Below are 57,671 nucleotides of genomic sequence, written 5' to 3' on the forward strand. Positions count from 1 at the left end.
AGAACCTAAGTGGATTTTGTCAAGGTTTGGGAATCAAAATGGAATGAGGCACTCAAACTTTGGAGTGATTATGTAAAACTCACTCCGGCAAAATTTTTGTTCTCAGAATATGAAGAGAAAGAGGAAGGTTTGACCGCGTCCTTTGCAGCCATTCGTCTAAAAGACCACCGCGTCCTTTTATCCGTCAAACAAATCAAATCCTACCAACTCGAAGATTATGCGTTAGAGATTTTAGGCCATGAGATAGGCCACCATGTATATTGTCCTGGGGATTTGGCAGACCAAGCAAAATTGATTTATATTACAAATCTAGCGATGCCTAGATTAAACCACCTAACATCAATGATAGTCAATATCTACGAAGATTTGTTTATCAATGACCATCTTAAAAAACAGAACCATTTACGAATGGAAGAAGTATATCAAAAATTGGGCAAACAAAAAGATCCATTTTGGAATTTTTATATGAGAACCTATGAATTATTATGGGCTCTTCCTTCTTCCACACTCACCGAAGGTTCGTTATGTGACCAAATCCAATCTGATGCAGCTCTTGTTTCGCGGATGATTCGAAATTTTCCAAATGATTGGGCAAAAGGGATGTTTGATTTTGCAAGCATTTGTTTCCCCTATTTTTTTGGAGAAAATAACCAAATCAATTCCAACTCCATCAAAATCCTTATGGATACAATTGATGCAGGCAAAGGGATGACTCCACCATCTGGGATCACGGAAGTGGAAATCTCTTCTGAATTATTTCCAATGGATGGCATCACTGGTTCCAAAAAAGCACTCACACCAGCAGAATATTCCACCATCTGCAAAAGTATGGGAATCGAAGCAGACATCTCAGAAATCACTTATCGGTATTACAAAGACAAAGCATTGCCCTATCTTGTTCCTTTCCCTGAACGAAAGACTCCAGGCGCAAAAGAGGAAATTTTAGAAGGGAATGATTTATGGGACCCTGGATCACCAATTGAAAAAATCAATTGGATGGAATCGACAATCAAAAGTCCCATCATCATCCCAGGTTACACAACCGTAGAAGATGTGTATGGTGAAACTACTTCGAATGAAATCAAAGTAAATCCAATCGACTTAGACTTGTTTGTTGATTGTTCTGGCTCCATGCCAAATCCACAAAACGATTTATCCTATCTAACTTTAGCAGGGGCCATCATTGCTTTATCGGCATTAAAAACAGGAAGTTCTGTTCGAGTGACCTTATGGTCAGGAGAAAAAGAATTTTTAGTGACCGATGGTTTTATTAAAAATGAAAAAGAAATCTTAAAAGTGCTCACGGGTTACTTTGGTGGAGGGACATGTTTTCCTTTAGAACTTTTGGAAGATCAATACAAAGTTGAACCCAAACGAAAACGACACATACTTGTGATCTCCGATGATGGCATTGACACTATGTTCACTCAAAGCTATCCACGCGACCCGCGAGCCATCGTAAAAAATGCGTTAGAAAAGGCGAATGGTGGAGGATCGATGGTGTTACAACTCTACCAACCAAACAAAAATCCAGTGGTGATTGAATTACAACAATCAGGTTGGGAGATCTACCCCATCCAAACTTGGACTGACTTAATCAAATTTAGCAAAGATTTTGTGGAAAGGAATTATGTTAGAAATCAGGCATTACGTTAAACTCGTCCTCAATACCCCTTTCCACCAGGTGGATTTGGGTTCACTCTCCTTAGATGCCCTTTGGTTTGATGTGTTATTTTCTAGAACCAAAGAACGAAATTTTTTCCCCTTCTCAAAATCGTTTGATTCCATCACCAATCTCAATCTGAAAGCAATTCATGTGATATTAGCTAATCTATTTTTTGACAAAGAATCACAAATCCCGGAATTTCCAAAAGAAACACTTTTGAATTACCTTACAAACACCTTACCAATATTATCTGATCTTGTTCCAAAATTTGATTCATGGACAACAGATTCAGAACGAGCAGAGGAACTAGTGAGAAACGTATTCCAAACCTTAAACCTTCTTCCGCAAGGAGAAACGAAAGAATATTTTAATGACCGCTTTCGATCTATCGATTCAAGAGAACGAACTCGAATCCTAGAAGAAACAAAAAAAGCCCAAGAAAGAGCCAAAGAAATCCTCCGTCAAATGAAACAAAAAGAAGAGGAAGAGGCTGCCTCTAAATACAACCGTGAATAAAAACTTAGATGTCGAAACAACACCTCTTTTCCAAGAGGAATGGGAAACGGAACTAAACAAAATGGTCCAATCCCCATTCGCGCCCAAATGGAATGTAAGGATTGGAGACCGAATCGGAGAAAACGAATTCCAATTTGTCCAAACATTTCAAAAACAATTGTTAGATGCCAAAAAACAAGGCGTCTACCAAACAAAAGCTTCAATCGTATCGTTTTTGGAAACCTACAGGCACCTGTCGACACACTTTAGTGAAAGTTTGAATGGACTGAATCTAGTCAATGATTTTGAATCCATCCCTCAAATGACTCGTGACGACTTACAATCTAATATAACAAAAATCATCCCAAACAATATGGATTTATCCCAAATGGTGATCAATCCCACTTCTGGGACAACGGGAAAACCCATCCTTGCACCAAACCATCCCAAGGCGATTGGATGTTATGTGCCTCTCATAGAATATAGTGTGAAACGATTTGGAGTGAAACCCATCCATTCACCAAAATCCACTTTTGCCATCCAACTCTGTTACCAAGAAAAAACTATCGAATATGCAACTTGCCATAGTTTGGCTGGTGGAGCCAAATTTGCCAAAATCAACATCCATCGCAATTCTTGGAAAAAAGAATCAGACTTACAGATGTTTTTATCTGAGTGTTCCCCTCAAATTTTAACGGGGGACCCATACGCGTTTGAATCAGCAATGAAAATGGGAATCAAATACCACCCAGAAGCCATCCATTCCACTGCTCTGGAACTAACACCCGCACTACGAAATAAACTCAGCGAATACTTCCAATGCCCTATCATCAACTTTTATTCGTTAAACGAAACAGGACCCATTGCCTATTCTTGCCCTTTAGATCCAGAATGGATGCACCTTCTCCCGCATGATTTGTATCTGGAAGTAATCTCGAAAGATACTCGAACATCAGTCCCTTCTGGAAATGTCGGTGAGATTGTAGTGACGGGTGGAAGGAATCCGTATTTGCCTCTCCTTTGTTACAGAACAGGTGACTTTGGTGAGATCCAATATGGACCATGCCTCTGCGGAGACCACTTTCCACGTTTACGCCTGTTATCTGGCAGAAAGCCAGTGTACTTCCAAAAAACAAATGGTGAAACCGTGAATCCCATAGATGTCGCAAGGATACTCAGAAAAAATCCATACATCTTCCAATTCCAAGTGGAACAACTCTCGAGGGATGAATGGGAATGCCGCCTCTCTTTAGAAAAAACGATTTGGGAAGACGTAACAATCTGGGAAAAAGAAACAATATCCATCCAAAAGGAACTAGAGTCCCTTTTTGGACCTAGATCCCAAGTAAAGCTGTCTAACAACTTCCCGTTAGATGGCAAAAAAAAAATCGCGTTTATCAATTCCTATCGAAATGAGGAAACGATATGATCCATGGTCTCATCCTTGGAAAATTTTATCCACCACACAAAGGCCACCTCCATTTGATAAAGGAAGCCAAAAAAAAATGCGATGTATTAACAGTCCTTATGTGTTCATTAGAAAAGGAACTCATTCCAGGTAATCTTCGTTATGAATGGATGTTGGAACTTCTACCAAATCCAAATATAGAAATCGTTTGGGTCAAAGATGAAAATCCGCAATACCCAGAAGAACATCCAAATTTTTGGCAAATTTGGAAACAAACGATCAATTCCCATACCAATCAACAAATTGATATTGTATTCACTTCAGAACTCTATGGCGACCAATTAGCATCTGTTCTCGGGTGTCAACACATCCCCATTGACATTGATCGAAAAGTAGTCCCGATCTCTGGCACACAAATCAGAGAAAAACCCATTCAATTCTTTGAATGGATCCCAGAACCAATCCGACCCTATTTTGTAAAAAGGATTGTTCTCACAGGAAGTGAGTCTGTTGGCAAAACCACACTGGCCAAAAAACTCGCAGATCATTTTCAAACCAATTGGATTCCAGAATATGCGAGAGACTATTTAGAAAAAAAGTCAACACCAATGGCTGAATCCGATTTTTTACCAATCGCGAAAGGACACCTACTTTCCGAAGTGGAGGCCGCCAAATCTTCTCATGGAATTTTATTTTTAGACACAGACCTACTCACTACCAAGGTGTACTTAGAACGGTATTATCAAAGAGAAATCCCATGGCTCACCGAACGGGCGCTTGGTTTACAATATGATACTTCTTTATTTTTAGACATCGACATCCCTTGGGAAAAGGACAAATTACGAGACTTAGGTGAGGAACGTGAGGGAATGAAAACTCGATTTTTAGAAGCGATGGAAGAAGCAAAAAGAGATTTTTTTTGGGTCAAAGGTAATTTTATGGAAAGAGAGAGACTGGCAATCGACTATGTGAATCAAATCAAAGAGGGGCCCATGAACCCTGTGGCATTTACGAAAGAGCAGACTCTTTTACGTACGATTGGATCAGATCCGATGGCATAATTTCGCCAGTGATGAGTTGTTTCATTTCATACAAAGTGGTCCCCTTCGAACCATTATCGATATTTTTCGGACCAAAATGGCGTTTGATATGTTCACCGATGACAAACCGAACTTCCAAACTGAACCGGGAATACCCTTGTGTGTTATCACTGGTTCCGTGTAAGTGGTGAGATGCAAACATAAAATAATCACCAAAATCTCCCGAGACCAAAAGAGGATTTGGATCCAATATAGATACAGAAGGTTTTGGGAAAATTTTTTCTGAAATCTTAGGATGGTTCGAACTCGTTTGGAACCCACCCGTTTCGTTCCAATGCTCATAGTCAAACAAATGGGAATTATTTTCCACTGGGTTCAAAAAATAAGATGGATACAAGGAAAATCCAGAACCTAACTCTACTTTTGTGATCGGTATCCATATATTGATTTGATTTTCAGGATTGGCATACCATGGATCACGGTGGAGGAACTGAACCGACTCAGTTCCTTCCAAATTGTGAAATCCATTCGGAACACACCTTAGGCGTAACAAATCCACATACACATCGTTTGGATCGACATTCCATTCTTCTAAGATGGGATAGAGGAACTTTGGAATCGATTGATCTTGGTAAATCCGATTACGGATCTGAAACATCGAATTCTGCAATTGAAGGTATGGAATTTGGGAGGTAACAATACTCGGATTCCCATTTGGAAACTCGTCTTGTATGTATTTGTGAATGGGATATAAATACGATTTTGATTCCTTGGAAAGTTTACCGAAGGTTGTTTTTCCTTCATATAGGGATTGAATGTCCATTCCTTAAACCTTCAAGTGTATCTTAATTCGAATCACCTTTTGTTTGTTTACTGATCTCTTCTTTTAACTCGATGATACTCATATAAAGATTGGCAAAGGTTGTGAGTTGGTTCATCGCATCTTGTAAACCAGCTTTGAAAAGTAGGCCGTTGTCCATATGTTCGCGAAAGATGGTGAGCGGATTTTCGCTCTCCATACTATTCACGGTTTTTTGGTAAGAATCCAAAAGTTCCTTTTTATCAGAGAGGGACTCAGGCACCTTCCAACCATTGGACAAACGGCTCATAGGAAATTAACGACCTTCGACTTCTAATAGTTTGGTGGTCTTTACGATGATCCTTGTGACAATATAAAAAACCAAACCAAACCCAAAAAACCAAGTATGGAACGGTTTCCAAATCCCTGTGATGTCAACATTGCGGAGGTTTGGTTCTTGGTAATAAATTTGGATGAGATCAAAAACGGTGAAAACAACAATGATTCCAAATAAACTTGGGTATTCTCGTTTCCAAATATTACGAAAGGAAAAATCCAAATTTGGTCTCGCATATCCCGACAAACGTGGGATAAATGCAGGAGTTTTGTCTGCCCACTTCAAATAGGCATCTTTGAACTTACCACGAAGGAAATACTCTTCTGCGAATATAATCCTTTCATAATATAGATAAAAGAACATGATGTAGACCAATGCGAAAGCAAAATCACGTAATATGAATACGGGTCCGAGATACATCAAAAAGTTTCCCACATACAAAGGGTGGCGAACAAGTGAATAAATCCCAGATTGGTTGACCACGTCAGCGACTTGTTGTTTGGTATTGCGACCGGAAGTATTTTTAGGAGTGTATCCGATGGTGAAACATCTGACAAAAAGTCCCGCTAAACTAACTACAAATGCACCAGTAAGCCAATACAAATTGGACATATAGTTCCCTTGGAAATAAGGAACGTAGGGTAAATACAGTAAGGATAGGAACAAAATGACTCCTGGAATGTAGGAGCGCCATCGGAAGAGAAAATTGCCTTGTTGGTTGAGTTCTTCTATAAGTGCCATGTTAAATCGTACTTGCTTCCTTTGATTAAGCTGTCAGCATTCGTCCTATGTCAATCAAATCCTTTATTCCTGCAAAGTTCAATCTCCCTGCTCTTTGGTTTACAGATCTGACACTGCCTCTCCTCAATAAATTGATCCATAATATCGATTCGATTGAAATCTCTAAAAATGACGAAAAAACATTAAAATCCTTTCAAAAAGAACGTCTGCTCTATATTTCCAATCATCCAACAACCAAAGAACCTGGGATTGCCTACCATGTGGCAAACATGATGGGTTCACGTTTTCATTATATGGCAGCACGAGAGGTTTTTGAATGGGGGTATGGATTTGTAGGAGACTTCATCCAGTCTATTGGCGCTTATTCAGTGTTAGCAGGTGCTCCTGATAGAGAGTCTCTCAAAGCTTCTCGTACAATCTTAGCAAACCCAGAAGGGAAACTTGCTCTCTTCCCCGAGGGAGAACCAACCAGTGGGATGAATGATACCCTCCTTCCCTTCCAACCAGGTGTGGCCCAACTTGGGATTTGGGGATTGGAAGATGCTCAAAAAAAAGATCCAAATGCCACGATCTGGGTTTTGCCAACCTTTATCAAATACCGGATGACAAGTTCCATGTTGTCTATGCAAAAAGACATGGACCAAAGCCTAACAAGAATGGAAGAACGACTCGGAATTTCCAAAACAGGAAAAGACATCGTACATCGATTTTTATCTGTTGGGAAACGTATGATGGAACGAGAAGAAAAAGAATATGGTGTCCCTGTTCCTGAAAACAGGGCCGATGATTTTGATTACCGTTTGGGTCGGATGCGCCATGCGATGTTAGATAATATTGCAAGAAAAGCAAACATCCCCAAATGGGACGGCGATGCCAATGCCATCGAAAAACTGCGAAGGATACTCAGTGTACTCGAAATGGTTTCGGTTGGAATTCCTGATCCCAATGGAGAACTACCAAGTTTGGAAATGGCAAGGTGGGCAAGAAATGCTGCCACAAAGGCGTATGATTTTATCTCCATCCAAACTGCCTACATCAAAGAACTACCAAGCCCCGAACGATTGTATGAATTTTTATATCGGTATGAAAATGAAATCTTCGGAGAAACCAAACAAAGACCTCAAAAAGCCATTGTTAGGCTTGGAGAACCATTTAAGATCAATGACTATCTTGGTTCGTATAAGGAAGATAAAAAGAAAACGCTTGATACAATGACAGAACGTCTAAGAAAAGAATTAGAATCGATGCTTGTGGATGAAAAATCTAAATCCAATGCACTTTTCCCGAGCCAATATATTTTCTAAATGGAACCGTTACAAAGATCAGAGATTGAGGCTTGGTTAGAAAAAAAAAGTCCATTAGAAATACTTGTTTATGGTGCCTCCAAAAATTTGGATGAAAACCTAGTCCAAATTCTCGATGTTTTGACTCTGAAATACAAAATCACAAATCTATCCGCGATTCTTTTTACCATCGTCAAAGATTTAATCCTAAACGGATTTAAGGCCAATTTCAAACGATTGTTTTTCCAAGAAAACCAATTGGACATCCAATCTCCCGCCGACTACGAATTAGGTGTCAGAATGTATAAAAGCCTCATCCTTTCGGGAAGGGGGAATACCTTTGAACCACTTGCTCGCGAAAAAAATTTATATGTCCGCATCAAAATCGAACATAGTGACACTCAAATCAAATTTGATATTCGCAACAATTCGATGTTAGTTCGCGGTGAGATGCAAAAAATCAGAAACTCCATGTTGCATGCACAAAACTACAACGACATCATGGAATATTACATCGAAAGAGGAGACAACTCGGAAGGAGAAGGCATTGGGATTGCCTTATGCATCATCCTTCTCAAAGGGGAAGGCCTACCCACAGACCAGTTTCGCATCTACCACGAAGACGGAGAAACCATCGCGCAACTGAACATTCCCATAAAGAAAGGCTAGCAGAGAATCCTTGGTTTTCCAACTTGGATGTATGGGCACTCCGACTCTCACTTCGAATGATTCTATCCCACAAGTTTTAAAAGCAATCGTTGCAAACCAAACAAACCATGCCCTTTGGCTAAATACCCTCTCCTTACTCGAACACATTGGTTCCAGGAAAATCCTTCTCACCCAATCGAACGAAGAAACTTCAGAAATGATTTTACGCCATGCCACTGAAGAAGCAAGACATGCCCTCTTTTTTAAAAAAGCAGCACGAACCATCCAACCTGAGTTTCGATCAGGGTACCAAAATTCCTCTCTGGTACGTGGGACGGCCGCAAGAATTTATTTCGCAAAACTCGACACCTTAGTCCGAAAGAACCTTCGATCCGTTTTCCCAGAGGAAAAAACCTTCACCTACCTTGCCTATCTGTACACAACCACTGTCATCGAAAAAAGAGCCATGGTCATTTACAATGCGTACGATGAAATTTTGGACAAATCCGACTCCCCCATCCGCCTAACCAACCTCATCCTAGAAGAAGAAGGCCATTTGTCGGAGATGAGTGCCGAAATGTTCCGCCTGGATCCAAATGCAAACGAGAGACTGGCCCATTTGGAAGCGGAAGAAGCCAAAATTTTCGCCCGTTTTTGGCGCCAAATCGGTGAATTCTCGCTAAATTAAAAAAGGCTTGCGAAAAAAATCTCGGCTTGGTTTCCTTCAACCATCTTCATGCGACATAATACTATTATTGGATCTTTGAGAAAATGGGATTAGAAGTCTTTTTATTGCCTTTTTTGGCGAGTGTAGCCGTGACCATCGGACTCCGTCGTTTGGACAAATCCAATACCAAACTGTCCCAATTGAAACGATATGCCTCCAAACTCACGGAAGAAATGCAAGGTGTCGCCCTGCAAAAGATCCAAATGGTAAAAGATGCAGGGATTGATCTCGACATCCTTGTCAAACAATCGCGTAAAGTAGCAGAAGACATCCAATCTTTAAGTTCTGAATCCAGAGACCTCTTTGAAAAAATCAGAGCCAGCAAAGATTACCTCTCTTCTCTCTCAGGAGAAATGGAACAAATCCAAGATTTGAGTAACCAAGTCCGCCGTGAAAAACAATACATGGAAGATGGACTTTCTCAGATCAATTCCCACAAACGTGAGTTACGCGAAGTATCCGAAGACATGGAATCACTCCATAATGAATCCATTTCGATGCTCGATACCTTCCAAAACAAATTGAACTTACGAAGTGATGAAATTTTGCAATCCGTTGCCCAAAAGATGGTGGAACTCGAAAGCCTACTCGAAACCAAATCTGATTTCCTAGACAATTCCCTTTCCAAAATTGCAGAAACCGCCAGAGAAAAATTATTAACCCATGCGGATGTGATGGTGAACGAAACAGCGGGCCGACTCGATCACGCAAGAAAAGAAATGGATTTACTTCTCGAATCCATGAAGTACGCTCAAGGGGATTTGGATGTCCGCCTAACAAAGTTTGAAGACACCTCTTCCCTTCTCTCCGATAAAGTAGACAAGTTTGACGAAAGGTTGGAAGAAAAATACCAAAGGGCTTCTTCCAAAGTGGAAGAAAAAGTTTCCTTACTTGAGAAAAAAATCCAAGAACGATTTGAATCCATCGTGGAACAAGTGAGCCACACCAAAGATTCCTTTATGAAGGGTCTGAACCAAGAAACAGACGCGATCAAACGAGAAATTGAAGACCTCTCTTTGGAAACACTTTCCAAACGGGATGACATCATCAATGAAACGAGAAGGCAAGCGGATGGCATCAACCAAACCATCATCCAATTCCAAGAAAAATACCTAGAAGCAGAAAACAAACTGCTCCGCCAAGCCGACATCCGCAAACAAGAACTCATTCGTGAAATCGAAGCCTTCTCAGAAGAATTCCACCGTATCTCTGAGGAACTGAGGGAAGAAGCAAACACTCTAAAAAAGAGCGCCTTACAAGAGTTAAAGGAATTTGACCGAGAACTCGAAACGGTTCGTTCTGGCCAAGAAATGGTCATCAAATCTTCTCTTTTTGAACTGAAAAAAGAATTAGAAGAGAGAATGCATTCGGATTTCAAAATCCAAAAACAGGATATGGAATCAGACTTAGGTTCCATCCAGTCCCAAGTGAAGGAACTAAACGAAACCATCACGGCGCAAACCAAAGATGTGGATGAATACGTAGAAGAATTGAAGTCAGCGCTTCGGGAATCCGCTCACGAAATTTTAGAAACTGCAGAAGAAAAAGCCAAAGAATCGGAAGAAATTGTCACAGAAAAGATCCGCATCGCCAATGCGAACTTGGAACAATTTGTGAGCAAATGGGAAGACGAACTGGGCAAAATGCGAGACGACCAAAACTATAGCATCGAAAAACTCCAAGACCGTCTCAAAGAAATCCATGTGGAAGGCGCTGACCTTCTCGGTGAATTCCAAAACCAATTCCAAAAAGCAAAAACCAATTTGGAATCAGTTGCCGAAACCAAAACAAAAGAGAGTATCTCTCGATTGGAAGACGAAGCAAAACTGGCACGCAGTGAAGTCGAACGGATCCTCAAACACTTGGAAGAATCGGGTGAATCTTTCTTTAACCTACAAGAAGAGAAAATGGACAGACTCAATGAAACCATTGATTCGAAAATCTCTCACCAGTTGACCAAACTTCTCGACAAAGGGAATGTCCAACTTGGTCAATTAGAAGAAAAAATCTCAAACCACCTAAATACGGTTCGTCGCAACTTAGAAGAAAGTATCAAACGTTCCAAAGACGAATCCAAAAAACAAATTGAAACCTACCAAAGGGATTATGAAAAATCCTTCAAAGAAATCGCAAAAGAAAGCCAAGATTTCCTAAAAGACAGTTTGAACCGTTTCCATGATCTCAAATTTGAAATCCAAAATGGTTTGGAGTCACTGAACGAAACCAAAGAAGAAACTTTATCTGGTTTTCAAAATGAGTTAGAATCACTCAAAGAAGAAATCCTAACACTTTCGAGTGAACTGGAAACTGTGAAGGAACACTCTGACCTATTTGCATCCGCCAAACAGATTGCAGACGAATCAAACAGAGCAGTCGAAGAAATATCGGAAGCACTCCGATCCTTGGAAAAAGGAAAACCTGATTTGGAACTTGTCCAATCGGCAATTTCTGAGTTCAGTGAAATGCGTTCGCAAATTGCAAATGAATTGGAAGCGTTAAAAGAAGCGCAGTTCCAATCAGAAGACATTGACAAACAAATCCAAATCCTTGCCTCAAACCTAGTCCATGTTTCGGAAACCATGGAAGGATTTGAACAAAGCCTAACAGAAGTAACTTCTATCGAATCACGAGTTTCCAACCTTACGAAAGAACAGGCAAAAATTGAATCCTTTTTGGCTTCCCTCCAAGAATCCCAAGATTCCGTTTTCCATTTGGTGGAAAACCTAGAAGGCCAAAAACACAATGCACGGGAACTGCAAGCCCGCCTCGACATCCTCGATCGTGAAATCGATGTGGTAGAAGCAAGAGAGAAGGAACTCACAGAAACCATCCGCCAAGCAGAAAACCGCACTTCCTTCCTCGTAGAACGCGAAGCACAAATTGATTCTGTCGAACGTAAGTTTGACAAAATTGAAGAACTCCTCGGCGACCTTTCCGACCGCCATCGCCAAATCCTCACTCTGCAAAAACGTTTGGAAGACCTCAAAGATTCCACTCGGGACACAAAGGACGATTTGGAATCCCTCCTCGGCGAAGCAGACGAAACCTTCGAAAAACTCTCTCAATTTTTGGACATTGTCCAGGGCGCGATGCAAAATCCTTCAGCAACACCCAAAACAGACCGCAAAAATTCGGGAAATCCCTTGGTCGAGCGAAAAAGAGCCACCATCCAGAGCCTCCATGACAACTACCAGTGGTCTTCTGAGGCAATTAGCGAAAAATTAAATATTGAAAAATCCCTCGTGGATACCATCCTCGGAGTTAGAAAGAAATAACCGAGGTATCCATGTCCGAAGAACAAACAGAAACAACGTCGAAAGATTCCCTTATTGTCACTTCCAAAGTGAAAGCGTACATCAAAAGTAAGGGATTTATGACTTCAGGGGATGCCATCGACGGTATCAACGAAGAAATTTACCGTTTGATCGACAAAGCTCTCGAAAGAACTTCTGCCAACAAAAGAACAACGGTTCGGTCGACTGATTTCTAATCCGTGATCTATATCAAAAACAAATCAGAAATTGAAAAGATGAGAAAGGCGGGCAAATTTGCCGCCGAACTCCTCGTTTATCTGGAACCCTTTGTGAAATCTGGTGTTTCCACTTTGGAACTGAACGACATTGCAGAGGCCTATACCAAAAAAAACGGCCACCGCTCAGCCCCACTCGGTTACAAAGGATTCCCAAAATCCATTTGCACCTCCATCAACCAAGTGGTCTGCCATGGAATCCCGAAAAAAGAAGACGTGCTGGCAGATGGTGACATCGTCAATTTAGATGTCTCTCCCATTGTAGATGGTTACATTGGAGATACGTCCAAAACCTTCATCGTCGGTGGAAAAACCACTCCCGAAGCAGAAAAACTCGTCTTTGACACCGAAAAAGCCATGTGGATTGGGATTGAACAAATCAAACCGGGCAACCGCATCGATGATATCGGTAACGCCATTGATGATTTCCTAACCCCACTTGGGTATGGGATCGTCCGAGACCTAATGGGCCACGGCGTGGGTCGAAATTTCCATGAAGAACCACAAGTCCCCCATTTTCGTTCGCCACGGAAATTAGCCAAAATCGAACCAGGAATGATCTTTACCGTGGAACCAATGGTCAATTTGGGTACTTGGGAAGTCAATTTTGATCGTTCCGATAAATGGACGGTCCGCACCAAAGATGGAAAATTATCGGCTCAATTCGAACACACCATCCTTGTCACAGACAAAGGGTATGAAATTCTAACAAAAGTTTGAAGAAAAGGTTCTTGCCTTCGCAAAGTATCTATCGTCTAATTTGAAAAGAGGTTATCACATGAAGATTACTGTTACTCTACTCAGCGTATTATTGTTCACAACATCGATGTTTGCCATTTGCCCTGGAAAGGAAAAACGTTCCTGCCCTGGTCATGACAAATTGATCGAATGCCCGAACGACGGAAAGTAATCCTGTGAGTCGTGCCATCCTCTTCGTCGATGACGAACAAATCATTCTGATGAGTTTGAAATCTCAGTTAAAAAAACATTTTGGGAACGAGTATCGTTATGAAACCGCCCAAAACACAGAAGAGGCATGGTCGATCATTGAAGAATTAGCCGAAGAAGGCATTCATATCCTCATCATCATTTCGGATTGGCTTATGCCGAACCAACGTGGTGATGAGTTTTTACGTGAAGTACACAAAACCTACCCCGACATCAAAAAAATCATTATTTCCGGTCATATCGATGAACATTCCCTCAACCAATTGAAAGGGGAAGTGGACCTCCATAGTTTTTTAAACAAAACTTGGTCGGAATCGGATTTAATCAAAAAAGTGGAAGACGCGATAACGAAGATTGCCTAGGTTTTCCTAGGAAACCTCCGTATGTCTCAACACATTTTAAAAAATACCATCGAAGATTTAGAACTTGTTCGTTCCAAATCACCACTAGTTCATAATATTACGAATTACGTAGTGATGAATAACACTGCCAACGCCCTTCTTGCCATTGGTGCCTCACCCATTATGGCACATGCCATCGAAGAAGTGGAAGAAATGGTGACAATCTGTTCGGCAACTGTCATCAATATTGGAACCCTTTCGGAACCATGGATCCAAAGTATGGAAAAAGCCGCAAAAAAGGCAGTTTCCTTAGGTAAACCATTGGTTCTTGACCCAGTGGGAGCTGGTGCAAGTAACATTCGTAATGCGGCAATCCGTAGGATCTTAGATGCGGGGAACCCGACCATTGTCCGTGGAAATGCTTCTGAAATCCTATCCACACTCTCTTCCTCTGGGAAAACCAAGGGAGTGGATGCAACGGACTCTTCTGAATCAGCAGTGGAGACTGGCAAATCCTTATCCAAGGTCACTGGTGGAGTGGTTGTGATCAGTGGAGCCACTGATTTTATCTTAAAAGGTACGGACATGGCCCAAATCTCCAATGGAGATGCCTTAATGACAAAGGTCACAGGACTCGGTTGCACTGCCTCTGCACTTTGTGGTGCCTTTGCCGCTGTGCAAAAAGACCAGTTCCGTGCGGCCACCTCTGCCATGGCGGTCATGGGAATTGCAGGCGAAATGGCAAAATCCAAAACGGCAAGTCCTGGCAGTTTCCAAGTGGCATTCCTTGATGCCCTGTATGAACTGAATGCAGATACCATTAAACAAAAGTTAAATGCAAAATAAAATCCAAGGGGTGTATCTTGTCACAGATAGACCCCTTTGCCTCCACCATAAACTGGAAGAAGTGGTGCAAATGGCCGCTTCTGGTGGAGTTTCCCTTGTCCAACTCAGGGAAAAGGATTCCACCTCTCGTGAATTTTTAGAACTTGCCATCCACCTAAAATTCATCCTAAGCCCCTTCCAAGTCCCCCTCCTCATCAATGACCGAGTGGATCTGTGTTTGGCATCAGGTGCCGATGGGGTCCACCTAGGGCAAACAGACCTTCCTTGGTTAGAAGCAAGGCGGATCCTCGGAAAGGACGCCATCATTGGACTCTCCATTGAAACAAAAGAAGACTTTGCCACACTGACAAAAGAAGATCCAAATCCTCAATTGGAGTATTTGGCAGTATCCCCTGTGTTTGATACACCCACTAAAACCAATACCAAAGAAGCACTAGGACTAGCAGGCGTTCGCTGGCTAAAAGAAAAAACAGACATTCCCGTTGTGGCCATAGGTGGCATCAACATTTCCAATGCAAAGGATGTGATTGGCGCGGGGGCCGATATGATTGCCGTTGTCAGTGCGATTTGTTCAGCTAAAAACCCAAAAGAAGCGACTGTAGCCTTACGAAATCAATTCTAAGAATTTTTTTTTGTCACTTGGTTTCGGTTCCAAATGGAGACACCGATCCGTTCGATGGGAGAATTCTCAAAGTATTCCTTAAATTCCGCTTCCGATAAAAACTCTTTGGATGGGAAAGAGGGATCGTTCCAAAATTCCCGTGGCAAAAATCCAGGTTCACTCGTTTCCACCTGGTTTCGTTTGGCGATCCCTTCATTCCAGGGACAAACTTCCTGGCATAAATCACATCCATAGACCCAAGACCTCCGATCCCATTTTAAAAACTGATCTGTGACTTCAGTTGCATTTCTGTCTTCGATCGTAAGGTAAGAAATACATTTAGATGCATCCAGCTGATATGGCTCCAAAGCATTTGTGGGACAAACATCCAAACAGCGCCGGCAACTCCCACAATGGTCAGTGGTTCTTTCCTCGGGAGGTGATTCACCTAACTCTAAATCGGTGAGGATCACGGAGAGAAAAAAATAGGATCCTAATTTGGGATGGATGAGGTTCGTGTGTTTGCCTTGCCATACCACACCCGATTCCCTAGTGAGAATTTTTTCAGCAATGGGCAAACTATCCACTGATTGGCGGAAATGAGATTCGGGATAGAGACTTCGCAGTTCCTTTAGAATTTGGTTTCCTTTCTTTCGGAGGAGGATATGGTAGTCGGTGCCTAAGGCATAACGAGAAACCTTACGATCCATTTGGGAAACCAAACGTTCCGCCTTTTCCGATCGATACACAAACCCCAAACAAATCGCAGATCGTGGGGTAAATCCCAAATTCTCAAATCGATTGCGAATGGCAATGGCATGGTCTTTGGCAAACCAGTCCATATTCCCATACTTCTTTTCTGCAATCCAAGTCTCTAAATACGAGAGGTCTTTTTTTGGTATTTCTGCTTTGGTAAACCCAACTAAGGAAAATCCTACTTTTGTACAGAGGGATTTGATTTGAACTTGGTTTGGGAAGGGAGGCATTGTCATGGCGGAGAAAGAGAATGAAGTTTACCTTACAAGAATCCAAAGCCAATTGCCAAGCCATTTGTTGGTCCAAGTTCCAAAACTGATTCCCCATTTCCAAAAACTGGAAGCACTCGTGCCAATCCCGAGAGACATCCCTGATCTCCTCAGGAAAGGAATTTATTATGCGCTCTTACAATCGATTGTCCGCCTCTTAAACCGAGAAACCGATCCCTTCTTACCCGAAATCCTACCTGAATACAAAGATCTTATCGGTACCATTTCGGAAACCTATGCCACACTACAACCAGAGATCGAATCCAATTGGTTAGACGAATGCATCCAATTTGGAGATAAATCAGCTTACCATTGGGAATGGAAACATTTTGATTCGAAAGAATTGTTTTAGATTCATCCCATTTCCTTTTCCAAACAAACTCGGAAATCCTTCGGTATTGGTAATTTGGTTTTCGCACGGTAGTCAAAATACACCTGCACTGTTTTGGCTTTGACATACAAAACATCTGTTTTTTGGTTTTTGATTTCGTATGAAAATTCCCAAGAACTGGTTCCAATTTTGGAAACCCAAGTGTGGATGTAAATGGGATCTCCTGGCAAAACAGACGCGATCAAATCCATCTCTACTCGTGCCATCACAAAAGGAATGTCTTCCAAGGATTCTACAGTTAAATACCGATTACAAAAATCAAGTCGTGCCAACTCTAAATATGCCGAATAACTGGCGTTATTGACTCGTCGCATCGGGTCCATATCATTAAATCGAATTTGGATTTCAGTTCGGATCATCTCAAGTTTACAAAATTCCAAACCAATCGGATTTGTCACGTCTATCCTAGCAGAGTCAGTTTGATTTGTACCGACCGAACCCTTTCTCTTTCTTTGGCCGACATTCCTCGGACGGGTTCTAGGCAGACGGAAGATATTTTTTCCTCTGACACACCAATGGATGTCAAATAGTTTTGAATGGTGCGGATCCTCTCTTTCACCAATTTTCGATTCCTTGCCATATTTCCCGTTGTATCCGCCGAGCCAATCAGGAGGACAGAATCTAACGTATGGAAAGATTCAACCGTTAACAAACGTTTTAGAGTGAAATTTTCTTTTTTACCCAAACGAGAACTCCCTGCTTCAAAGTAGACTACCGCTTCTACTGAAGTTTCCGTTTGGGATTTTGATGGAGTTTCGTACAATTTGTACTGTTTTGGATTTTGATCTCTGATAACCTGTTCGTTTTTGGGCCATAACCAATAAAATACGAAAAGGAAACTAACTAAGATTAGGGAAATCCAAACCATCTGTTCGTTAGACAGAAGTGAAGTGGAAAAATAATGACAAACCACTTTACATTTTTTAATTGATTTGTTAAGATTCACCCTATGGGTACGATACGATCGACTGTCTTAACCTACTTCTTGTTTTTCGGTCTGCTTTACCAATGCAAACCGGCAGAACTATCGAACAGTTGTGATGTAAAAACGGATGGTTTCCTGTATGGATCACTCATTCGTTTTGCGACAGGAGACAGATCCCCTTCTTGTCTCCCTTCTTTTGATTTCCAAGAACTTTGGGGGGTGTTCAAAGCCCCGTCTGGCGATATTGGGGTCAATGCCATGACAAGTTATAATGACCAAATCATCATTGGAGGCAACTTTCAACTGTTAGGTCCTTCTACGGGGAGTGCCGCTTATTTACAAACCGCAGATGGAAAAGTGGTTCCGAGTCGTTATTGCCCTTTTTTAAAAATTGTAGGTAGCGCTTACATTGCCATACCAGATGGAGGTGGTGGATTTTACATAGGTGGTGAATTCTTTGCGGTCCAAGGGGAGGAACGATTCTCTGTCGCTCATATCTTACCAGGTTGCCAATTGGATCGAGTGTTTAATGTCCCCAAGGACAATACGCGACTTGTGTATTCTTTATTACTCAGAGGCGACCACCTCTATGTTGGTGGAAATTTTACCTCTTGGGGAGATACGAGTCAAAGGTACTTAGTTCGTTTGAACCGTTTTACAGGGAATATTGATACTTCCTTTGATGTTCAAAACGCCGATTTGACGGTCTTTGATTTAGAAACCGATGGAAGTGCACTCTATGTTTGTGGGGAATTCAGCCAAATTGGAGGAAACACCAAACGAGGGTTAGCAAAACTATCTTTTGATTCTGGTTCTATTTTGAGTTCTTTTAATCCCACCATCACGACAGGAACTTGCCTTGACTTATATTACGGAACCGATATCTCAGGGAGTCCCGTCATCTATGCTGTGGGTGATTTCACAACACCTACTGGTAATTATGCGATCTCTGTTTACCCAGATGGGACTGTCAGTTCATGGAACCCGAATCCCAATGCACAAATCAATTCAGTCCAACAATACCAAAACATAGTTTATTTGGGAGGATCGTTTACAACCATAAACGGTGGAACTGCCGCATCCTATTTGGTTTCCGTAAACCAAAACACAGGTACTCTGATCAACAATAACTTTGCCTTGGATGCGTATGTGGCATCCTTGCAAGTCATAGACAATAATTTATACCTGAGTGGAAATTTCACAACCGTCAAAACAAATCCTAGAATTTCGATGGCTTCTTTGGATTTAACAAATGAATCAGTGACAAATTTCAATCCAAATTTTGAAGGTACCATCAATAATCCAGGATCGAGTTTTTTATCGGCAGGAAATGGAGTCGTTTTTGTCACATTTGATCGGCCTTCGGTCAATGTTGTCGCAAGAAACAATTTTGCAGTGATCGATGAAGTAACTGGAGCACCCATCGAAGGGACACCTAACTTTGATTTTCCGATCAAAGCTGTACATCGGAATGGGAACCGGCTTTTTGTGGGAGGATCCTTTACGAACGTCGGTGGCCAAAGTAGAAATTCCTTTGTCACATTGGATTTGCCACATTACCAAGTGAGTTCGATCAATACCATTTTATCTGGAACACCAGAAATCCGAACCATTACCAGTGATGAGTCCAAAGTGTATGTTGGTGGGATCAGTTTGGCCAATGTGGATGGGTTACCGAGGAATGGAGTCTTCGCCTTAAACTTGAGTGATCTTTCTTTAAGTAATTGGAACCCAGATTTGGGTGTTGGGAGCAGTGGAGAAAGTATCCTAGTTGTAAACGATCTTGTTTTCATTGGGGGAAGTTTTACTCAAATCAACGGAGTGGGAGGGTTCCAAAATTTCCAAGCCGTCGACAAACTCAATGGAACCAGAACGAATATTCCAATTGCTTCTAATTTACCAGGAGGTCTCGTATACAGCCTCGCATTTGCAAATTCCAAAGTCTATTTGGGTGGATTTTTTTCGAACATCGCAGGCATTGGTACGGTTAATTTCGCGGCTGTTTACGACTTAACTACGCAGTCGTATCTCCAACCCAATCCAGTAGCAGCAGAAAATATGGTAAACCATGTTGCCGCCTATCCTGATGGGAATGTGTTCTATGGTGGATCGTTTGTTAACTTAAATGGAGATGCCAAATACAATGCTTTTGGCGTCTACCAAACGTACACAAATTCAATGTCTCCTTGGAATGCTGGGATCAATAATGCGGTGTATACTTCGATGTCTAAAAATGGAAATTACTATCTCGGTGGAATCTTCAATGTGGCACTTAGGCGTAGTAACGGTGGTTTGGTTCGAACCAACTTGTATGAATGAAAAAACGATGCATCACGTTTCACTCGGTTCCATTTTTATCTGGATTTAAGTTTCCGTTTTAAAATCTTTTGGATCGCTTCCTCCCCTTTTTTCACACCGAGTAAGGCCGTTTTGTACAATTTGGTGCGGATGGTGGTTGTGAGTTTCACTGGAAGTGGTTCATCGGGAGCGACCGTGATGATCTTCACACCTTTTGGTGGTTTGACTGCAATTTCACGCCCTAAGTTAAAATGAAAATGGTGGAACTTCCGCATCATACGCCGGATGGTTCTGTGTTTCGGGAAGGCAAAAAAACTAGTGAGCCTTGTGAGTGGACCTGAAATATGCCGAATGGGTGAATTCATGATCACTACAATTTCTTTGTAACCAGCTTCAATGATATCTTGGATAGGAAGTGGATTCAGGATGGCAGCATCCGAATACAAAATCCCATCTAACATATGTTTTCCGCGGGTCGCGATGGGGAGGGAAGTGGCCGCCTTTAATAAATCAAAAATATTCGAAGATGTGGCTTTGATGTATTCAATGGAATGAGTGTGCAAATTACTCACAGCAATCACAAAATGCGGGAGTTTTTTGGAATCGAGGGTTTCGGATTCCAAACGGACTTTTTTCCGAAAAATAAAATCAATGAGGTATTCTTGGTTGAGAAGGGTTTTCCCTTGGAAGGGATGGAAAAACGAAATGAGTTTTCTCCCAGATAAATCTCTGTACCAAACGGCGAGAGCTTTTTCACTTTTGATCGGTTCTTCCTTTGGCATCGACACATAATAGGCAGCAGCACAAGCCCCAGACGAAACACCCACCACCAAATCAAAGTAATTTGGCCGTAAGAACCGATTCCATGCGTACAAAACCCCACTTGAAAAGGCTCCTTTCATTCCGCCTCCTTCCACAAGTAGGGCGCGTTTGGTTCCCTTTGCTTTTGGAATTTTGGGTGGGTGGTTTGGAACGACCTGTTTTTGACTCATCTCACTGTCAGAGTCTCACTCCCTAGTTTTCGTTGCAAAAAGGATTCAAAAAAATTGGAAAGAGGACAATAAAATTCGCTACGTAAGCAATTGATTTGTATGCTCGGAGTTCGTACAATTGAAATTGAAGTGGAAGGAATCCCTGTGAAAGGCACCTTACAATGGTCCACGCAGTCCCTTTACCAATTGGAATTGTATGCGCCCTATTCTGGTCCCGTTTATACCTTTTCTTTTCCGAAACTTTTCCCGCCCTTCCAAGAAGAGACACTTTCCGAAATCGAACAAAATGCGAAGAGCCATCTTCGTACTTTATTTTTTAAATGTGAAGGGATGAAGAAGGAAATCCCTAAGATTGAATCGGCATTGAAAGAGTTTTGGATGGAGATCCAATCCATCTCAGTACTTTCCCCAAGTGAGTGGAAAGAAAAAAATGAATTTTTAAAACAGGCAATGTTGGAAGGTTATATGGATAAAGCCATATACGAAAAAACAATTCATGATCTAACATCTGTCATGGAAAAAAAACAAATGGAACGTGAGAAACGTTGTGAATCATTTTTATCTCAGTACCTTCCCGAGTTTTCTCACTTACAAAATCATTTTTCATGGATTCGTTTTTGTTATGAATTCACAGAAAAAAAACACCTACTGCTTCTTTAATTTATCCTTTTTCTTGCCAAAGAGATGCGTATAGTCTTTACTTTCCAATAGATGGGAAATTTATTTCCGTCTTAACATAATAGAACTTGGAAATTAGCTATGCGACCAATGGACCAAATCACAGGCAAAGAACAAAAAAACCATGTGATCTTACACTATCTCATGAATCAGGAAATGAAAGCCAGTTGGAACGGACAGGTGCAAACCATGACCGTTTTGCAAGAAGTACCTGGCGGTGAAGAGATCATCCTCCAATGGTCAGAAATTTGGCCCATCGGAGAAGGATCGACAATTGTTCTCTCTAAGTTACTCGCACGATACCTCGAACTCCATTGCGTTTTTGTCAAACAACTGGCACCTCATAAAATCCAATTGCGTGTGGAAAAAGTCCTCATCGCCAAAAAAGAAAGACTGAATCCCAGATTTTCCATCACAGAAGAAGGAATGGTCAATGTCACAAACATTGTGAGTTCTAAAACCATCATCGAAGCCAATATGTTCAATATCCCCACTCTTGTCCGAGTCAACTTTGAAGACTATCGCAAACGAATGATGGTTCGATCCGGAGAAGCGGGCACCATGGATATTTTTAAATCTGGAATGGAACGTAAGTTTGATGTTGTTAAGTCGAGTCAAAAAATCCTTTTCATCAAAGACGCCACAAGTCCCGAAAGTTACAAAATGGATGCGGAAGGTTTTTTAAATTACGAAGATGATATCGAAGACAATGTCGACAAACTTGCGTTTGCCGCTCGTGATAAAAAAATTAAGTCAGAACTCATTTTACCAATTCTTTACAAAAACGAATTAGAAGAAATCATACCCATTGGTTACTACTGGTTACAAACCAAAGACAAACTCATCTCTGATGACGATTTAAAATTTTACCAAATCCAAATTTCCGAAATGATCGAACGGATCAAAGATGCAAATCTAATGACAACGGTAGAAAAATTCCCTGTCATCGATCTTTCGACTACTGGGCTCAAACTCCGAGTGAGTAACAGCACTTTGGTGGAAACCTTACCAAAACAAAAAGGGATTCTCCTTGAGTTAGTGTTTAAACTACAAACTCCGTTTCGATTTTTTGGGAAAATTGCTTGGGCTCACAAAGAAGAATCTGGTGATTTATTGGTTGGAGTTGAGTTTTCAGGAAAACGAACCTATGCAGAAAAAGTTCGTTTCGAAGAAAACATCGAAATCATCAAAAACAATGGTCGTACAGCGGCCTAAATTTTTACCTGATTTCCAGTTTGATGGTTTTTGAGAACTTGGGAATTTCATACGCACAAACGTAGTATAACATCTTTAAGTCGATGTAATCGTACGCACGAGCCAAATCCTTTTGCCACATGGTATCCATTTTTTCCCAAGGGAGGTTTGGATACTTTTGTTTTTCCGATTGGGGGATTTTTAAGGATTCGGTTTGGATGGTTTTTAACATCTCTTCTGCAAAAAAACTATCGTGTTCCCCTTCCTTAAATTCTTGGATTTGATTTCGGAAAATAAAGCCTTCTAATTCCTTACAATAAAAAACCAATTCATGAAACATGGGTTCACCATAATTTGAGAACTGAACTCGGCTAGTTTTTTTCATTGGCAAAGTTTCGGCCTTTGGTTAGCCTTTCGATTAGAATGAAGTCTTGGATCCCCCTATCTCTCTCTTTTTTAATGTTTTTGAGTCTCCCCCTTTCCCCTGCGGAAAAAGATTTCCAAATCATTGACCTCGTCGTTGGCAAAGGAGATGAAGCCTTCTCTGGTTCCTATGTCACCGTCCATTATGTGGGAAAATTAAAAAACGGAACCAAATTTGATAGTTCACGCGATCGCAACCGCCCTTTTGAATTCAACTTGGGAGCAGGAGAAGTGGTGAAGGGTTGGGACAAAGGCATCAAAGGGATGCGAGTGGGTGGCAAACGGAAACTCATCATCCCACCAGAGCTTGGGTATGGCAGTAAAAAAGTAGGAAACATCCCACCTGACTCCACTCTCATCTTTGAAGTGGAATTATTAAAAATATACTAATCCACTATATTCGAAATTTGGAATCCAAGGAAGGCCCTGGTCACTAGGGAAATTCCTTGACAATTATTAGAATCCTTCTACCGTAAACCCTCTATGGAAAGGAAACATCTTTTAGCCTCCACGTCTCTTCTCGTACTCTTCGTACTAATACTAACCAACTGTAAACCCAAATCAGATTCTGATGAAGAAACCTTGCTTCTGTTAGCTGCCGCAGCTTCCACTCGGATTTGTGCCAATTCCTCATTTACGGGGACGACGGTTGTAAATTCCACTGCCACCTTAAATGCGAGTACCGATTGTATCACAGGAATGACTTCCTCCATGTCGGCGGACCTCCCCGCTTGGATCCGAAACAATTTTAAATGTGCCGTCGGTTCTGTTTCGGGCAGTAATTATGTATTCCGTTCGCAAAATGTTCCAAATAACAAAAGTTATTATTTTGGATCTTCTTCCCCTATGTACGAAGCCCTAGCTGGTGGCCAAACTCCTGCAGGGAATAACCAAATCCAATCTCAGTGTTTGGTGTATTCCATCCCGAGTGTTCCGGCAGAAAAGACAGGCACCAAAACAGGAACCCAAAGTGGCTATGTCTCTGTGGGGATTACGGTGAATGGACTTGCGATCTTCAATAATGCGGCCGCACCAGGGGACACATTGGCTTCGGAAGTGTCCACCTTTGATAAGTTCAACGGCCACCCGCAAACGTCTGGGGTCTACCACCACCATGCCCAACCACTCAATGTTTCCAATAATAATGCCAATTTGATTGGTGTCCTCTTGGATGGGTTCCCGGTTTACGGACAACTTTGTGACGGTGGCACTGCTGATACGGGAAATGATGCCGCACCTGGTACGGGAACACCAATTCTTGATGCCAACCATGGCCATACGGCAAATACCGTTTTGTTCCCGGGCGGAATTTACCATTACCATTATGCAAATGATACCACGGCTGGGACAAATACCCTTATCGGTTCCCAATTCCACGGGACTCCAGGAACAGTTTCCAACTAAACCTCGTTTGGTTCGAATCCTATCTCCTGTATTTTGTTTTAGCCTTCTCCTTTGTTTGTCCTGTGCCAAACAAAGGGTGGAAGTGGGGAACAAAGATTTATCCGAAGATCAAAACCACTTCCTCCTCTTCCAAGGGGAACGATTTACCGGGATTCTGGTCGCAGAAAACACGATCCTTGCCGAAACCTATGAGACCGAATACTATAAAGGAGTCCCTCACGGGAGTTATACGGTAAAAACCTTTGGCGGAGTGGTCCTCGAAACAAGGACGGTTCGGTATGGGCAAAAACATGGTAGCCACCAATTGTATTTTCCCAATGGGAAACTGAGACAAAGTTCTGAATTTGAGAACGGGATCCCTGTCGGCGAACACATCGAATACTTTGACAACGGCGAGATGTCTACCTACCAAACTTTTTTTCCTTCGGGCAAACCAAAGGTCGTCAAAAAATGGAACAAACGAGGGCAAATTTATTTGAACCATGTGTTTTTGGAATCGGGAGAAAGTTTTGGAAAACCGGGTAGTAAACTTTGTGAACCCGTTCCAGAAAACAACGTAGAAGAGAACGGCACCAAACTTTGATTTGTTGGGCATCTACAATATTTGGAATGAAACCTAAAAAACCAAATCCACAAAATCACTTTCGAAAAAAGGTAAGAGCCCTTCTCCCTCTCCTCTTTTTCCTTGTCGCTTTATCACTTGTTATGTGTAAGGAAACAGAGTCCAAACCAGAAAGAGATTCCCTTCCTTATTTTTTAGGAAAGGATTTTGATCCTGTTTGGACAAAGGATCCGAGTGCCTTAGAAGGTCTGAAACAAATCCCAGAAGGATTCCAACTCACAAACCATTTGGGGCAAACTTACCGATGGAAAGACCATCCCAAACCAGTGAGCCTTGTTGTCTTTTTTTATGCGACCTGCCGAGGGATATGTCCCCTCATCACAAAAAACATCATCCAAATCCAACCTGATTTGGCCGAGTTTCCCAATTTAGAAATTCATTCCATCTCCATCAATCCAAAGGAAGATACACCGAGTGTCCTATCAAACTATCGAAAGCTCTACAAAATCCAAAACCCAAATTGGTTTTTCCATACGGGTGAGGTGGAAGTGATTGAGTCCTTTGCCAAATCCACCTGTGGTGCCGAGGTGGAAGGATTTTCTTTGGAAAAAAACAAGTATGAGTTTGTTCATACAGAAAATATTTTTTTGTTTGATGGGAAAAACTACTTACGTGGAATTTACAGAGCCAAAGGGACGGGCGACATACAAAGGTTAGTCGCCGACCTTCGGTTGATAACGAAAAAACAAAACTGAATTCAAAATCCCAATCGGAATGACCTATCCCACGAAAGGAACTAAATTTCGATTTAGTTTTTGATTTTATACCCAGTGCGAAAGATAAGCCATGTCACAAACAAACACACTGATAAAAACACTAAAATCATTGTGATACTCACAGACAAAGCAACATCTGCTCGTTCAAAAAAGCTGTACCGAAATCCGCTCACGAGATACAACACTGGATTGAACATGCTCACTCGTTGCCAAAAACTTGGTAACATTTGGATGGAATAAAAACTCCCACCGAGAAAAACAAGGGGTGTGATCACAAGCATGGGAATCATTTGTAGTTTTTCAAAACTATCCGCCCAAATCCCAATCACAAATCCAAACAAACTAAAGCTAATGCATGTTAACACAAGGAAAAATACCATTAAAAACGGATGATCGATCCGAATGGGAACAAAAAAGGAAGCGGTAAAAAGCATCAAAATCCCAAGCATCAGTGATTTGGTGGCCGCTGCCCCCACATACCCAATCACCACTTCCCACATGGTCACAGGAGCCGAAAGGATCTCGTAAATGGTTCCATTGAACTTAGGAAAATAAATCCCAAAGGATGCATTGGAGATACTTTCAGTTAAGAGTGACAACATCACAAGGCCTGGCACAATGAAACTTCCATAGTGGATCCCATCAATCTCTTGGATCCGAGATCCAATCGCGGAACCAAAGACAATGAAATACAACGACGTGGAAAGTACAGGAGAGGCAATACTTTGTAGTAAGGTACGAAAGGTTCGTGCCATTTCAAACCGGTAGATTGCTTGGATTGCAAAAAAATTCATACGGACTCCTGTAATAATTGAACAAAAATTTCTTCCAAAGAACTTTGTTTGGTACTCAAATCACTGAATTGGATTTTTTCTTTTTTGAGATCATCGAGTAGTTTTGTGATCACACTGCTATCATCAGAACGATCGTAAGTGAAGACAAGTGCTGAATTGTTATCGGCAAGTTCCAATTTGAATTTTGATAAAGATTTGGGTAATGACTTGATCGGTTTTTTTAAATCAATTCGCAATTGTTTGGTTCCCAATTGTTTCATGAGTTTGTCTTTGTTTTCTGTGAGGAAAATTTCTCCTTTTCGGATCACAGAGATTCGGTCGGCGATTGACTCCGCCTCTTCGATGTAATGTGTGGTAAGGATGATGGTGACTCCTTTTTTACGAAGGGATTCCACTATTTTCCACATATCTTTTCTAAGTTCCACATCCACACCAGCACTTGGTTCATCTAAAAATAGAATCCTTGGTTCGTGTGACAATGCTTTGGCGATAAGTACACGCCGTTTCATCCCACCAGATAATGTCATGATCCTTTGGTCTTTTTTGTCCCAAAGGGAAAGGGATTTTAATACTTCTTCGATGTAACTTGGATTTGCTGGTTTTCCGTAAAGGCCCCTTGTGAAACTCACACTTGCCCAAACTGTTTCAAAGGCATGGACACTCAGTTCCTGAGGCACAAGTCCAATGAGAGACCTGGTTTTTTTGAAATCACGAATGATATCATGCCCATCCACAGTCACCTCGCCAGCGCTAGGTGAGACGATCCCACATATCAAATTGATGAGTGTGGTTTTGCCAGCACCATTGGGACCCAGAAGGGCGTGGATTTCCCCATCAGCCACTACCCAATTCACAGTTTTTAATGCTTGGAATCCATTTTCATAGGACTTGGAAACTTGTTTTACGGTTAGGATTGGTTTCAAACGGTTTCATCCTTCCAGCCAATGTCTGAGAGGAAGTCGTCATAACCACCATCATAGACAAAAACTCGGTCATCATCGAATACAATTAGTTTTGTCGCCACAGCACGCAAGTGCATTTCGTTGTGGGTGACCATAATCACAGATCCATCAAAATTATCGATGGCTTCAATCAGAGAGTCGCAGGACTGCATATCTAAGTGGTTTGTCGGTTCATCTAAGTAAAGTAAGTGGCAAGGGGTCACTAAAATTTTACCAAGTAATACCCGGCTCTTTTCTCCCCCCGAAAGGACCTTCACTTTTTTTAAGGCAAGGTCTTCTGAAAACATCAAACCACCAGCAATATTACGAGCTTTCCCTTCCGAACAATTAGGATCGGCACTCATAATTTCCTGCACGACTGTATTCCCTTCTGTCATATTCAGTTTGTTTGTTTGTCCGAAGTATCCTTCTTTTAAGATCGGGTGTTTTTTTACGGCACCAGAAACAGGTGAGAGTTCCCCTGCAATGAGTTTGAGAAGGGTAGATTTTCCTTTTCCGTTTTTTCCGATGATACAAATCCGATCTTCTGGCCCGACACTGATAGAAAAATTTTCAAACAAAAAAGGAGACTTCCCATCATAGGAAAAAGAAACATCTTCTACGCTTAACATTTGATTGGCGGAGAATGGGGCACTGTTAAAGTACAATTCCATATCTTCGATGGAATCCAGAGCTTTCATCTCACCTTGTTTTTCTAATTTTTTCACACGGGATTGGGTACGGCTCGCAAAACTAGCCTTGGCTTTGAACTTGGCGATGAACATTTCTTCTTGTTTTCGTTTTTTGGCTTCGTTGAGTCTCGTTTTTTCGTAAATTTCTTCTGCCTGGTTGATTTGGGTGTATAATTTTTCTGTATCACCTTGTACTTTGATGGCTTTGGTACGGTGGATGGCGACTGTATGGGTCACAACACTGTCCATAAAACTTCTATCGTGTGTGATGAGGATGATTTCCCCTTCCCATTCACGAAGGAACTCCTCTAACCAACGTATGGTGACAATATCCAAATAGTTGTTTGGTTCATCTAAGATGAGCATGTCTGGAGCAGACACAAGGAGTTTTGCCAAGTTCATCCGAATTTGGTAACCACCAGAAAATTCATTGGGGCTTCTTTCCATATCCCCTTCTGAAAATCCAAGTCCAAATAAAATCCGCTCCACTTTCCAAGTTTCGTATTCATCCCCTTCAGGCAAACCAAGGGCACATTCTTCAAGAACTGTTGGTTTCGTAAAAACTAAGTGTTGTTCTAAGTGGCCAATGCGGTAACCTTTCGGGATGGTGATGTTTCCAGAATCAGCTTCTGTTTTTCCTAAAATGATTTGAACAAGAGTAGACTTTCCGTGGCCATTACGACCCACAAGTCCCACTCTTTCTCCACGGTTGACACTGAATTGTAAGTCATCGAATAAAACATTGCCGTTGAATTGTTTGTTTAAGCCAGATATTTTGATCATATAAATTCCGAAGGGGGAGTAGGTATAAAACCAAGATGCAGAATCTAGCCGAAAGGACGAGTAGAAAGAAATGAAAAATTGTGGGTTTTTTACGGTTTTACAACCAAAATTCTGACATAATCTCTTAATTGACGAAGCCCATCAATTATGAACTTTTTTTACACCCTCAAACAACCGAAACTGTACTGTGCGAACCTTTCTTTTTTATTTACTAGGAGGCCTATGTTTTGTTTGGGGGAACCAAACTCACTCCAATGGTAATTTACAAGTCGCATTTGGTGCTGAAGAAAACTACTTACTCGTTCGCTCCATTGATTCCAGCATCATCCACTTGGGCAACACCGAAGAAAAATTAGAATATAGAGACATCATAGACGAATACTTACGATTCAAAAGCCTTCATATCCAAGGTAAATATGGTGACGCATACCTTGCTGTTCGTTCCACCCAATACAAACTCATCCAATTGTATGACAAAATTCTTACTAAAAATATAACACTTGTTCGTAGTGAACTTGAGACCCTCGGCAGAAAAGCAAGGGACAAAGAAAAAACACAAACCAAAGCCTTTTTACGATTGGCACTCCGCGATGTAAGCGAAGCAGAACAAAAGTTAGTGATGGCAAGGAATATGCGTCCCTACTTATACCTTTTAAAATTAAGAGAAATGTTATTTTCTTTGAAGATCTTGAAACATGCAGGTAAGTTTGTGATCTTTCTCAACTTACTTCATGATGGCCAATACATGGATTCCATCGAGTTTTATGATTTTGATTCCATTGAATCAGAACTCATACGAGGGTTTGGAAAAGGAACCAAACTCCTTGCGATGCATTATGATAATGTTTTCCTTCCTTATGGCGACGGAAGTATCTATGAAGACAAAATGACCAATTTTAAAGTCCAAAACATCAAACAGGACTAATCCTTCGATCGTTTGAGGAATGTGGCAGAAGCCCAAGCGAGGGCCTTGCTTTGAAGAGTAGCGGTTAGTTATTGTTATGCGAAGTTACAAACTGCACGATCAAATGAATACCGAAGGAGAAATATTAAATTTTTCTGCAGTGCTTTGATTTGCCGTACATTTAATTCTCTTTTCCCATTTAAGATTTCTGAAACAACACCTTGACTAATTTTTTGTATTGTTTATCAGTATGAGGGACAGAGAGAATATCTTTAACATCGTTCCAAACATTTCTAACTTTTTCAATTTCTAGAATCATAAGTTTTCCATTTACCATTTACCTTTATCATATTCAGAATGTGATAAAATGTTTCTTACAAAAACTTTCTGCCTATTGAAATGAATAGCCGCAATCAATCTAAAGCGGTTTCCGCTAAAGTTAAAAACTGTAAATATACCAACCTGGTTCACGGAGTTGAAAACTTTCTTCAATTCATTAAAGTCCTTAAAAATAGTTTTTTTTAATAATTCAAGTGTTACCCATGTCCTGAGGCATACATTTTTGCTATTTCGTATAACGAACTAGCCTTACCGAAGTTCCCTGACCCTGAGTCCCAACGGGACGTTAGGGACTGGAACGACACTTGCAAATGCAAGGGGAGTGCCAGAAGCCTATGTGGCGGAGCCCAAGCGAGGGCTCGTCCCGAAGCGAAGCGGTTAGTTACTGTTATGTGTAGTTCGTGATCTTAAAATTAGTCAGTACTTGAAAATAAAAGATTGAATATTTTATTCCAAGGTTCATCGGTTGAGCAATATTCATAAGGGATGATATCATCTGGTAAAAGTTCCATTGCATTTTTCACTGTTAATACATATGTTCCATTTGATTCAAGTATTTCTATAACTGATTTTTCAAATTCATTAGCATAATTGTTTGAGTCAATTAATGCAGTTGGTTCATTAATATTGGGAAGAGTCCAAAAATCATTACGAATGGTGATTGTATCCCTGCTGAAGGCAGCTATGGGCGTGTATAAATTAAACATTATCGTATATCCTTCATTGAGCCCAAAATGAATATCTTTAGAATGAAAAAAAACTGCCGCAAAAGTATTACCAAAACCTCCATCATCATTACGTATTTTTAAATTATGTATTTTACATATTTTTGAGACAATCGGAAAAATTAAATTTTGATATGTTGGAGAGTCATCACCATTGTAACCTGGAATAAATGGCTTCCACTGTTGTAGATTTATTAATTCATTTCTTGTAAATTCTAATCTTTTTTTAACAAAGTCAAGGTTCATTGTTTTATCGGTATAGTTTGCTTTTTACGAATGCACATAACTCCCTAGAAACGAAATTGATATCACACCGTCAAAATGGAAAATTTAAGTTTTTAATTGGATGTGATCTCGACCACGATTGGCTTTTTCTTTTGCTTCTTCAATCGTGTTTCCAAGTGCCAAACTAACACCCATTCGGCGTTTTCCTTCCACTTCTGGTTTCCCAAAAATGCGAATGTCCACACCTTTGATTGCCAGTGCTTCTTTTAGCCCTACATACTCAGGCGATTTGGTATTCCCTTCGAGTAAAATGGCAGAACTTGCCGCAGGTGTTTGGAAGATAAGTTCGGGGATGGGAAGCCCAAGTAAGGCACGCACATGGAGGGAAAACTCAGAAACATTTTGGGAGATAAGGGTCACAAGTCCTGTGTCATGTGGCCTAGGTGAGACTTCACTAAAGTACACTTCGTCCCCTTTCACAAATAATTCCACACCAAAGATCCCAAACCCACCAAGGCCTGTTGTCACAGTTTCTGCAATGTTTTTGGCGGATGTTAAGGCTAGGTCAGACATGGGTTGCGGCATCCAAGACTCCACATAATCCCCGTTCACTTGTCTATGCCCAATGGGAGGTAAAAAACTGGTTCCATCGATATGGCGGATCGTAAGAAGTGTGATTTCAAAATCAAAAGGGATGAACTCTTCAATGATCATCTTCCCTTTGCCAGTCCGACCTCCGGTTTGGCCATACTCCCATGCCTTTATTATATCGGCTTCTGTTTTGACTAAACTTTGTCCTTTCCCAGAAGAACTCATAATGGGTTTCACGACACAAGGAAAACCAATAGTATGGACTGCGTTTGTAAAATCTTCGATGGTGTCGGCAAAAAGGAATTGGGAGGTTATTAAACCCAGTTCGTTTGCAACGAAATTACGAATGCCTTCACGGTTCATGGTGAGGTTCACTGCTTTGGCACTCGGTATGATCTTAAATCCATCTTTTTCTAACGTAACAAGAGTTTCGGTATGGATGGCCTCAATTTCCGGGACAACAAAATCAGGCTTTAACTCGCGTATGGTGGCCTCTAGTTCTTTTGGATCGAGCATATTGATGACCCGGGATTCTTGTGCCACAAGCATAGCTGGTGCGTTGGGATAACGATCCACGGCGATGACATGAACACCCAATCGATTGGCTTCGATGGCTACCTCTTTTCCTAATTCTCCAGAACCTAAGAGGAGGAGTTTTGTCGCATGTTTGGTAAAAGGTGTTCCGATCATATTCGCAAAGATGGAGACACCGCCATATACGACAAGAAAGAATCCTTACATCAAATATCGTTTTCCTAAATTGTCTCGTTGGTAAATATTGGCACCCATTCGGATGAGTAAGTCAGACAATTCGCCAAGTCCATCAAAACTATTGGCAATGTGTAAAGCAGTCACACCATTCGGATCAGCCGCATTGGGATTGGCACCTGCATAAAGTAAAATTTCTACCGCTTCTATATTTCCTGCTTCGGTTGCCTTATGAATTGGGAACAAACCCATGTTATCTGGTTCGTCTGGATTCAAGCCAATCGCTATAAGTTTTTTCAAAAAATAAACATCCGTTGTTTCTGTGACCGCAATCCCTAGCAGTAAAGCTGACTCACCTAGGCAAACTTTTTTCAGTTCTAGATCAGATAACAAAAGATCAAAACTATCTTTGTCACTTCGAGTGATGGCAGAACACAAACTGCGAAGTCTGATATTTGATTTTGATTTCAGAGCGAAATCGAGTATGTTTTGTATCATGGTACCATCCTATCACTCATCTGCTGTGTTTTGCTTGTAAAAATGAGACATTTTTTCATATTCTGCAAACCATTCTTTAGGAATACTACCGGAATTTCGTTTAAAATCGTGATTAAAATGAGACTGATCGGTGTACTCAAAAATTTGAGCCAGGTCTGTGAGTCGGAGGTCTGGATTATTGGTTTGGTAATGTTCTGGATTTCTGACAAGGGACAAAACTCGGTGCACCGACCTGTATTCGGAAGGATTGAGTCCTACTACTTCTTGGAATTTTCGTTCCAATTGTTTGCGTGAGATCCCCAGTTTTTGGGCAAGTGGATTGATATTGGTTTTGGGATTTGTCAATGCAAACAAGGCAAAACGTAGGTAGGCCGGGATCTCAGACGGAGAACCAGGATAGTTCTGTAAATACTCCGATAAACATTCGATTAATTTTTTTTCTTCTAGTATCGGATTTTGAAAAATATGATCCAAACAATTGTTCGATGCGATTTCCAAAAATTGATTTTTGATTTCCATTCCATTTTTTGAGAAAAGAGAAAAAAAACCGGCTACATAAAAACGAATAGAGACGAGTGTCAATTTGGATTCGGAGAGGACCCTCCACCTCCTCGTTTGTGGACCAACAAGATGAGACTTTGGCAATGGAAATGTTTCCCCTGATTCCGTTTCCACAATGGGAGGGTCTCCCAAATGAAAGACCATCTCACACTCGTAAGATGGCAAAATCCAAGGTAATTGATTTGCCGTTACCTCCCGCCAAACCCAAAACTCTTTGACATAGGTTTGCAAATGGGCAGGAGGTTTGAAAAATAAAATGTCCACAGATTTTTCTTTTATCCTAGTTCGGTTCTTTTTTATTTCCAGCGACTCATCCGGAGTGCATTGAACACAACAGAGATGGAACTAAATGCCATGGCAGCTCCACTCACCCAAGGCGCCAGAAGACCTGAGGCGGCAATGGGAATCCCAAGAAGGTTGTATCCAAGTGCCCATCCAAAATTTTGTCTGATGTTAAGCACTGTATCCTTTCCGATGCGAATGAGGTCCACGATCCTTTGGATGTCCCCATTCACAAGCACAACATCTGCGGTGCTGATCGCAATGTCAGATCCGCCACCCATAGCGATCCCAACATCAGCCGAGGCAAGTGCAGGTGCATCATTGATCCCATCGCCCACCATTGCCGAATGGATTTGATTGTTTTTGAGTTGTTTGATGATCTTGGATTTTTCTTCTGGGAGCAATCCAGAATACACAGACACAATCCCCACTGCTTTTGCTACTTTGTTTGCTGCTTCGAGATTGTCACCTGTCAGTAAAATCGGTTCCACACCGATCGAACGGAGTTCTTGGATTGCTTTCACGGAAGATTCTCGGATTTGGTCTTCGATCCGAAACACAATCATGCCTTCCATGTTCCCTCGTATCCCAACAAAGACCAAACTCACACCATCTTTGATCCATCCTTCCACAGCACTTCTTATTGTCTCAGGAATGGTAAATCCATTCATTTCAACAAACGATTGTTTACCGGCAAAATATACAGTACCATCAAGTTCTGTTTGGATTCCACCACCTGGCGAAGTGATCGTTTTTACCATCCCAACACTACCCAAGTAAAAATCTTTTTCCTTTCCAAATGCCAAGATGGCTTTGGCTAATGGGTGATCAGAAGTTTCTTCCATGGCTAACACATGACCAAACACAATTGATTTTTTTTCATCTGAAATGCCAGTCACTAGAACATCTGTTACTTTTGGTTTTCCTTCTGTGAGTGTCCCTGTTTTATCAAAGAAAATCAGATTGATCTTAGAAACAGATTCTAAAGCTTCCGCACTACGAAAGAGCACCCCACGTTTTGCGGCCCTTCCCGTTCCGACAAGGAGGGAAATGGGAGTGGCTAGTCCAAGTGCACAGGGACAAGCAATCACAAGGATGGCAATACTTGTTTCAATCGCTGTAGTGATTTCACCAGGTGCCAAAAGGAAAAACCAAACCAAAAAATCCAAGATGCTTATGGCAATCACAACTGGTACAAAATAAGCAGAAATTTGATCGGCTATCCTTTGGAGAGGTGCTTTTGTCCCCAGTGATTCTTCGACCGAACGTATGATATGCGATAAAGTAGTATCATTTCCCACTTTCATTGCCTTCACCACAAGCGATCCATTTCCATTCACTGTTCCACCGAGAATCTTATCACCTTGTTTTTTTTCCACAGGCATACTTTCACCAGTTAACATGGATTCATCGGCGTAACTTTCTCCTTCAGTGACGATTCCATCCATTGGAAATCTTTCTAAGGCTTTGACGAGAACCAAATCACCTTGTTTTAGGTATTCATTGGGAACTTCCGTCCAGACTCCATTGGTTTTGACAGTTGCCGTTTCGGGGCGGAGTGTGAGTAATGCTTTGATTCCATCGCTACTTTTCCCTTTGGCGACATGTTCAATCCATTTCCCACCTAAGATAAAGGTGATGAGAACGCTTGAAGTCTCAAAGTACAAATCTTTCCCAAAGATACTATACCCATACGCCGCAGAGGTTCCTATCACCACCAGTACATCCATATTTGCCGATCCATTGCGAAGGGCACGGTATGCGGATTGGTAAAATGGAAAGCCAATGATAAATTGTACAGGTGTTGCGAGTACTAACTGAACCCACCTGTCCATCAGGATATGCGGCATCGGAAGGAAGGATAAAAATTGGAAATGTGTGACCATCCCATAAAACAAAGGAAGAGAAAAAAGGGCCGAAAGGATAAATCGAATTTTCAAAACTCGAATATGGTCTTTTTGCTTTTTTTCCGTTTCTGACTGTTTGTTTGGATCGTGTTCTGTTGCGCTGTAACCAAGAAATTCTACTGTTTTGAGTAAAGAATCGACAGTAACCGATTCCTCAGATCTTAGAAATACAGACTCTCTTGCAAAATTAACCCGAACATCAGATACACCTGCGACCTTGGAAAGGCCCTTCTCAATCCGAAGGGCACAATTCGCACAAGTCATTCCAAAAAGATCTAACGTGTGTTCTGCTAGTTTATTTGACGTTTCCAAGGGTATATCCATCCTCACTCAAACGGTTTTTGAGTTGGTCCAACTCTTCTTCCGTTAAAGTTTCATTCACACTCACCATTTCTGCATCGACATCGGCAACTGCTTGTTTGCCCCTCTCTGCGAAAATTTTCTCCACTGTTTTTTTACAATGTGTACAAGTCATTCCTTCGATTTCATAATTAACCATGATGATGCTCCTTTTTTTCTTCTTTCAATTCACCTAACGGCAATTTGTATTTTACTTCTGCGCCTTTTTGGCCTTTCCAAACTGGATTTAAAAGTAATTCTCCAGTGTCTAAGGAAGCACCTTTCGGCAATTCACAATAAAAATGATCTGGGTGGCCAGAACACTTCAATCTAACTTCTTTGCCAGCATTCACTATAATAGCACTGACATCTGAATTTTTGGAAGTAGGATTTTCAAAGTTGATATCCAAAAGATACACCTTAAATCCAAGGTTTTTGTAAACCAACACTTCTGTATGGAATGCGCCCGGCATTCGGATCACACCACCATTTGGCCCAGGTTTGTGTTCTCCATGCGCTAAAATTGGTTGGAAACTGAAAAGAACCGAAAAAACTACGATTCCTATTGAATTTTTCATTGTTTTATTATTAACTCCTTTGTTAATCTTAACTCCAGTGTAAACCTTCCCACCGTTGGAAGGTCAATAGGCGATTTAAAATTTTTTCCCTTTTTTTTACTTTTTTTTGATCCCAATTTTGGAGTAAAATGATGAATATCGGTGAACTTTCCAAGTCCTCAGGCGTTACGACAAAACTCATCCGCCATTACGAGAGCATTGGCCTCATCCCAAAGACGCGAAGGACAGACAACGGGTATAGGCTTTATTCTGAAGACGACGTACACTATGTACGTTTCATCAAACGATCCAGAGAACTTGGATTTTCATTAGAAGACATTAAAAGTTTGATCGGACTTTGGAAAAACAAATCCAGAAGTAGCAAACAAGTCAAACAACTAGCTGAAAAACATTTGGAGGAATTAAATTTAAAATTAAAACAAATCAAAGACATGACAGATACTCTCAAACATTTAGTAAACCATTGTCATGGAGACCATAGGCCAGACTGCCCTATCTTAAAAAAATTAGAAACAGAAGCTTAAAATTCAATTCAAAACATATCTTTGATTCGGTCTGCCATCAATCGATTGGCTTTTTCATTGAAGTGAATGTCTTCTCTTTGTAAGAGTTGTTTTTGGTTTCGAAACGATGAACGCATATCGATGAATTTCATTCCAAACTCTTTTGCCATAGTTTGTAATGCTAACACAAATTCAGAATCCCCTTCTAACCAACGTTCTTCCATTGGAAAACCAATTTTTTGGTAAACCTGGAAACGAATGGGATCAAATTCAACATCAAGAGGAATATAAACTAAATTCAATTTCTTTTTGTTTTGGATTAAATCCATATGGAATCGGCGAAACACTCGCTTCCACCTTTTAAAGTTTTGATTGGCTTCAGAATTTACATTCAGTGATTCTTTGAAATAGTTGGGACTGATAGAATATAAAGTGCGAAAGGAAGGAAACAATTCATCACCTAACTCTACTTCTACATTGTTTGATTTCTTCTTGTTTTGCTTGAATTCTGTATGGGCAAACTTTTGAATTTCCACATCCATTCGAACTTGTACCGAGTCGAAGTACAGTTTTTTTAGAACCAATCTTGTATACTCTGGAACAAACAAAGACATAAAATGAATGTACCATTTTTGCCTACCAAGAAAATGCAAATAATCGGGAGTATCCCCCGTTTCATAAATATCATTGCCATATACAACAAGGAAAACTTCTTCAAAAGGAATTTCCTTTTGGATTTTTTGAAAAACAGCAAATTCATTCTCTAAAGTAAATCCAGGCATACTCACATTTGTCCATTGGCACTTGGTTTCACGGTTTAAAATTTCCGAAAAAGTATCTTCCCAAAAAATACCAGACCCAAATGTTTGCGAATCACCTAACAAAATAAAATGACAAGATATGTTACCTTTACTACTGGATTCTCGTATGCCAAATTTTCCAATCTTACCAGGTTCTACTTCCCCACTACGGAAAAAAGGAATAGTGCGATTAGGAGGGTAATGGAAATACCCATATGGCAAATCATATTGAAACCAATTTTGATCAAACCATCTCAAAGCAGATATCGATGTAAATCCCATGAGAGCGATCAATCCGATTACAGCAGCCTTGTTAAATCGATTTCCATTTCCATACTTGATTACTTTTTTCATTGCTGTTACTTGGATCTTTTCCAGAATGTGTTAGTTTCGATAAGTCATGATCCAGACAAAAAAAGCAATTGGTTTCTTTTATGGTTTAGGTTTTTTAACATTCTCTTACCTGTTTATCAAAACAATTCAGATTGTATCTTTTTCAGATTTTTCGCTCTTCGAATGGCAACTAAAACAAACTTTCCAAGGATCATTACAACTTCCTTATCCTTTTATCAGAACAGACCCAAGTTTAGAATTTTTCCCTTTACCCAATTTATTTTTTCACCTAACAAATAATCGAATCGATTCCACGTTTCCAAACTTATACCCAATTTTGTTATCTCCAATATTTCATTTTTTTGGTAGGGTTGGATTACAAATCACCCAACTTCTTCTTTTTTTTCTATCTCTATGGCTGTTTTTCCAAATGAAACGAGACCACTTCTTAACCTTATTACTCATGTTTGGTGCTTCTATCCCTATTTATACCAACTTAATACACGATACAATATTGATATTTTTTTTAGAGATTTTACTTTTTTATGTTCTTCATAAAAAACTCATCTCAATAGCTTCATTTATCACGGTTACTTTGGTCTGGATGAGGCCAGAAATGGTATTTCTGATTCTCCTTCTTCCATTTTACTTTGAATGGGAAACCATTTGGAAAAAGTATATTGTCTGGTTACTTGCGATCGGAATTTGTTTTGTTTGTATCAACTATTCCTTTTTTGGAACGGTTTTACCACTGAGAATCTTCAAAAACGGTAACTTCAAATGGAATTTGGAAATTTGTATTTATTTATTACGATTGCTTTTGGAACAGATTCCGATCTTTACTCTTTTTTTAATTCTTAGCCTTTACCAATGGTTTCAGAAGCAGAAATCATTTCACTCTCTGGCATTAATCTTCATAACTGCTCTCGTCATAATATTGTCACCTAACACAGGTGGGCATAACACTCCACGGTATTTATATTTTCTTACTCCTTTTTATTTATTTTCCATTCATCAAATCGTTAAAAATAATTTGGTCAAAGAATGGAAATGGATGATCACCACCCTATTGATAAGCTTCTATTCGATTTACCAGCTGAATTACCAAACAAAAGAAATCATTAAAATTTCAAAATTCCAATCCAATACATTGTCTGCATTGAAAGAGATCCCAGAACAAACACTCGTATTCAATAATTCAGATTTTTCATTTGTGGCCATTCCCCTCTTGTATCAAAATAAAAATTTGATCTTACTCCGAAAATCGCCTGAAGAGTCGGGTTTTAGCAGTTTTCTTACATTAAACAAAATCAATTCGTTTGTATTTGTGGAATTGCCTCCTTCCCCATATGAAATCCCCAATCCACTTTTGATTTCCAATTGCAGTTCCAATTGCAAATACACTCGAATCAAAACCTCCGCATTACCAAACACAATGTTACCCATTATCATTTCTACTTACCATCGAAATGGGGACTCGGAAACAAATTTCTGACTTGATTTCTAAATTGATACTGACTAGAGTAGAAGCGGAATAAAAATGACTCAACCAAACCAATGCCCTAGCTGTGGTAGTACAAATATTTATCGAGAATCAGCAACCATTTACCGATGCTCCGATTGTTTCGACAAACTTCCGTCAGCTGCCATGTATGACAGTCCTCCACCAAAAGTTTATGGCACAAGTCAAAATACTGATACATTTTCTCTGACAAAATACAAATACGTTCTCATCGCTGTTGTTGTGGGATGGATGGTATTTGGAAGTATCATAACCGCAGTTTTCAATTCCAATTCACAAAACTCGTCTTCCATCCAAGAAGAAGAAAATCAATCCATTACCCTCGATCCCAATTTGAACGTAGTTGAAATCATCCCCGAAGGAGAATTTTTTTATGTCAATGGATTCCCAGATAGCATCGGTAACACCTATTTTGTGGGAACATTTACGAATCGTAGCGGTCATTCTTTATTGATGCCGAAGTTTACGGTTACATTGCTCAGTGAAGATGGAACGAGTTTAGGGTCAAGTGATGGTTACGGCGAAAAAAATTTGATTGAGAATGATGAATCAGTCAGTTTCGAAGTATTGTGGTCATCCATTCCAAAATATCATCATTATGAAATTGCCGTTACTGCCACAACCTACCAAGGTGATTTAAATCGCCCTAATCTCAATTTAGATTCCATTCAATTAAAAAAAGTGAAAAACAAAGGAACAATCCTAACAGGAAAAATTCAGAATTCAGGAACTTCAATTGTAAATTTCACAAGGATCAAATGTTTGATCATTGGAGCCAATGATAAGGTGATTGATTATGCTAGTTTAGCATTAGAAAAGGAAGACTTTTTACCGAAAGAATCACAAACATTTTCATTTGAATTTTATCGATCAAAAGAATTCCCATCTTTATACTATTGCGAAACTGATGGTATCAATAAAGAATCGAGTTCAAATTAATCCCATTGTTTGTGGAGGACTTGGTAAAAATTTTCGATCGATTTGTCCAAATTTTGTGTTCTCCAATAAGGATTACTTTCGAGTGAAATTTGTACATGTTTGACAACACTCCTGATAAAACTTGTCCGATCAATTTTTGATCCCTTTTCCAGTTTTTCAAAACTCGTGTTTCTTGCTGATAACTCTTTTTTCAAAGCTGAAGATATCACAATTACAGCATCATCTGTTGTTAGGCGATGCTCCATAATTAATAACTCAGCAGCTTCCTTGATCAATTTCATTTGGCGATCGCTTACAGACATAAGGAAAATCTATTTGATAGAAAAGATTCCAAAAAACAAGACAGAATTTGAAATTTGTTTTGAAAAAATCTTTCAATATTTACAATACCAGTCAAAAAGGGACAACATTGGCTGTTGTCATCAAAATCAAAAACGAAGACATTTCGTTCGATGGTTTGAGTGGGTTTCGAGAAAGAATTATGTCTACCATTCAAAATTCCAAAGAGGATGTCCAACTCGATTTCACAGAGATTACCATGTCCTTGGACAGCGCCACCATTGGTGAACTCATGAAATACCATGCAGCTCTGGAATCACAAAACCTTCAGTTACAAATCTCAGGCGTCAATAAGTTGATTCGGACTGTTTTCCGTCTGAACAAATTGGACACCATCCTCCATTTAATCGATTAAAATTCGTACCTGTACGTAAGGAACGGATTCCAAGGAGTCTTGGAAACCATCTTTGTTTTTGATCATCAATTTGATCCGTCTGATCCATGTATGAATCGGTTGTTCCCCTTAAGTGCATTCATCCTTCTTCTCACATTGGGTTGTGCCAAAAAAGACCAAGAATCCTACCTTTGGGCTTTGGCCTTACTTGGCTCACAATCCTCTGGTTTTACAAGTACCACTCCTGAGAATCCGAATTCCGATCCAACGGGATCCATCCCAATCAAAATTCACATTACTATCCTCCCAGCACCCTCGACGCAAAACCTATGCCCAAATTATGGTGGAGTCTTCATTCAGTATAAAAAAGGAGATGAAACAAGCTGTTCGGCCAACAATTGGGATCTAACTTGCGTTTCATTTTTGTACAATCCGGATGGCTCTACCAAGATGTTGGATTCCAGAAGTTTTATAGGAATCAATTGGAATGATGACGTAGAATTACCATCCAATTTCCTACCTTCACAATTTATATCCAATTTGGTTTGTTTCAAACAACAAATTCCGCCAAACAAGGATCATGTGGAAATGTATAGTTTCCAATTACAATCCATCAAAAGTAACAACGTCGTTTGTGAATCAACATGGAATGAGAACCAATGTGTGGATACTATACCCATCATTGGACGAGCCGAGTTTATCTTTCCAAAGGAATTTCCCATCCTCTCCTCAGATGGAGATGGCCATGCGGGTTCCCAAACCCTTCTATTAAAGTTCATCACAGAAGATTCTTTGTACACAACTTGTACATACTTTGGAAACGAACACCGAAAATTGAATGGATTTACAGAAAATGCCTACATCGCTGGAAATGGAAACCAAGATGGTGGATTAGGAAGCTGTCGACAATGTGATTCCGATTATTGTGAATCGATTGATCCAAATACGGGAACTTTGATAAGTCTAACGCCGAAGAACGAATTCAAAATTCCGATAGGAACACTCGTAACGGTTCAAAAAGAGATCATCATGGTTGTCGTCAAAGGACAAGGTCCAGGCAAACATAGCGTTCGATGGAATTTACAAGGATTCAACCAATGGATTGTCACCAATCAACTACCAGTCTTCCTTTCCAATAGTAATGTACTGTTTGTTTTTATGTTCCCAATATTACTAACTACGTTTCTAGTCATCCTAAAACTCAAAAAGAAACGGATGCAAACAAGGAAAGAGTAAGTGATTTACTTCGTTTCGTTTTGAATCGGAAGCGAAATTTGAAAGGCTACTTTTGTTTTGGGAGCTCCATTCCAATCGAAATGGTCTTTCACATTAAAAATGGAGATTTTTCCATTATGTTTTTTGATGCAAGTGTCTACATAACTCAATCCCAATCCAAAATCTAAAGTACCATATGATTCAAATACACTTTTCGACAAACGATAGAAGGGCTCAAATATCAAATTTTCAAATTGAATTGGAATCCCAACAGATCCATCAAAATTAGCTGTTGGTTCATTATAGATTGCACATTTGAACCATTCATTTTCCATTTTTATGATGATGGTGATAGTTGTATCAGGAAATGAAAATTTACAGGCGTTTGTAATGATTTCAGTAAATGATTTTTTAAAGCATGATTTGTTGATAAGGAGATTCTGAGTTGAATGATGATTGTGAATATCGCTGATTACGATTTTATGTTTTTGAATTTCCAAAATATGAGACATTTCATCGATCCAACCTTTCATCTCTAGGTACAATTCAAACATGGTTAACTTTTCAAATGATGGTTGTGTTGTGATCAAAGAGTCAATTTCTGCAAAAGCATTTAATGATTTTTCTGCCATATCTGCATTCGTTTGGATGAGTTCCATGAGTTCAGATTCAATCTTATAATACTTTCCATCAAATTCAGAAGTATCATTTACCATTTTTAAGATGGAGACCAAAGCTCCAAATCCTGCTCCTTGGCAAAAACTATGTTTTAAACTTTCAAAGAGATTTTGATTTTGCCTTTTCAATTTCCCAATGGAATTCATTTTTTCTTTCCATTGTATCCATTCCAATTGACCTTCCAATCGTAATTGGTGCTCTTTACGAGAAATGGTTTCAATCCGTTTCATCTCATAAAATTCAAAAGCACGTTTTACCTTTAAGGCAATTTCAAAATTCTGGATCGGTTTGATGATATAATCAAAGGCACCCATTTTCATGACTTTGACAATGAGTTTGGGATCAGAATTTCCTGTGATCATCATAATCACAGGTTCTACATCTCCGATTTTTAAACTGGAGATGAGCTCATCACCATTGAGTCCAGGCATTTCATAATCTGTGATGACAACAGGAAACGGTTTTTCTAAATAAGAAGCCAATGCTGATTTGCCATCTTTGGCAAGTACGACTTGGTAACCAAGTTCCGAGAGTTGTTGTTTTAAATAAAAACCTAAAACACCATCATCTTCAGCAACTAATATCCGTTTCTCTTTCAAAAATGATCCTTTGAATCACTGTAAACTCAAACTAAACAAGTTTCAGATTTTTGAAATCACTTTGATCCTTCCTTCTATCTCCTGAATCGATCAGTAGAAATACTCATTGAATATTAAGAATGAATCTCAGTTAAATCTAATTTTCGTCTTCTGAAATACTTTACAATTTCCGAATACAGTAACAAAACCAGTGTTCCGTGAAAGGCAAATCCGTATACATGAATCGGTAGTGGAGCGAAATAATAGATTGAACTTAGTTCTGTATAAAAAAACAAATAACACAAAAGAATGGAAAACCCAATTCCGATCCAAATGATTCGGTTTGCAAATAAATCCATACGGAATACGGATTCTATCCTAGATCTTTTACTTAAAACGTTTGCAATTTGCACAGTAATCGTTGGAAAGAAGAAAGCGGTTAAGGATTGTAAATACTCTGGGCTAGCTTTCGCCATATTCAAACCTTCTGGAGATTTTGGCATCACTCCTCCACATTCGGTATAAACAAAGTAAAAGTATGTACTGAAACATGCTCCAAACAAAATCATTCCTTCCTTAAAATAGGAATTTAGGATGAATCGTAATGAAATCAATTTTTCATCTCGATTTCTTGGCTTACGATTCATGATCCCTTTTTCAGGAGGTTCAGAACCAAGTCCCATTGCTGGGATTAAGTCTGTACCCACATCCACAGCAAGAACACCCATCACCGTCATCAAGAGAGGAAATCCAGGAATCATCGCCCAAAGTAAAAAAGGAATTAACTCTTGGGGGTTTGAATTCAAAACATAAGCCGAAAATTTGCGAATATTATCAAATACCCCACGTCCTTCTTCAATTGCCGAAACAATCGTTGCAAAATCATCATCTACAATGATCATTCGTGCTGCTTCTTTAGCAACCTCCGTCCCACGTTTACCCATTGCAATCCCAATGTCCGCTTTTTTTAAGGCTGGACCATCATTGACTCCATCTCCTGTTACAGCCACAATCTCACCTAATTCTTGCAATATGGTAACAATTCGTAATTTTTGCGAAGGAGACACTCGAGCAAATATTGGTTCACCTTTCCTAACCCATTCACGAAGACTGACATCTGTCATTTGGTCAATTTGGACTCCTGTGATGACAACAGGTTTTTCACCCCCAATTCCAATACTTCGTCCTACCGATTCTGCCGTGAGCGGATGGTCACCTGTGATCATAAGGATCCGAATGCCTGCTGTATGGCATTTTGTAATTGCATCTGGGACTGTTGGCCGAATGGGATCCGACAAACAACAATGACCCAAATACACCATATCTTTTTCTACATTCAATAGTGTCATTTGGTCCAATGGACCTGATTGGTTGGAAATCATTTGATAAGAAAATGCTAAGATCCGGTTCCCTTGTCTTGCGGATGCATCTGATGCATTTTGTAATGACTTCCTTTTTTCCTCATCTAGAGGAACAACAGATCCATTTTCATATACGTGTGTACAGATTGTTAGTATTTCAGCAGGGCCACCTTTTGCATAAACAATTGCAAAATCCTCATTTTGGACAACCACACTCATACGTTTTCGTATCGAATCAAAACCATTGGTAAAAACTCGTTTCCCGGAAGTATTGTGAATCCTTCCAGATGCAAGGTACAATAAAGAAAGTTCAGTTGGATCACCGAGTGGATTTGGAACCAAAGAAGCATTATTACAATAATAACCACATTCTAGTAAGAGTTGACTACCTTCTCGATTGGAAAGTTCATCTGGCGAAAGGTATTTCGAATCAAAAAATAATTCAGTCACTCGCATTTGGTTTTGAGTGAGAGTACCCGTTTTATCGGAGCAGATAACAGTCGTACAACCCAATGTTTCAACACTTGACAAATCCTTTAAAATTGCGTTGCGTTTTGCCATTCTAGACACACCTAACGCTAGTGATAGGGTCACTGTTGGCAATAAACCTTCTGGAACATTCGCCACAAAGATGCCGATAAAAAACAAAAAGGCTTGGACAAAACTGAGACCAGCAACCCAGTATCCGAGGATCAAAAAGACCACTCCAATGCTAAAAGCAAAGAGTGAAATGGAGATCACAGTTTGGCGGAGTTGTTTTTGTAGTGGACTCTCCACCCTTTTGATTTTGGAAGTTAATCCAGCAATTTGTCCAATTTCAGTCGACTGTCCTGTCCCAAAAACAACAGCTTTCGTTTTGCCTTTGATAAGGGAACTACCAGCAAATAGGATGTTTGGCATCTCCAACCACAAAAATTTTCCTTCCAATACAATTTGATTTTCTGATTTATAACGACGCGCCGAAGTTGATTCTCCTGTTAAAGATGAATTGTCCACTTCCACATCTTCGGATTCAATGATTCGACAATCAGCAGGCACAATGTCCCCTTCCGCCAGAACAAGCAAATCTCCTGGCACGATTTCATCGGCGGGAACCGTTAATACATTCCCTCCCCGAATGACAGGACATTCATTGGCAAGTAACTTTCGTAAGGCTTCTACTGCGTGATCTGATTTTGATTCTTGAAAAAAAGAAAATATCCCATTTATCAAAACAACAATAAAGATTGCGAGACCTAACTCTGGCATATCCACACCTGGCACAAAGCAGAGGCCAGTTGCTACCCATAATAAAATGGCAAAAAGATTAAAAAAACTTTTTATAAATTTCCAAATCATGGGAACTGATTTTTCTTTTTCAATTACATTTTTACCAAACGTTGATAATCGAATTTTTGCTTCCTTTTCAGTGAGACCAATTTGTAAATCTGTTTGTAATTCGAAGGCAATTTGAGAATGATTTAAGTTTTTATAACTTGGTTTCATATTGACTTCGCCGCGTTGGACTACACTTAAAACGTCTACCTCCTTCTCGCATGACATCAGTTCATCAAAAATTTGGGGCAAAAGTGACGATAAGCCATGTAACAAACGTAAATGGAGAGATGGTAAGTTTTCAGGGATCATTTGGAATAATACCAAACGAATATGTTTGTCACCCACAATGATTCCTTGGGGGAGAATGAATAAAAACAATTCTGGAGATTTGATTTTTTTGGATCGAAAATGAGGGATCAAAATACTTTGTCCAATCGACTCAAATGTTTGATTGGGAATGGATTGAAAATGGTTTTGGATTTCTTCTCGGATTTCCAATTCCCTAATTTTATTCAGTAAAGAATTGTGAACATCATCCCAATTTTTTGAATCATTCAAAATTTGAATGGAATCAACATTTAAGTATTCCAGGAGCATGGCTCCATCTGACTCTTATTGGATCAAAATTCTATCTATTTTTTTCTTTTACCTTTTTCGCCTGTTTTGGCACCATTTTGAATTTCGGCTCCAAAGATCAGGTTTCGCATATGATTCAGTTAATCTAAAAATATTTCTTTGGGTGCTTTTGGGTACCGTTGTTGGATTCCATCCCACCAAACATCGGTACTAAATGCGGCTGATTCTGAAATCTGCCATTTCCCATTTACTTTTTTGAACAAAGCTTCCACATGGCAACAGTCATAAGGTAAATCTTCTGAAAGATCAATTTCCTTCCCATCTTTCCTTTTTGCAACACCACGAAACCAAGCAAAATCTCCTGCGACTTTAAAATGTTCGACGACAAATATAAATTCCTGTTTGAATTCATTCGACATTCTTGCACGTAATAGATCGAGTAAATAGGACCTTTCTACTTCGTTTGTTTTTGATTTTATTTTATAATTCTGGATTGTTTGTTGGGATAATAGACTCACACTGAAAAAGATCGCGATGAAAATATAAACAAATTTGCGGCTCAAAATTTAATTCCCCCTATCTCACTTTTACTTTTTGGATCATTTTAAAAAATAATGAAGGCATAAACGTTTGTAGAAACAAACCAAACTTTTCTTTGATCCCTGCGATGACAACCTCTCTCTGTTTGTTGGCAACTGCATGTAGGATTCTATGGGCACAAAGTTGCACTGGCAATCCAGATTCGATGACTGAATCCATCGTACCTGTTGAGGAACCATCTCCTTGGAGTGCATTCATTGAAATGTTGGTTTGGATGAATCCAGGATACACCATGGTCACAAAGATTCCGGATTTTTCTTCTTCCGCTCGCAAGACATGAAAAAAACCTACCAATGCAAATTTGGAAGCAGAGTATGCAGAACGTAAAGGACTTCCAATTTTTCCAGCAACACTGGAAATGACAGCAAAATGTACCGATTTTTTGCCTAATATTTCAGGTAACATTGCACGCGTTAACTCAGCAGCTCCAAAAAAATTTGTATTCATGATTTTTTCCAGGGTGGCTAAATTGGTTTCTTTGGTAAGAGAGCGTTGGCTAATACCGCCGTTATGGATGACTACTTTTGGAATTCCATATTTTTTTAGACAACGTTTCGCAAATTCAGAACACTGTTGGTAGTTTTCCAAATCAAGTTTTTCAACTGCATATCTTCCTTTTTCTAATCCAATTTCTTTTGCGATTCGTTCTAAATCTTTGGTTTTACGAGATGCTAATAGTATTTTTGCTTTTTGGGCATAGGCTTGTTTGACTAATTCTTTGCCAATACCAGAGGAGGCACCTGTGATCCATACCCATTCATCTTGGTAAAACTCGTTCATAGATTCCCCTTAGATTTCAAAAAAAGAAACTAGAGAAAATATTTAGGATCAGGGATTTTTCACAACCTGTTTTTATGATGAGAAAGGGATCCACTTGGGAGTGCCCTTGGTTTCATGGGAGCTGGTCTGTGTCTAAATCAAAGAACAGACCAACTCATTAAATCGTTTTATTGGACTTGGAAGACAGGGCATTCCACCCGGTAATTACTTTTTTTCTCAGTGGGAGAAAGGTAAATCCCTTCGTGAACCAAACGGTATTCGCCATTGGGAATGGATGGACTCGTCTCCCAAACCAATTCCATCTTTCCTAAACCTTTGTCAAAAAATCCAGGGCTTTGGTAAGTGAATTTGGTATCAAAGTCAGAATCTGATCGAACCTTCTCCCAACCGGAACCATTCTTTTTTTCAACCCACAAATAGGAATTCACATTAGGGTATCCCACATTTGGACTTGCTGCACTGACTTTACAAACCACTTGGTTTCCTTTTTGATACAGATTTCCATTTGGCTTTAACACTTGTTTGGGTTCAGTTGTGACTGTATCTGATTCAGGAAGTTTCAGTGGATGCACCTTTCCCGATAAGTCTAATGGAGTGATTTCCGACTTGGAAGCATTTGTAAATTCAATACCTTGGATGAGATCACTTGCCATTCCAAAAAATTCCTGCCTAAGGGCATTTAGGCTTTGTTGTCCATGGAGTGTATGGCCACCTTCATAATTCTGAGTAGAGTATTCTTCTGGAGTTGTGATGTAACCAGAAAAGTCGTTGGTCAATCCAGAAAGAACAATATCAGATATTTTGTCTTTCAAAACCGACTTAACTTCTTTTTTTAATCTCCGACTAGACATGGTCGTGACTTCGTGTGGCAGAACCATTATGGATAATTCACCAACTAACACAAGTCCATACGGTAGAATTTGTGGCAAACTTGGAATTGGTTTTGTTTCACCCATCGGAAACAAAACAGCCTTTGGATTTTGGCATTCTCTCAATTTTTCTGATGGGGACTGTAACATAAACTTTGCAATCCAATCAATGTAAAATCTTCGATTTTTTTCAGTCATTCCTTCATGGAATAAAAAGTGCCCACCACCTTCTTCCGTTGACCCCGCAGCAAATGCATATCCATACGCGGAAGGACATGTGTATTCTGTTTTGCCAGTTCCAGAGAATTCACTTCTCACTGGGTGTTGGCTCATATCAATGAATCGATGTGAAAAACTCAATCCACCTTTTAATGATTTTCCTTTTGCATTTAATATCTCTTGGCTTGCTAAAAATTGACGTTGTCCGATAATGAAACTACTATCATAAATATCTTTACCAGGACCTGTATTATTTAAATTTAAATTTGGAGATACATCACCTTCATTGGCTTGTGCAAAAATTGCAACAAAACCCTTGTCTCCATTTTTCTCTGCTTCTTTTTCAGACAGTATCGAAGCAATTCCTTTATTATCTGATGAAATCAATCGATTATCAAATGTTATATTTGTTGGATGGACTCCATACCAATTGACAAATCCAACTGATTTTCCTTCCACAAAAACATTGAGTTGCACCATCTCTTTATCAATATTATCAGCATATAATTTTCTTTCCGATTCTGGATTCGCCATATATGCAGACAAACTTCGATTCACCCCAGCATCCTTTACAATTGTTTTCCCAATTTTTAAATCGGCAGGTTTTCTTTTTTGATAAGCCTCTTTGATTGCTTCCACAATACCATCACGTAATACTTGATAGGTGTCTTTGTAAAACTGAGTAGAATAAAAAGATACTTCCGAATAATGAAAATGACCCGCAGGTCCGCTATGAGTATGTGAAGCATTTAGCAAAACATTTCCTAAATGGAAATTTGCATCCACTTCCGTTTGGAGTTTGGCCACAACCTCCCTTTGGATCTCAAAAGGAATTCCACCTACCTCAGCAGTTACATAAGCGAATAATTTGTGGGTAAGACGATCTTCAATGACAAGTGCTCTGGCGTATTGCCTTGTTTGGATCCCAACACCGGTTTGGTCCTCCCTTGCATAGCCCCAAAACATGACACCGATCGGTGGACCTGTGATGTCTTTTTTGGACATCCCTGCCAAAAACGCGTTCGGTTCATCCGCAAATGTCGGAAGAGTCATTAGAAGAAAGAGTGTCAAAAAAATCCGAAGTTTCATCCTACTCGTTTTACCATCGACAGGCAAAACTGTCAATCCCGAACAATTGTCGACTATTTTGAAGCCATAAAGGTGTTGGAAACCTGCCGTTTCCAATCGAAACAAACACAAAATCCAGATGAGTTCTTTTTTAGAGCATTAAGACACTAGGTCTAGGCAAAGAAAGTACGGACGAAAACTAGGTATCACTCGAAGTTGGTGAAAGTAAAAATCTGAGGAGTTTTATGTTCACGTTGCTACAAACCAAACTAGGTCGATTCCGAATTTTGGCATTCTTGGAAGGTATATCATTTTTAACGATTTTATTTGTGACCATGCCCCTTAAGTATCTCTACCAAAATCCAGAGCCCAATAAAATTGTAGGCCTTGTCCATGGATTATTGTTTTTATTGTATTTGGTAGAATTATTCCAAGTGAAAGTCGAACTGAATTGGAAAATGAAAAAAACCTTCCTTGCCGCTTTGGCTTCCGTCATTCCATTTGGAACGTTTTGGGCAGAAAAATACTTATACTTAAAAACAGATGAAGATGATTTAAAAAATCAATAGTAAGTTATGAAAACAAAAATTTTAATTTCTTTCCTTGTCGCTTATCTTTTGTTCGCTGGTTCGACTTGGAGCCAATCCAAAATCATCAAAAAACAAACTCCGGTCAAGGCAGTTGTAGAAACTCCAAAAGAAATACAAAATACAAAACCGGAAGCACCGGAACAATACCAACTCCGATTGATCATGGAAAATGATGCCTTTGGTGGTTTTTCAGATCAGTATTATACAAACGGATCAAGGTTAGAATTTCATATGAGTGCTGGAGAATCCAATCCAACACGAAAAATTTTCAGCTATTGGAATGATTTATTCATCACTCCTACAGAAAAAACGAGATACCTTCAAGGTTTTGCAGTAGGACAAGAATTTTATACTCCAACGAACATCACAAAAGCAGATGTTTCTTATGGTGACAGACCATATTCAAGTCGAGGATATTTTTCAAACTCACTCACAACTTTTACCGAAGATACAAGCATCACCACAGAACTAGAGTTAGGTATGATTGGACCTTCTGTCGGCGGGAAATCTGCTCAAATCAATTTTCATAATTTTATTGGTTCCCCAACTCCGCAAGGTTGGGATACACAAATTCCCGATTCTTACTCCGCTGCCTTAAAAACAGATATCAGAAAATTTTACCATCGATTCTTCGGGACTCAATACAATTTAAATCTTGGGAACATCCAAACAGATGTATCCTTTGGTCTTATCTTTCGATTTGGGAATGTTGATAAAACACCAGGTCCGGGAAGTTCTGCACTCCAACCAGGATCACCAATCCTTCATGAAGAAGGAAATGGATATTGGTATTTTTACGTGAATCCTGGTGGAACCTTACAAGCTTACAATGCAACAATCCAAGGCCAAATGGGTACGGACAAAGCTTATAAATCACAAAACAGAAGTTCCGCTTTTAGTAATTGGGATAGTTTTTTAAACAACCCAACTCCTGATGTTGGCGAAAGAGAATTACAGTATAGAATTTTATCGGAAGATAATGGAAGAAACACATTACAACGTTATATTCTCTTTAACGAATTTTTAGTGAATGGAACCAATAACCCTTACAATATTGGCTTAAATTATTTACTTTTTAACAATATCTTTAATGGTGCAGAAGAAATCGAACGTACAACTAGGTTATTTTTATTATCCAACTTGGCTGCCCAATGGGATCAAATTCCAGACAATGCAAGAGCATTGGCAATTTACTCGATATTTAGACCAGAAGGTGGAAAACTTCCTCCCATTGTCCGGTATTATTCATATGAAGTCCTGTCTCAATTTATTTTAGACCCAAAACAAAGAGAGGCCTTGTTACAGCTGTTACGTGAAGAAGTTGAATATCGAGACGAAAAAACTTATATTGCAGATTTGAAACGAGCAGTTGGATTTGTAAGAGCTGGATTTGTTTCTGTTTCTAATGCAGGTTTTTTATTTGGAATTCATTATAATTACCAAACGATTGATTTCCAATCTGCAAAAGGACTTCCCCAACAACACCAATGGATTGGGTTCCAATTGGGCAAAGTCTTTTAAAGAACAATACCAAAAATCAATCAGGAGCTAACTTTTGAACCAAATTCAAAAATAAGGCTCGCCAAAGAAATCCTCATAACAGAAAACTGTGCGATCATGAAAAAGCACAGTTTGAGTGGCCGCCTTTGGTTTGTTTTGATATTATTTGGTCTCGTGGGTCAAATCGCGTGGTCCGTCGAAAACATTTACTTCAACCTATTCATCTATAATACAATCTCAAAAAGCACATCTTCCGTGACACTCATGGTACAACTTAGCGGAATTGTTGCTACTTTTACTACATTAATTGCAGGAATAGTATCCGACAAATTAGGCAACCGAAAGTATTTTATCTCATTTGGATATCTGTTTTGGGGGTTACTCACTCTTTCATTTGCATTTGTTTCCAAAGAAAACACAAGTATCTGGTTTGGAATTTCCGATGAAACGACAATCATAGCCCTTACCATAACAATTGTAATAACCTTGGATTGTTTGATGACAGCCCTTGGTTCCACTGCAAATGATGCCGCTTTTAATGCATACGTTACAGATAACACTGGCGAAGCGAGGAGTTTGGCGGAAGGAGTTTTATCTGCAATGCCACTGCTTGCGATGTTAATTGTAGCCGGAGGATTTGGAATGATTGTGACAGCTCTCGGTTACCCAGGATTATTTGTTGGAGTTGGGACATTAATGTCTTTTTCTGGAATCATTGGTTTATGGACCATCAAGGATCATCCCAATCTAAAAAAACAGAATTCAAATTTTTTTGCCGATCTGCTTTATGGTTTTAAAAAGACAGTGATCTTAGATCACAAGCGATTATACTTATATTTTTTGGCAATGGGTATTTATGGCATTGCTAGCCAAATTTACATGCCTTATCTAATCATTTTCATGCAAGAGTATTTAAGTTTTAACGCAATCCAGTATTCGATTGTACTCGCATGTGTGATCTTAGGCGCAAGTTTCATCACAATTTTTCTTGGCAAACAATTTGATGGAAAGGACAAAGACAAACTTCTCATCAGATATTCTATTATTTATATTTTAGGAATGGTTTCTTTATACATTGTCGCAAAGTATTTTAAAGCATATGACACAAACGTATTAATGGTATTTGTTGGATTCACCAGTTTAATACTTATGACAGGATTTGTTTTAGTATTGGCTCTCCTTGGTGCTCAAATAAGAGATTTTACACCCATTCAAAATACAGGGAAACTACAAGGAATTCGTATGATATTCTTCGTTTTGATCCCTATGTTCATTGGTCCAATGATTGGCCAAAAGATCAACGAAACTACAAACCTTACTTATATTGATCCAACGAATGGAAGCGTTGCGCATGTCCCGTCTCCAGAAATTTTTATCACTGGAGCAATCTTTTGTTTATTGATATTTTATCCACTCACACTGATTCGAAAAGGAAATTTGAAATCAACATGAAAGTTCCTCACCCAGAATATCCGAGACCACAACTCCAACGAGATAGTTATCTGAATTTAAATGGCGAGTGGTTTTTGGGCCACCATAAACAAGGTGAACCTCTAGAATACCAACATAAAATCATTGTCCCCTTTTCCCCAGAGACAAAGGCGAGTGGATTAGGAAATTTCATCTTAAAACCAGATGAGGTTTTATTTTATAAAAGAGAATTTGAAATTGATGCGAATTTTCTAAAGGAAATCACATTCTTACATTTTGGTGCCGTCGATTATTCTTGCATATGTTATCTCAATGGAATTGAAGTTGGATACCACCAAGGAGGGTTTCTACCTTTTACATTTGATGTGTCAAAGACGATCAAAGTTGGAAAAAATGAAATAAGGCTCACAGTCACAGACCCAACCGACACGGGGACTCAATCACGAGGAAAACAAAAACTTAAACGAGGTGGGATTTGGTACACACCGCAATCAGGAATTTGGCAAACCGTTTGGATGGAAAGTGTTTCCAATGATTATATCAAAAGTATCAAAATGATTCCCAATATAGAAACAAAATCTTTGGAAATCGAAATTGATACCGAAAGTGATGTCGTATCCATCCAAATTCTCGATGGGGAAGAGGTAATCGCAGAAGGTTCCAAAAAGCACGCAACATTATCGATTCCTAATATGATTTTATGGACTCCAGAAAATCCAAAATTGTATAACATATCAATACAAACAAAAGATGACAAGGTGTTCTCATACTTTGGGATGAGAAAGTTTTCGATTGGATATGATGGAAAATTCAAACGATTGTATTTAAACAACAAACCTTATTTTCATAATGGACTATTGGACCAAGGATATTGGTCTGATAGTTTATTAACACCACCTGACGATGAATCGATGATAAAAGAGATTAGCCTGATGAAGGAAATGGGTTTTAATACGTTAAGAAAACACATCAAAATTGAACCTTTGCGCTGGTATTATCATTGTGACCGAATTGGAATGTTAGTCTGGCAAGATTTTGTTTGTGGTGGTGGTCCTTATGAAACATGGAAGGTGGCTTACCTACCTTTCATCGGCTGGAATACTGATGACACAAAACACAGATTTTTAAATCGCACAGATGAAGTAGGCAAAAAAGAATTTATCTCTGAAATGGACCAGACGGTAAAACTTCTATTCAACACAGTTTCTTTAGCAGTGTGGGTTCTGTTTAATGAAGGTTGGGGACAATTTGATAGCATCCAACTGACTAAACAATTAAAACATTTGGACTCCACAAGGACCATCGATAGTGTGAGCGGTTGGTATGACCAGGGAAAAAATAGTAGTGATCTAAAGAGTTTACACCTTTACTACCAAAAGTTAAAAGTACCTAAAAAAGACCCAAGGGTCATCGTATTATCAGAATTTGGTGGTTATTCATTAAAAACTGAAGGTCATGTATTTGATGAGAAAAAATTATTTGGCTACAAAATTCTACCGGATAAAGCCACTTTACAATGGGAGTATCAAAAACTGATTGAAAATGAACTTTTACCACTGATAAACAAAGGTCTTAGTGCATCGATCTATACCCAAGTAAGTGATGTAGAAGAGGAAATCAATGGACTTGTAACATACGATAGAAAGGTAGTTAAGTTTGATATTCCATTTATGAAAGAACTCAATTCAAAACTTAAATTTAATTAATCTATCAGAATGTCATTAGAAACTGTTCTTTATACGATCTTCGCTATCATTCTGTTTGGATTTATTTTTTATTATTTTGTTGATGTGATTGAGTTTCCAAAACTTAGGTTTCATGATTCCGAATTATCATCGAAGATCATTTCACAAACTCCTAGCCTCACCAAACGTTATGTACCTACATTCTGGTGTTTCAATCAACATTTAATGCTATTATTATTGATGTTCCGAGAGTCCAAGTCCAAACTTTTTCTCTATGATAAAATTGAGCATCTAGAAATGAGAGATGGAGGAACAACTGGACTTGCGTGGTCTGGCTTTCACGCAGTCAACCAAAAAGACGCAACTCCAATCGTGGTTGTTTTTCACACCATTAGCGGTGATGAGCAAGACATAAAATCAACAGTATCACATTTACGAAAAACTTTGAATTGGATAGTTGTAGTTTGTATTAGACGAGGTCATGGCAACTTACCCCTAACAAAACCCATCATCAATACAATGGGTTCTACTTCCGACTTAAAAGAACAACTCAATCATATTCGAAGATTATTTCCGAATAAACCATTGTTTGGTGTTGGAATTTCTGCTGGTTCTGGATTACTTGCAAGATATTTGGGTGAGTCTGGAACAAAAAGTATGTTCAGTGCAGCAGTTGCAGTTTCACCAGCATACGATATCGAAAAGGCTTTTCATAGAGTACATCCTGTATATAGTAAAATCATGGGGCAACGTATGATTAATTACTTCCTAAAGAGACATTACGAGAGTTTTGCAAAGGTAAAAGGCACGGACGAATTATTAAAAGTAAAATCGCTTGGTGAGTTCCAAGACAAACTTCATTCCATTTCTGGATTCAAAAACAAAGAGTCCTATTATCAAAAATCAAACCCAATCCTTGTCACGAGCCAAATCAAAACACCTTTACTTGTGCTCAATGCAGCCGATGATCCGATTTGTGTGAATTTGAATGTTTTAGAAAATTTACATTGGTTAGAAAGTTTAAAAAATACAATCCATGTGCATACGAAACGCGGAAGTCATATTGCATTTTTTGAAGGAATTTTTGCAAAATCTTGGTCCAATCGTTTGATCGGAGAATATTTTTTCTCCGTTTGGGAACAAATTACAAAAAATCAATTGGCTTTGAAAAAAAATAAGATCATTCCAAAATGATGCAACGTTTACTTTACATCACGCTCTAAAACAAAAAAGAAAGGTTGTTTCATTCCTTTGAAATCCATACATCCAAAAAGTGTATTTTGATTTACTTTTTTAAATACGTCATGAATGGGTAGATGATCATAAATCATTGCAGAGGTGACTTTTCCTCTGAATTCAATTTGTCTGACACGCGCTTTCGATTTTGATGTTTGGAATAAAAATCGGAACAAAAGAAATGGAAATCGGAGTGGCCAAAGATTTGTAGAAGGAATCAGAGTAGCAAGTCTAACTGGCATTAAAGAAGGATT

61 protein-coding genes and 1 pseudogene (2 of these 62 only partly in view) are annotated in these 57,671 nt (G+C 39.5%); 34 read left to right on the forward strand and 28 right to left on the reverse strand.

Going from position 1 to position 57,671, the window contains the following annotated elements; all coding sequences use genetic code 11:
• The 5 genes in view from LEPBI_RS13270 to LEPBI_RS13290 are tightly spaced (each overlapping or abutting the next) and all read left to right on the forward strand, a layout consistent with a single transcriptional unit that may run on beyond the window.
• Positions 1 to 9: the final stretch of a hypothetical protein gene (locus LEPBI_RS13270; protein WP_012389636.1), read on the forward strand. 930 nt of this gene lie to the left of the window's left edge; 9 of the gene's 939 nt are visible here — the last part of the coding sequence; its start codon lies beyond the left edge, outside the window; the stop codon is at positions 7 to 9.
• Entirely contained in the window at positions 10 to 1,656 is a 1,647-nt protein-coding gene (locus LEPBI_RS13275; protein ID WP_012389637.1) for a vWA domain-containing protein, read from the forward strand.
• Entirely contained in the window at positions 1,631 to 2,182 is a 552-nt protein-coding gene (locus LEPBI_RS13280; protein ID WP_012476390.1) for a hypothetical protein, read from the forward strand. The genes LEPBI_RS13275 and LEPBI_RS13280 overlap by 26 nt, the downstream gene beginning before the upstream one ends.
• A complete protein-coding gene (locus LEPBI_RS13285) occupies positions 2,175 to 3,590 on the forward strand; it encodes a phenylacetate--CoA ligase family protein (protein WP_012389639.1) in 1,416 nt (471 codons plus the stop codon). The genes LEPBI_RS13280 and LEPBI_RS13285 overlap by 8 nt, the downstream gene beginning before the upstream one ends.
• A complete protein-coding gene (locus LEPBI_RS13290; RefSeq protein WP_012389640.1) occupies positions 3,587 to 4,630 on the forward strand; it encodes an AAA family ATPase in 1,044 nt (347 codons plus the stop codon). Before LEPBI_RS13285 ends, LEPBI_RS13290 begins: the two co-directional genes overlap by 4 nt.
• Here the strand turns inward: LEPBI_RS13290 and LEPBI_RS13295 are convergent.
• The 3 genes from LEPBI_RS13295 to lmtA are packed head-to-tail and all read right to left on the reverse strand — an operon-like array spanning position 4,578 to position 6,486.
• Positions 4,578 to 5,432 carry a hypothetical protein gene (locus LEPBI_RS13295; RefSeq protein WP_012389641.1) on the reverse strand — a complete coding sequence of 285 codons (855 nt, stop codon included), beginning with the start codon at positions 5,430 to 5,432 and terminating at the stop codon, positions 4,578 to 4,580. The genes LEPBI_RS13290 and LEPBI_RS13295 overlap by 53 nt on opposite strands.
• 22 nt (positions 5,433 to 5,454) lie before the next feature.
• Complete coding sequence (locus LEPBI_RS13300; RefSeq protein ID WP_012389642.1) at positions 5,455 to 5,718, reverse strand: hypothetical protein; 264 nt, start codon at positions 5,716 to 5,718, stop codon at positions 5,455 to 5,457.
• A gap of 6 nt (positions 5,719 to 5,724) precedes the next feature.
• Positions 5,725 to 6,486 carry a lipid A Kdo2 1-phosphate O-methyltransferase gene (gene lmtA / locus LEPBI_RS13305; RefSeq protein ID WP_012389643.1) on the reverse strand — a complete coding sequence of 254 codons (762 nt, stop codon included), beginning with the start codon at positions 6,484 to 6,486 and terminating at the stop codon, positions 5,725 to 5,727.
• Positions 6,487 to 6,533: 47 nt separating this feature from the next.
• Here lmtA and LEPBI_RS13310 point away from each other — a divergent pair, with 47 nt between their 5' ends.
• From LEPBI_RS13310 to thiE, 10 genes are all read left to right on the forward strand, one after another.
• A complete protein-coding gene (locus tag LEPBI_RS13310) occupies positions 6,534 to 7,790 on the forward strand; it encodes a 1-acyl-sn-glycerol-3-phosphate acyltransferase (protein ID WP_012389644.1) in 1,257 nt (418 codons plus the stop codon).
• Positions 7,791 to 8,438, forward strand: coding sequence for a hypothetical protein (locus LEPBI_RS13315; protein WP_012389645.1), 648 nt, complete (start codon positions 7,791 to 7,793; stop codon positions 8,436 to 8,438).
• 31 nt (positions 8,439 to 8,469) lie between these two features.
• Positions 8,470 to 9,105, forward strand: coding sequence for a rubrerythrin (locus LEPBI_RS13320; RefSeq protein ID WP_041770045.1), 636 nt, complete (start codon positions 8,470 to 8,472; stop codon positions 9,103 to 9,105).
• A gap of 83 nt (positions 9,106 to 9,188) precedes the next feature.
• A complete protein-coding gene (locus LEPBI_RS13325) occupies positions 9,189 to 12,419 on the forward strand; it encodes a SpiroCoCo family coiled-coil protein (protein ID WP_012389647.1) in 3,231 nt (1,076 codons plus the stop codon).
• 11 nt (positions 12,420 to 12,430) lie between these two features.
• Positions 12,431 to 12,634 carry a hypothetical protein gene (locus LEPBI_RS13330; protein WP_012389648.1) on the forward strand — a complete coding sequence of 68 codons (204 nt, stop codon included), beginning with the start codon at positions 12,431 to 12,433 and terminating at the stop codon, positions 12,632 to 12,634.
• Positions 12,635 to 12,637: 3 nt separating this feature from the next.
• Complete coding sequence (map, locus tag LEPBI_RS13335; protein WP_012389649.1) at positions 12,638 to 13,393, forward strand: type I methionyl aminopeptidase; 756 nt, start codon at positions 12,638 to 12,640, stop codon at positions 13,391 to 13,393.
• Between the two features lie 58 nt (positions 13,394 to 13,451).
• A complete protein-coding gene (locus LEPBI_RS19330) occupies positions 13,452 to 13,583 on the forward strand; it encodes a hypothetical protein (protein WP_012389650.1) in 132 nt (43 codons plus the stop codon).
• A gap of 4 nt (positions 13,584 to 13,587) precedes the next feature.
• A complete protein-coding gene (locus tag LEPBI_RS13340) occupies positions 13,588 to 13,983 on the forward strand; it encodes a response regulator (protein ID WP_012389651.1) in 396 nt (131 codons plus the stop codon).
• A gap of 21 nt (positions 13,984 to 14,004) precedes the next feature.
• Positions 14,005 to 14,808: a hydroxyethylthiazole kinase gene (thiM, locus tag LEPBI_RS13345; protein ID WP_012389652.1), complete on the forward strand. Its 804-nt coding sequence runs from the start codon at positions 14,005 to 14,007 to the stop codon at positions 14,806 to 14,808.
• Entirely contained in the window at positions 14,798 to 15,430 is a 633-nt protein-coding gene (gene thiE, locus LEPBI_RS13350; RefSeq protein WP_012389653.1) for a thiamine phosphate synthase, read from the forward strand. Before thiM ends, thiE begins: the two co-directional genes overlap by 11 nt.
• On the opposite strand, the gene queG is transcribed toward thiE, so the two are convergent.
• Positions 15,427 to 16,401, reverse strand: coding sequence for a tRNA epoxyqueuosine(34) reductase QueG (gene queG / locus LEPBI_RS13355; protein ID WP_012389654.1), 975 nt, complete (start codon positions 16,399 to 16,401; stop codon positions 15,427 to 15,429). The two genes, thiE and queG, sit on opposite strands and share 4 nt — an antisense overlap.
• On the opposite strand from queG, the gene LEPBI_RS13360 reads away from it, so the two are divergent.
• Positions 16,400 to 16,786, forward strand: a complete 387-nt coding sequence (locus tag LEPBI_RS13360; RefSeq protein ID WP_012389655.1) for an LIC_11502 family protein — start codon at positions 16,400 to 16,402, stop codon at positions 16,784 to 16,786. The two genes, queG and LEPBI_RS13360, sit on opposite strands and share 2 nt — an antisense overlap.
• Before the next feature lie 2 nt (positions 16,787 to 16,788).
• Here the strand turns inward: LEPBI_RS13360 and LEPBI_RS13365 are convergent, their stop codons facing one another.
• Both LEPBI_RS13365 and LEPBI_RS13370 read right to left on the reverse strand, forming a co-directional pair.
• Positions 16,789 to 17,184: an acyl-CoA thioesterase gene (locus LEPBI_RS13365; RefSeq protein WP_012389656.1), complete on the reverse strand. Its 396-nt coding sequence runs from the start codon at positions 17,182 to 17,184 to the stop codon at positions 16,789 to 16,791.
• Positions 17,185 to 17,225: 41 nt separating this feature from the next.
• Positions 17,226 to 17,693 carry an OmpA family protein gene (locus LEPBI_RS13370; RefSeq protein ID WP_226992789.1) on the reverse strand — a complete coding sequence of 156 codons (468 nt, stop codon included), beginning with the start codon at positions 17,691 to 17,693 and terminating at the stop codon, positions 17,226 to 17,228.
• Between the two features lie 81 nt (positions 17,694 to 17,774).
• Here LEPBI_RS13370 and LEPBI_RS13375 point away from each other — a divergent pair, with 81 nt between their 5' ends.
• On the forward strand, positions 17,775 to 20,069 hold the full coding sequence (locus LEPBI_RS13375) for a hypothetical protein (RefSeq protein WP_012389658.1): 2,295 nt from the start codon (positions 17,775 to 17,777) through the stop codon (positions 20,067 to 20,069).
• A 35-nt stretch (positions 20,070 to 20,104) separates the two neighbouring features.
• Here the strand turns inward: LEPBI_RS13375 and LEPBI_RS13380 are convergent, their stop codons facing one another.
• Entirely contained in the window at positions 20,105 to 21,040 is a 936-nt protein-coding gene (locus LEPBI_RS13380; RefSeq protein ID WP_012389659.1) for a patatin-like phospholipase family protein, read from the reverse strand.
• Between the two features lie 99 nt (positions 21,041 to 21,139).
• On the opposite strand from LEPBI_RS13380, the gene LEPBI_RS13385 reads away from it, so the two are divergent.
• On the forward strand, positions 21,140 to 21,700 hold the full coding sequence (locus LEPBI_RS13385; protein ID WP_012476391.1) for a hypothetical protein: 561 nt from the start codon (positions 21,140 to 21,142) through the stop codon (positions 21,698 to 21,700).
• Between the two features lie 99 nt (positions 21,701 to 21,799).
• Complete coding sequence (locus LEPBI_RS13390; protein ID WP_012389661.1) at positions 21,800 to 22,933, forward strand: DUF1577 domain-containing protein; 1,134 nt, start codon at positions 21,800 to 21,802, stop codon at positions 22,931 to 22,933.
• A gap of 4 nt (positions 22,934 to 22,937) precedes the next feature.
• On the opposite strand, the gene LEPBI_RS13395 is transcribed toward LEPBI_RS13390, so the two are convergent.
• The gene (locus LEPBI_RS13395) at positions 22,938 to 23,252 is read right to left on the reverse strand and encodes a HepT-like ribonuclease domain-containing protein (protein WP_041770046.1); all 315 of its coding nucleotides are present in this window, start codon (positions 23,250 to 23,252) and stop codon (positions 22,938 to 22,940) included.
• 83 nt (positions 23,253 to 23,335) lie between these two features.
• Between LEPBI_RS13395 and LEPBI_RS13400 the strand changes: the two genes are divergently transcribed.
• From LEPBI_RS13400 to LEPBI_RS13415, 4 genes are all read left to right on the forward strand, one after another.
• Positions 23,336 to 23,725, forward strand: a complete 390-nt coding sequence (locus LEPBI_RS13400) for an FKBP-type peptidyl-prolyl cis-trans isomerase (protein ID WP_041769887.1) — start codon at positions 23,336 to 23,338, stop codon at positions 23,723 to 23,725.
• A 93-nt stretch (positions 23,726 to 23,818) separates the two neighbouring features.
• Positions 23,819 to 24,739 (forward strand): YHYH protein, encoded by a 921-nt coding sequence (locus tag LEPBI_RS13405; RefSeq protein ID WP_012389664.1) that lies wholly within the window; start codon positions 23,819 to 23,821, stop codon positions 24,737 to 24,739.
• 7 nt (positions 24,740 to 24,746) lie between these two features.
• Positions 24,747 to 25,322 carry a toxin-antitoxin system YwqK family antitoxin gene (locus tag LEPBI_RS13410; protein WP_012389665.1) on the forward strand — a complete coding sequence of 192 codons (576 nt, stop codon included), beginning with the start codon at positions 24,747 to 24,749 and terminating at the stop codon, positions 25,320 to 25,322.
• Positions 25,323 to 25,348: 26 nt separating this feature from the next.
• Positions 25,349 to 26,056, forward strand: a complete 708-nt coding sequence (locus LEPBI_RS13415; protein ID WP_226992790.1) for an SCO family protein — start codon at positions 25,349 to 25,351, stop codon at positions 26,054 to 26,056.
• Between the two features lie 53 nt (positions 26,057 to 26,109).
• Here the strand turns inward: LEPBI_RS13415 and LEPBI_RS13420 are convergent, their stop codons facing one another.
• The 3 genes from LEPBI_RS13420 to LEPBI_RS13430 are packed head-to-tail and all read right to left on the reverse strand — an operon-like array spanning position 26,110 to position 29,287.
• The gene (locus LEPBI_RS13420; RefSeq protein WP_012389667.1) at positions 26,110 to 26,871 is read right to left on the reverse strand and encodes an ABC transporter permease; all 762 of its coding nucleotides are present in this window, start codon (positions 26,869 to 26,871) and stop codon (positions 26,110 to 26,112) included.
• The gene (locus tag LEPBI_RS13425) at positions 26,868 to 27,794 is read right to left on the reverse strand and encodes an ABC transporter ATP-binding protein (RefSeq protein ID WP_012389668.1); all 927 of its coding nucleotides are present in this window, start codon (positions 27,792 to 27,794) and stop codon (positions 26,868 to 26,870) included. The genes LEPBI_RS13420 and LEPBI_RS13425 overlap by 4 nt, the downstream gene beginning before the upstream one ends.
• The gene (locus tag LEPBI_RS13430; RefSeq protein ID WP_012389669.1) at positions 27,791 to 29,287 is read right to left on the reverse strand and encodes an ABC-F family ATP-binding cassette domain-containing protein; all 1,497 of its coding nucleotides are present in this window, start codon (positions 29,285 to 29,287) and stop codon (positions 27,791 to 27,793) included. The genes LEPBI_RS13425 and LEPBI_RS13430 overlap by 4 nt, the downstream gene beginning before the upstream one ends.
• Before the next feature lie 187 nt (positions 29,288 to 29,474).
• Between LEPBI_RS13430 and LEPBI_RS13435 the strand changes: the two genes are divergently transcribed.
• Positions 29,475 to 30,212, forward strand: coding sequence for an adhesin OmpL37 family surface protein (locus tag LEPBI_RS13435; protein ID WP_012389670.1), 738 nt, complete (start codon positions 29,475 to 29,477; stop codon positions 30,210 to 30,212).
• 99 nt (positions 30,213 to 30,311) lie between these two features.
• Here LEPBI_RS13435 and LEPBI_RS19255 read toward each other — a convergent pair.
• The 9 genes and pseudogenes from LEPBI_RS19255 to LEPBI_RS13470 all read right to left on the reverse strand — a co-directional run bounded on the left by LEPBI_RS19255 (position 30,312) and on the right by LEPBI_RS13470 (position 36,944).
• Positions 30,312 to 30,510 (reverse strand): annotated as a pseudogene (locus tag LEPBI_RS19255) (hypothetical protein).
• 11 nt (positions 30,511 to 30,521) lie between these two features.
• A complete protein-coding gene (locus LEPBI_RS18960; RefSeq protein WP_081431671.1) occupies positions 30,522 to 30,767 on the reverse strand; it encodes a type II toxin-antitoxin system HigB family toxin in 246 nt (81 codons plus the stop codon).
• A gap of 176 nt (positions 30,768 to 30,943) precedes the next feature.
• Complete coding sequence (locus LEPBI_RS13440) at positions 30,944 to 31,501, reverse strand: hypothetical protein (RefSeq protein WP_012389672.1); 558 nt, start codon at positions 31,499 to 31,501, stop codon at positions 30,944 to 30,946.
• Between the two features lie 84 nt (positions 31,502 to 31,585).
• On the reverse strand, positions 31,586 to 32,761 hold the full coding sequence (gene purT, locus LEPBI_RS13445) for a formate-dependent phosphoribosylglycinamide formyltransferase (RefSeq protein WP_012389673.1): 1,176 nt from the start codon (positions 32,759 to 32,761) through the stop codon (positions 31,586 to 31,588).
• A 45-nt stretch (positions 32,762 to 32,806) separates the two neighbouring features.
• Entirely contained in the window at positions 32,807 to 33,277 is a 471-nt protein-coding gene (locus tag LEPBI_RS13450) for an ankyrin repeat domain-containing protein (protein ID WP_012389674.1), read from the reverse strand.
• Positions 33,278 to 33,289: 12 nt separating this feature from the next.
• Positions 33,290 to 34,102, reverse strand: coding sequence for an AraC family transcriptional regulator (locus LEPBI_RS13455; protein ID WP_012389675.1), 813 nt, complete (start codon positions 34,100 to 34,102; stop codon positions 33,290 to 33,292).
• 32 nt (positions 34,103 to 34,134) lie between these two features.
• Positions 34,135 to 36,339, reverse strand: coding sequence for a heavy metal translocating P-type ATPase (locus LEPBI_RS13460; RefSeq protein WP_012389676.1), 2,205 nt, complete (start codon positions 36,337 to 36,339; stop codon positions 34,135 to 34,137).
• Positions 36,323 to 36,526: a heavy-metal-associated domain-containing protein gene (locus tag LEPBI_RS13465; protein ID WP_012389677.1), complete on the reverse strand. Its 204-nt coding sequence runs from the start codon at positions 36,524 to 36,526 to the stop codon at positions 36,323 to 36,325. The genes LEPBI_RS13460 and LEPBI_RS13465 overlap by 17 nt, the downstream gene beginning before the upstream one ends.
• A complete protein-coding gene (locus LEPBI_RS13470; RefSeq protein ID WP_012389678.1) occupies positions 36,519 to 36,944 on the reverse strand; it encodes a hypothetical protein in 426 nt (141 codons plus the stop codon). Before LEPBI_RS13470 ends, LEPBI_RS13465 begins: the two co-directional genes overlap by 8 nt.
• Positions 36,945 to 37,075: 131 nt before the next feature.
• On the opposite strand from LEPBI_RS13470, the gene cueR reads away from it, so the two are divergent.
• Complete coding sequence (gene cueR, locus LEPBI_RS13475; RefSeq protein ID WP_012389679.1) at positions 37,076 to 37,468, forward strand: Cu(I)-responsive transcriptional regulator; 393 nt, start codon at positions 37,076 to 37,078, stop codon at positions 37,466 to 37,468.
• 8 nt (positions 37,469 to 37,476) lie between these two features.
• Here cueR and LEPBI_RS13480 read toward each other — a convergent pair whose 3' ends face one another.
• Positions 37,477 to 38,601, reverse strand: coding sequence for a hypothetical protein (locus LEPBI_RS13480; protein ID WP_012389680.1), 1,125 nt, complete (start codon positions 38,599 to 38,601; stop codon positions 37,477 to 37,479).
• Positions 38,602 to 38,647: 46 nt separating this feature from the next.
• Here LEPBI_RS13480 and LEPBI_RS13485 point away from each other — a divergent pair, with 46 nt between their 5' ends.
• Together LEPBI_RS13485 and LEPBI_RS13490 are read left to right on the forward strand one after the other, a co-directional pair.
• Positions 38,648 to 40,075 (forward strand): LA_3751/LA_3752 family putative glycosyltransferase, encoded by a 1,428-nt coding sequence (locus LEPBI_RS13485; RefSeq protein WP_012389681.1) that lies wholly within the window; start codon positions 38,648 to 38,650, stop codon positions 40,073 to 40,075.
• 45 nt (positions 40,076 to 40,120) lie between these two features.
• Complete coding sequence (locus tag LEPBI_RS13490) at positions 40,121 to 41,041, forward strand: eL43 family ribosomal protein (protein ID WP_012389682.1); 921 nt, start codon at positions 40,121 to 40,123, stop codon at positions 41,039 to 41,041.
• Here LEPBI_RS13490 and LEPBI_RS13495 read toward each other — a convergent pair.
• Positions 41,038 to 41,322, reverse strand: a complete 285-nt coding sequence (locus tag LEPBI_RS13495; protein WP_226992791.1) for a hypothetical protein — start codon at positions 41,320 to 41,322, stop codon at positions 41,038 to 41,040. The genes LEPBI_RS13490 and LEPBI_RS13495 overlap by 4 nt on opposite strands.
• A gap of 80 nt (positions 41,323 to 41,402) precedes the next feature.
• Here LEPBI_RS13495 and LEPBI_RS13500 point away from each other — a divergent pair, with 80 nt between their 5' ends.
• A complete protein-coding gene (locus LEPBI_RS13500) occupies positions 41,403 to 41,735 on the forward strand; it encodes an STAS domain-containing protein (protein ID WP_143708639.1) in 333 nt (110 codons plus the stop codon).
• 39 nt (positions 41,736 to 41,774) lie between these two features.
• Entirely contained in the window at positions 41,775 to 42,950 is a 1,176-nt protein-coding gene (locus LEPBI_RS13505; RefSeq protein WP_012389685.1) for a hypothetical protein, read from the forward strand.
• A gap of 5 nt (positions 42,951 to 42,955) precedes the next feature.
• Here the strand turns inward: LEPBI_RS13505 and LEPBI_RS13510 are convergent, their stop codons facing one another.
• The 5 genes from LEPBI_RS13510 to LEPBI_RS13530 form a co-directional block, all read right to left on the reverse strand.
• Positions 42,956 to 44,206 carry a response regulator gene (locus tag LEPBI_RS13510; protein ID WP_012389686.1) on the reverse strand — a complete coding sequence of 417 codons (1,251 nt, stop codon included), beginning with the start codon at positions 44,204 to 44,206 and terminating at the stop codon, positions 42,956 to 42,958.
• A gap of 113 nt (positions 44,207 to 44,319) precedes the next feature.
• On the reverse strand, positions 44,320 to 47,460 hold the full coding sequence (locus tag LEPBI_RS13515; RefSeq protein ID WP_012389687.1) for an HAD-IC family P-type ATPase: 3,141 nt from the start codon (positions 47,458 to 47,460) through the stop codon (positions 44,320 to 44,322).
• A gap of 119 nt (positions 47,461 to 47,579) precedes the next feature.
• Positions 47,580 to 47,981, reverse strand: a complete 402-nt coding sequence (locus tag LEPBI_RS13520; protein ID WP_411711855.1) for a hypothetical protein — start codon at positions 47,979 to 47,981, stop codon at positions 47,580 to 47,582.
• Positions 47,982 to 48,015: 34 nt separating this feature from the next.
• Entirely contained in the window at positions 48,016 to 48,819 is an 804-nt protein-coding gene (locus tag LEPBI_RS13525) for an SDR family NAD(P)-dependent oxidoreductase (RefSeq protein WP_012389689.1), read from the reverse strand.
• A 167-nt stretch (positions 48,820 to 48,986) separates the two neighbouring features.
• Positions 48,987 to 50,996 carry a neutral/alkaline non-lysosomal ceramidase N-terminal domain-containing protein gene (locus LEPBI_RS13530; RefSeq protein ID WP_041770047.1) on the reverse strand — a complete coding sequence of 670 codons (2,010 nt, stop codon included), beginning with the start codon at positions 50,994 to 50,996 and terminating at the stop codon, positions 48,987 to 48,989.
• A gap of 224 nt (positions 50,997 to 51,220) precedes the next feature.
• Between LEPBI_RS13530 and LEPBI_RS13535 the strand changes: the two genes are divergently transcribed.
• The 5 genes from LEPBI_RS13535 to LEPBI_RS13555 all read left to right on the forward strand — a co-directional run bounded on the left by LEPBI_RS13535 (position 51,221) and on the right by LEPBI_RS13555 (position 57,375).
• Positions 51,221 to 51,544 carry a DUF3817 domain-containing protein gene (locus tag LEPBI_RS13535; protein WP_012389691.1) on the forward strand — a complete coding sequence of 108 codons (324 nt, stop codon included), beginning with the start codon at positions 51,221 to 51,223 and terminating at the stop codon, positions 51,542 to 51,544.
• A 6-nt stretch (positions 51,545 to 51,550) separates the two neighbouring features.
• The gene (locus LEPBI_RS13540; RefSeq protein ID WP_012389692.1) at positions 51,551 to 53,086 is read left to right on the forward strand and encodes a lipid A deacylase LpxR family protein; all 1,536 of its coding nucleotides are present in this window, start codon (positions 51,551 to 51,553) and stop codon (positions 53,084 to 53,086) included.
• Positions 53,087 to 53,182: 96 nt separating this feature from the next.
• Positions 53,183 to 54,517, forward strand: coding sequence for an MFS transporter (locus LEPBI_RS13545; protein ID WP_012389693.1), 1,335 nt, complete (start codon positions 53,183 to 53,185; stop codon positions 54,515 to 54,517).
• Entirely contained in the window at positions 54,514 to 56,202 is a 1,689-nt protein-coding gene (locus LEPBI_RS13550; RefSeq protein WP_012389694.1) for a glycoside hydrolase family 2 protein, read from the forward strand. The genes LEPBI_RS13545 and LEPBI_RS13550 overlap by 4 nt, the downstream gene beginning before the upstream one ends.
• Positions 56,203 to 56,211: 9 nt before the next feature.
• On the forward strand, positions 56,212 to 57,375 hold the full coding sequence (locus LEPBI_RS13555; RefSeq protein ID WP_012389695.1) for a YheT family hydrolase: 1,164 nt from the start codon (positions 56,212 to 56,214) through the stop codon (positions 57,373 to 57,375).
• An 8-nt stretch (positions 57,376 to 57,383) separates the two neighbouring features.
• Here the strand turns inward: LEPBI_RS13555 and LEPBI_RS13560 are convergent, their stop codons facing one another.
• Positions 57,384 to 57,671, reverse strand: the 3' portion of a protein-coding gene (locus LEPBI_RS13560; protein ID WP_012389696.1) for a DUF4334 domain-containing protein. The gene runs 267 nt beyond the window's last position; the window shows 288 of its 555 coding nt (coding positions 268-555); its start codon lies off the right edge, out of view; the stop codon is at positions 57,384 to 57,386.

It is taken from the genome of Leptospira biflexa serovar Patoc strain 'Patoc 1 (Paris)' (assembly GCF_000017685.1).
Taxonomy (GTDB): domain Bacteria; phylum Spirochaetota; class Leptospiria; order Leptospirales; family Leptospiraceae; genus Leptospira_A; species Leptospira_A biflexa.

Excerpts from the sequence above, each read along its gene's own strand:
- LEPBI_RS13280 (WP_012476390.1), top strand. The coding sequence starts at position 1,631 with ATGTTAGAAATCAGGCATTACGTTAAACTCGTCCTCAATACCCCTTTC.
- LEPBI_RS13290 (WP_012389640.1), top strand. The coding sequence starts at position 3,587 with ATGATCCATGGTCTCATCCTTGGAAAATTTTATCCACCACACAAAGGC.
- LEPBI_RS13295 (WP_012389641.1), bottom strand. The coding sequence starts at position 5,432 with ATGGACATTCAATCCCTATATGAAGGAAAAACAACCTTCGGTAAACTT.
- LEPBI_RS13300 (WP_012389642.1), bottom strand. The coding sequence starts at position 5,718 with ATGAGCCGTTTGTCCAATGGTTGGAAGGTGCCTGAGTCCCTCTCTGAT.
- lmtA (WP_012389643.1), bottom strand. The coding sequence starts at position 6,486 with ATGGCACTTATAGAAGAACTCAACCAACAAGGCAATTTTCTCTTCCGA.
- LEPBI_RS13310 (WP_012389644.1), top strand. The coding sequence starts at position 6,534 with ATGTCAATCAAATCCTTTATTCCTGCAAAGTTCAATCTCCCTGCTCTT.
- LEPBI_RS13315 (WP_012389645.1), top strand. The coding sequence starts at position 7,791 with ATGGAACCGTTACAAAGATCAGAGATTGAGGCTTGGTTAGAAAAAAAA.
- LEPBI_RS13320 (WP_041770045.1), top strand. The coding sequence starts at position 8,470 with ATGGGCACTCCGACTCTCACTTCGAATGATTCTATCCCACAAGTTTTA.
- LEPBI_RS13325 (WP_012389647.1), top strand. The coding sequence starts at position 9,189 with ATGGGATTAGAAGTCTTTTTATTGCCTTTTTTGGCGAGTGTAGCCGTG.
- LEPBI_RS13330 (WP_012389648.1), top strand. The coding sequence starts at position 12,431 with ATGTCCGAAGAACAAACAGAAACAACGTCGAAAGATTCCCTTATTGTC.
- LEPBI_RS19330 (WP_012389650.1), top strand. The coding sequence starts at position 13,452 with ATGAAGATTACTGTTACTCTACTCAGCGTATTATTGTTCACAACATCG.
- thiM (WP_012389652.1), top strand. The coding sequence starts at position 14,005 with ATGTCTCAACACATTTTAAAAAATACCATCGAAGATTTAGAACTTGTT.
- thiE (WP_012389653.1), top strand. The coding sequence starts at position 14,798 with ATGCAAAATAAAATCCAAGGGGTGTATCTTGTCACAGATAGACCCCTT.
- LEPBI_RS13360 (WP_012389655.1), top strand. The coding sequence starts at position 16,400 with ATGGCGGAGAAAGAGAATGAAGTTTACCTTACAAGAATCCAAAGCCAA.
- queG (WP_012389654.1), bottom strand. The coding sequence starts at position 16,401 with ATGACAATGCCTCCCTTCCCAAACCAAGTTCAAATCAAATCCCTCTGT.
- LEPBI_RS13365 (WP_012389656.1), bottom strand. The coding sequence starts at position 17,184 with ATGATCCGAACTGAAATCCAAATTCGATTTAATGATATGGACCCGATG.
- LEPBI_RS13370 (WP_226992789.1), bottom strand. The coding sequence starts at position 17,693 with ATGGTTTGGATTTCCCTAATCTTAGTTAGTTTCCTTTTCGTATTTTAT.
- LEPBI_RS13375 (WP_012389658.1), top strand. The coding sequence starts at position 17,775 with ATGGGTACGATACGATCGACTGTCTTAACCTACTTCTTGTTTTTCGGT.
- LEPBI_RS13380 (WP_012389659.1), bottom strand. The coding sequence starts at position 21,040 with ATGAGTCAAAAACAGGTCGTTCCAAACCACCCACCCAAAATTCCAAAA.
- LEPBI_RS13385 (WP_012476391.1), top strand. The coding sequence starts at position 21,140 with ATGCTCGGAGTTCGTACAATTGAAATTGAAGTGGAAGGAATCCCTGTG.
- LEPBI_RS13390 (WP_012389661.1), top strand. The coding sequence starts at position 21,800 with ATGCGACCAATGGACCAAATCACAGGCAAAGAACAAAAAAACCATGTG.
- LEPBI_RS13395 (WP_041770046.1), bottom strand. The coding sequence starts at position 23,252 with ATGTTTCATGAATTGGTTTTTTATTGTAAGGAATTAGAAGGCTTTATT.
- LEPBI_RS13400 (WP_041769887.1), top strand. The coding sequence starts at position 23,336 with ATGAAGTCTTGGATCCCCCTATCTCTCTCTTTTTTAATGTTTTTGAGT.
- LEPBI_RS13405 (WP_012389664.1), top strand. The coding sequence starts at position 23,819 with ATGGAAAGGAAACATCTTTTAGCCTCCACGTCTCTTCTCGTACTCTTC.
- LEPBI_RS13415 (WP_226992790.1), top strand. The coding sequence starts at position 25,349 with ATGAAACCTAAAAAACCAAATCCACAAAATCACTTTCGAAAAAAGGTA.
- LEPBI_RS13420 (WP_012389667.1), bottom strand. The coding sequence starts at position 26,871 with ATGAATTTTTTTGCAATCCAAGCAATCTACCGGTTTGAAATGGCACGA.
- LEPBI_RS13430 (WP_012389669.1), bottom strand. The coding sequence starts at position 29,287 with ATGATCAAAATATCTGGCTTAAACAAACAATTCAACGGCAATGTTTTA.
- LEPBI_RS13440 (WP_012389672.1), bottom strand. The coding sequence starts at position 31,501 with ATGAACCTTGACTTTGTTAAAAAAAGATTAGAATTTACAAGAAATGAA.
- purT (WP_012389673.1), bottom strand. The coding sequence starts at position 32,761 with ATGATCGGAACACCTTTTACCAAACATGCGACAAAACTCCTCCTCTTA.
- LEPBI_RS13450 (WP_012389674.1), bottom strand. The coding sequence starts at position 33,277 with ATGATACAAAACATACTCGATTTCGCTCTGAAATCAAAATCAAATATC.
- LEPBI_RS13465 (WP_012389677.1), bottom strand. The coding sequence starts at position 36,526 with ATGGTTAATTATGAAATCGAAGGAATGACTTGTACACATTGTAAAAAA.
- LEPBI_RS13470 (WP_012389678.1), bottom strand. The coding sequence starts at position 36,944 with ATGAAAAATTCAATAGGAATCGTAGTTTTTTCGGTTCTTTTCAGTTTC.
- cueR (WP_012389679.1), top strand. The coding sequence starts at position 37,076 with ATGAATATCGGTGAACTTTCCAAGTCCTCAGGCGTTACGACAAAACTC.
- LEPBI_RS13480 (WP_012389680.1), bottom strand. The coding sequence starts at position 38,601 with ATGAAAAAAGTAATCAAGTATGGAAATGGAAATCGATTTAACAAGGCT.
- LEPBI_RS13485 (WP_012389681.1), top strand. The coding sequence starts at position 38,648 with ATGATCCAGACAAAAAAAGCAATTGGTTTCTTTTATGGTTTAGGTTTT.
- LEPBI_RS13490 (WP_012389682.1), top strand. The coding sequence starts at position 40,121 with ATGACTCAACCAAACCAATGCCCTAGCTGTGGTAGTACAAATATTTAT.
- LEPBI_RS13495 (WP_226992791.1), bottom strand. The coding sequence starts at position 41,322 with ATGAAATTGATCAAGGAAGCTGCTGAGTTATTAATTATGGAGCATCGC.
- LEPBI_RS13515 (WP_012389687.1), bottom strand. The coding sequence starts at position 47,460 with ATGCTCCTGGAATACTTAAATGTTGATTCCATTCAAATTTTGAATGAT.
- LEPBI_RS13525 (WP_012389689.1), bottom strand. The coding sequence starts at position 48,819 with ATGAACGAGTTTTACCAAGATGAATGGGTATGGATCACAGGTGCCTCC.
- LEPBI_RS13530 (WP_041770047.1), bottom strand. The coding sequence starts at position 50,996 with ATGAAACTTCGGATTTTTTTGACACTCTTTCTTCTAATGACTCTTCCG.
- LEPBI_RS13535 (WP_012389691.1), top strand. The coding sequence starts at position 51,221 with ATGTTCACGTTGCTACAAACCAAACTAGGTCGATTCCGAATTTTGGCA.
- LEPBI_RS13540 (WP_012389692.1), top strand. The coding sequence starts at position 51,551 with ATGAAAACAAAAATTTTAATTTCTTTCCTTGTCGCTTATCTTTTGTTC.
- LEPBI_RS13545 (WP_012389693.1), top strand. The coding sequence starts at position 53,183 with ATGAAAAAGCACAGTTTGAGTGGCCGCCTTTGGTTTGTTTTGATATTA.
- LEPBI_RS13550 (WP_012389694.1), top strand. The coding sequence starts at position 54,514 with ATGAAAGTTCCTCACCCAGAATATCCGAGACCACAACTCCAACGAGAT.
- LEPBI_RS13555 (WP_012389695.1), top strand. The coding sequence starts at position 56,212 with ATGTCATTAGAAACTGTTCTTTATACGATCTTCGCTATCATTCTGTTT.